Origin of the sequence: Variovorax sp. VRV01, from assembly GCF_014852545.1 — a bacterium.
Taxonomy (GTDB): domain Bacteria; phylum Pseudomonadota; class Gammaproteobacteria; order Burkholderiales; family Burkholderiaceae_C; genus Variovorax; species Variovorax beijingensis_A.
Genome location: NZ_JACVBS010000018.1, coordinates 1 through 55,402, shown reverse-complemented (window position 1 = coordinate 55,402; position 55,402 = coordinate 1). Strand labels below are relative to the sequence as shown.

At 68.0% G+C, this 55,402-nt stretch carries 54 protein-coding genes (1 of these 54 cut by a window edge); 22 read left to right on the top strand and 32 right to left on the bottom strand.

Features of this window, described 5'->3' with window-relative positions; translation table 11 throughout:
• The 17 genes from trpB to IB278_RS26265 all read right to left on the bottom strand — a co-directional run.
• Nucleotides 1-719: the 5' portion of a tryptophan synthase subunit beta gene (gene trpB / locus IB278_RS26345; protein WP_145741466.1), read on the bottom strand. Its footprint begins 559 nt before the window's first position; only the first 719 of its 1,278 coding nucleotides appear in the window; the start codon lies at nt 717-719; the stop codon falls past the left edge of the window.
• 49 nt (nt 720-768) lie between these two features.
• On the bottom strand, nt 769-1,464 hold the full coding sequence (locus tag IB278_RS26340) for a phosphoribosylanthranilate isomerase (RefSeq protein ID WP_145741468.1): 696 nt from the start codon (nt 1,462-1,464) through the stop codon (nt 769-771).
• Nucleotides 1,461-2,273, bottom strand: a complete 813-nt coding sequence (truA, locus tag IB278_RS26335) for a tRNA pseudouridine(38-40) synthase TruA (protein ID WP_145741470.1) — start codon at nt 2,271-2,273, stop codon at nt 1,461-1,463. Before truA ends, IB278_RS26340 begins: the two co-directional genes overlap by 4 nt.
• 33 nt (nt 2,274-2,306) lie before the next feature.
• The gene (locus IB278_RS26330) at nt 2,307-5,051 is read right to left on the bottom strand and encodes a FimV/HubP family polar landmark protein (RefSeq protein ID WP_412556337.1); all 2,745 of its coding nucleotides are present in this window, start codon (nt 5,049-5,051) and stop codon (nt 2,307-2,309) included.
• Between the two features lie 224 nt (nt 5,052-5,275).
• The gene (gene asd, locus IB278_RS26325) at nt 5,276-6,418 is read right to left on the bottom strand and encodes an aspartate-semialdehyde dehydrogenase (RefSeq protein ID WP_192326647.1); all 1,143 of its coding nucleotides are present in this window, start codon (nt 6,416-6,418) and stop codon (nt 5,276-5,278) included.
• A 91-nt stretch (nt 6,419-6,509) separates the two neighbouring features.
• Nucleotides 6,510-7,598 (bottom strand): 3-isopropylmalate dehydrogenase, encoded by a 1,089-nt coding sequence (gene leuB / locus IB278_RS26320; protein ID WP_145741476.1) that lies wholly within the window; start codon nt 7,596-7,598, stop codon nt 6,510-6,512.
• Nucleotides 7,599-7,638: 40 nt separating this feature from the next.
• The gene (leuD, locus tag IB278_RS26315) at nt 7,639-8,289 is read right to left on the bottom strand and encodes a 3-isopropylmalate dehydratase small subunit (RefSeq protein WP_192326645.1); all 651 of its coding nucleotides are present in this window, start codon (nt 8,287-8,289) and stop codon (nt 7,639-7,641) included.
• Between the two features lie 19 nt (nt 8,290-8,308).
• Entirely contained in the window at nt 8,309-9,730 is a 1,422-nt protein-coding gene (gene leuC, locus IB278_RS26310) for a 3-isopropylmalate dehydratase large subunit (RefSeq protein WP_145741480.1), read from the bottom strand.
• Between the two features lie 48 nt (nt 9,731-9,778).
• The gene (locus IB278_RS26305) at nt 9,779-10,732 is read right to left on the bottom strand and encodes a LysR substrate-binding domain-containing protein (RefSeq protein WP_145741482.1); all 954 of its coding nucleotides are present in this window, start codon (nt 10,730-10,732) and stop codon (nt 9,779-9,781) included.
• A gap of 116 nt (nt 10,733-10,848) precedes the next feature.
• Nucleotides 10,849-10,989: an entericidin A/B family lipoprotein gene (locus IB278_RS26300; RefSeq protein WP_145741484.1), complete on the bottom strand. Its 141-nt coding sequence runs from the start codon at nt 10,987-10,989 to the stop codon at nt 10,849-10,851.
• Between the two features lie 123 nt (nt 10,990-11,112).
• Nucleotides 11,113-12,423, bottom strand: coding sequence for a citrate synthase (gene gltA, locus IB278_RS26295; RefSeq protein WP_021006166.1), 1,311 nt, complete (start codon nt 12,421-12,423; stop codon nt 11,113-11,115).
• A gap of 24 nt (nt 12,424-12,447) precedes the next feature.
• Entirely contained in the window at nt 12,448-12,771 is a 324-nt protein-coding gene (locus IB278_RS26290) for a succinate dehydrogenase assembly factor 2 (protein WP_145741486.1), read from the bottom strand.
• Nucleotides 12,772-12,790: 19 nt separating this feature from the next.
• Nucleotides 12,791-13,492, bottom strand: a complete 702-nt coding sequence (locus IB278_RS26285) for a succinate dehydrogenase iron-sulfur subunit (protein WP_012746572.1) — start codon at nt 13,490-13,492, stop codon at nt 12,791-12,793.
• 27 nt (nt 13,493-13,519) lie between these two features.
• Nucleotides 13,520-15,328, bottom strand: coding sequence for a succinate dehydrogenase flavoprotein subunit (gene sdhA, locus IB278_RS26280; RefSeq protein WP_145741488.1), 1,809 nt, complete (start codon nt 15,326-15,328; stop codon nt 13,520-13,522).
• Between the two features lie 7 nt (nt 15,329-15,335).
• Nucleotides 15,336-15,701: a succinate dehydrogenase, hydrophobic membrane anchor protein gene (gene sdhD, locus IB278_RS26275; RefSeq protein WP_028254163.1), complete on the bottom strand. Its 366-nt coding sequence runs from the start codon at nt 15,699-15,701 to the stop codon at nt 15,336-15,338.
• A 13-nt stretch (nt 15,702-15,714) separates the two neighbouring features.
• Nucleotides 15,715-16,161, bottom strand: a complete 447-nt coding sequence (gene sdhC / locus IB278_RS26270) for a succinate dehydrogenase, cytochrome b556 subunit (RefSeq protein ID WP_145741490.1) — start codon at nt 16,159-16,161, stop codon at nt 15,715-15,717.
• Nucleotides 16,162-16,388: 227 nt separating this feature from the next.
• On the bottom strand, nt 16,389-17,147 hold the full coding sequence (locus tag IB278_RS26265; RefSeq protein WP_145741492.1) for a GntR family transcriptional regulator: 759 nt from the start codon (nt 17,145-17,147) through the stop codon (nt 16,389-16,391).
• A gap of 183 nt (nt 17,148-17,330) precedes the next feature.
• Between IB278_RS26265 and IB278_RS26260 the strand changes: the two genes are divergently transcribed.
• The 6 genes from IB278_RS26260 to IB278_RS26235 all read left to right on the top strand — a co-directional run bounded on the left by IB278_RS26260 (nt 17,331) and on the right by IB278_RS26235 (nt 25,801).
• The gene (locus tag IB278_RS26260) at nt 17,331-18,317 is read left to right on the top strand and encodes a malate dehydrogenase (RefSeq protein WP_145741494.1); all 987 of its coding nucleotides are present in this window, start codon (nt 17,331-17,333) and stop codon (nt 18,315-18,317) included.
• A 15-nt stretch (nt 18,318-18,332) separates the two neighbouring features.
• A complete protein-coding gene (tam, locus tag IB278_RS26255; RefSeq protein WP_145741496.1) occupies nt 18,333-19,112 on the top strand; it encodes a trans-aconitate 2-methyltransferase in 780 nt (259 codons plus the stop codon).
• Entirely contained in the window at nt 19,109-20,107 is a 999-nt protein-coding gene (locus IB278_RS26250; protein WP_145741498.1) for an HpcH/HpaI aldolase/citrate lyase family protein, read from the top strand. Before tam ends, IB278_RS26250 begins: the two co-directional genes overlap by 4 nt.
• 33 nt (nt 20,108-20,140) lie before the next feature.
• The gene (locus tag IB278_RS26245) at nt 20,141-20,680 is read left to right on the top strand and encodes a hypothetical protein (RefSeq protein ID WP_145741500.1); all 540 of its coding nucleotides are present in this window, start codon (nt 20,141-20,143) and stop codon (nt 20,678-20,680) included.
• Between the two features lie 81 nt (nt 20,681-20,761).
• Nucleotides 20,762-23,350, top strand: a complete 2,589-nt coding sequence (locus IB278_RS26240) for a bifunctional aconitate hydratase 2/2-methylisocitrate dehydratase (protein ID WP_145741502.1) — start codon at nt 20,762-20,764, stop codon at nt 23,348-23,350.
• A 192-nt stretch (nt 23,351-23,542) separates the two neighbouring features.
• Nucleotides 23,543-25,801, top strand: a complete 2,259-nt coding sequence (locus tag IB278_RS26235) for an acyl-CoA dehydrogenase (protein ID WP_192326643.1) — start codon at nt 23,543-23,545, stop codon at nt 25,799-25,801.
• Here IB278_RS26235 and IB278_RS26230 read toward each other — a convergent pair.
• Entirely contained in the window at nt 25,707-26,552 is an 846-nt protein-coding gene (locus tag IB278_RS26230; protein WP_192326642.1) for a helix-turn-helix domain-containing protein, read from the bottom strand. The two genes, IB278_RS26235 and IB278_RS26230, sit on opposite strands and share 95 nt — an antisense overlap.
• A gap of 132 nt (nt 26,553-26,684) precedes the next feature.
• Between IB278_RS26230 and IB278_RS26225 the strand changes: the two genes are divergently transcribed.
• From IB278_RS26225 to IB278_RS26195, 7 genes are all read left to right on the top strand, one after another.
• The gene (locus IB278_RS26225) at nt 26,685-27,098 is read left to right on the top strand and encodes a hypothetical protein (RefSeq protein WP_145741508.1); all 414 of its coding nucleotides are present in this window, start codon (nt 26,685-26,687) and stop codon (nt 27,096-27,098) included.
• Between the two features lie 153 nt (nt 27,099-27,251).
• Nucleotides 27,252-30,146, top strand: coding sequence for an aconitate hydratase (locus tag IB278_RS26220; RefSeq protein ID WP_192326634.1), 2,895 nt, complete (start codon nt 27,252-27,254; stop codon nt 30,144-30,146).
• A complete protein-coding gene (locus IB278_RS26215; protein WP_192326631.1) occupies nt 30,143-30,595 on the top strand; it encodes a metallophosphoesterase family protein in 453 nt (150 codons plus the stop codon). The genes IB278_RS26220 and IB278_RS26215 overlap by 4 nt, the downstream gene beginning before the upstream one ends.
• A 145-nt stretch (nt 30,596-30,740) precedes the next feature.
• On the top strand, nt 30,741-31,049 hold the full coding sequence (locus tag IB278_RS26210; protein ID WP_026283843.1) for a FeoA family protein: 309 nt from the start codon (nt 30,741-30,743) through the stop codon (nt 31,047-31,049).
• Complete coding sequence (gene feoB / locus IB278_RS26205; RefSeq protein ID WP_192326628.1) at nt 31,042-32,937, top strand: ferrous iron transporter B; 1,896 nt, start codon at nt 31,042-31,044, stop codon at nt 32,935-32,937. The genes IB278_RS26210 and feoB overlap by 8 nt, the downstream gene beginning before the upstream one ends.
• Nucleotides 32,938-33,000: 63 nt before the next feature.
• Nucleotides 33,001-33,294 (top strand): DUF6587 family protein, encoded by a 294-nt coding sequence (locus tag IB278_RS26200; RefSeq protein ID WP_192326626.1) that lies wholly within the window; start codon nt 33,001-33,003, stop codon nt 33,292-33,294.
• Nucleotides 33,295-33,299: 5 nt separating this feature from the next.
• A complete protein-coding gene (locus tag IB278_RS26195; protein ID WP_145741516.1) occupies nt 33,300-34,484 on the top strand; it encodes an FAD-dependent monooxygenase in 1,185 nt (394 codons plus the stop codon).
• Nucleotides 34,485-34,508: 24 nt separating this feature from the next.
• On the opposite strand, the gene IB278_RS26190 is transcribed toward IB278_RS26195, so the two are convergent.
• From IB278_RS26190 to IB278_RS26160, 7 genes are all read right to left on the bottom strand, one after another.
• Nucleotides 34,509-35,759, bottom strand: coding sequence for an SMI1/KNR4 family protein (locus tag IB278_RS26190; RefSeq protein WP_192326622.1), 1,251 nt, complete (start codon nt 35,757-35,759; stop codon nt 34,509-34,511).
• 73 nt (nt 35,760-35,832) lie between these two features.
• Nucleotides 35,833-36,693 carry a tryptophan 2,3-dioxygenase gene (kynA, locus tag IB278_RS26185; RefSeq protein WP_192326620.1) on the bottom strand — a complete coding sequence of 287 codons (861 nt, stop codon included), beginning with the start codon at nt 36,691-36,693 and terminating at the stop codon, nt 35,833-35,835.
• The gene (gene kynU, locus IB278_RS26180) at nt 36,690-37,976 is read right to left on the bottom strand and encodes a kynureninase (protein WP_192326618.1); all 1,287 of its coding nucleotides are present in this window, start codon (nt 37,974-37,976) and stop codon (nt 36,690-36,692) included. The genes kynA and kynU overlap by 4 nt, the downstream gene beginning before the upstream one ends.
• 11 nt (nt 37,977-37,987) lie before the next feature.
• On the bottom strand, nt 37,988-38,641 hold the full coding sequence (gene kynB, locus IB278_RS26175) for an arylformamidase (protein ID WP_145741524.1): 654 nt from the start codon (nt 38,639-38,641) through the stop codon (nt 37,988-37,990).
• Between the two features lie 75 nt (nt 38,642-38,716).
• Entirely contained in the window at nt 38,717-39,025 is a 309-nt protein-coding gene (locus tag IB278_RS26170) for a YkgJ family cysteine cluster protein (protein WP_192326616.1), read from the bottom strand.
• A 24-nt stretch (nt 39,026-39,049) separates the two neighbouring features.
• Nucleotides 39,050-39,985 (bottom strand): ornithine carbamoyltransferase, encoded by a 936-nt coding sequence (argF, locus tag IB278_RS26165; RefSeq protein ID WP_055799605.1) that lies wholly within the window; start codon nt 39,983-39,985, stop codon nt 39,050-39,052.
• Nucleotides 39,982-41,190 (bottom strand): aspartate aminotransferase family protein, encoded by a 1,209-nt coding sequence (locus IB278_RS26160; protein ID WP_192326614.1) that lies wholly within the window; start codon nt 41,188-41,190, stop codon nt 39,982-39,984. Before IB278_RS26160 ends, argF begins: the two co-directional genes overlap by 4 nt.
• Nucleotides 41,191-41,350: 160 nt before the next feature.
• On the opposite strand from IB278_RS26160, the gene IB278_RS26155 reads away from it, so the two are divergent.
• A complete protein-coding gene (locus IB278_RS26155; RefSeq protein ID WP_145741530.1) occupies nt 41,351-41,671 on the top strand; it encodes a DUF3579 domain-containing protein in 321 nt (106 codons plus the stop codon).
• Nucleotides 41,672-41,809: 138 nt separating this feature from the next.
• Here IB278_RS26155 and rpsT read toward each other — a convergent pair whose 3' ends face one another.
• Nucleotides 41,810-42,124, bottom strand: a complete 315-nt coding sequence (gene rpsT, locus IB278_RS26150) for a 30S ribosomal protein S20 (RefSeq protein WP_007831346.1) — start codon at nt 42,122-42,124, stop codon at nt 41,810-41,812.
• Nucleotides 42,125-42,230: 106 nt separating this feature from the next.
• On the opposite strand from rpsT, the gene murJ reads away from it, so the two are divergent.
• From murJ to IB278_RS26125, 5 genes are all read left to right on the top strand, one after another.
• Nucleotides 42,231-43,784 carry a murein biosynthesis integral membrane protein MurJ gene (gene murJ, locus IB278_RS26145; protein ID WP_192326612.1) on the top strand — a complete coding sequence of 518 codons (1,554 nt, stop codon included), beginning with the start codon at nt 42,231-42,233 and terminating at the stop codon, nt 43,782-43,784.
• Between the two features lie 100 nt (nt 43,785-43,884).
• The gene (locus IB278_RS26140) at nt 43,885-44,736 is read left to right on the top strand and encodes a SirB1 family protein (protein ID WP_124957143.1); all 852 of its coding nucleotides are present in this window, start codon (nt 43,885-43,887) and stop codon (nt 44,734-44,736) included.
• On the top strand, nt 44,736-45,164 hold the full coding sequence (locus tag IB278_RS26135) for a bleomycin resistance protein (RefSeq protein WP_145741534.1): 429 nt from the start codon (nt 44,736-44,738) through the stop codon (nt 45,162-45,164). The genes IB278_RS26140 and IB278_RS26135 overlap by 1 nt, the downstream gene beginning before the upstream one ends.
• Before the next feature lie 129 nt (nt 45,165-45,293).
• Complete coding sequence (locus IB278_RS26130; protein WP_145741536.1) at nt 45,294-45,716, top strand: YciI family protein; 423 nt, start codon at nt 45,294-45,296, stop codon at nt 45,714-45,716.
• 27 nt (nt 45,717-45,743) lie between these two features.
• Nucleotides 45,744-46,160: a YciI family protein gene (locus tag IB278_RS26125; protein ID WP_145741538.1), complete on the top strand. Its 417-nt coding sequence runs from the start codon at nt 45,744-45,746 to the stop codon at nt 46,158-46,160.
• A 10-nt stretch (nt 46,161-46,170) separates the two neighbouring features.
• Here IB278_RS26125 and IB278_RS26120 read toward each other — a convergent pair whose 3' ends face one another.
• Nucleotides 46,171-47,145 carry a formylglycine-generating enzyme family protein gene (locus tag IB278_RS26120; RefSeq protein ID WP_192326610.1) on the bottom strand — a complete coding sequence of 325 codons (975 nt, stop codon included), beginning with the start codon at nt 47,143-47,145 and terminating at the stop codon, nt 46,171-46,173.
• 44 nt (nt 47,146-47,189) lie between these two features.
• On the opposite strand from IB278_RS26120, the gene IB278_RS26115 reads away from it, so the two are divergent.
• A complete protein-coding gene (locus IB278_RS26115; RefSeq protein WP_192326608.1) occupies nt 47,190-48,485 on the top strand; it encodes an RNA polymerase sigma factor in 1,296 nt (431 codons plus the stop codon).
• Between the two features lie 24 nt (nt 48,486-48,509).
• Here IB278_RS26115 and IB278_RS26110 read toward each other — a convergent pair whose 3' ends face one another.
• The 5 genes from IB278_RS26110 to purM all read right to left on the bottom strand — a co-directional run bounded on the left by IB278_RS26110 (nt 48,510) and on the right by purM (nt 52,924).
• Nucleotides 48,510-49,502 carry a GlxA family transcriptional regulator gene (locus IB278_RS26110; protein WP_192326606.1) on the bottom strand — a complete coding sequence of 331 codons (993 nt, stop codon included), beginning with the start codon at nt 49,500-49,502 and terminating at the stop codon, nt 48,510-48,512.
• The gene (locus tag IB278_RS26105) at nt 49,469-50,092 is read right to left on the bottom strand and encodes a DJ-1/PfpI family protein (RefSeq protein WP_145741545.1); all 624 of its coding nucleotides are present in this window, start codon (nt 50,090-50,092) and stop codon (nt 49,469-49,471) included. Before IB278_RS26105 ends, IB278_RS26110 begins: the two co-directional genes overlap by 34 nt.
• Complete coding sequence (locus tag IB278_RS26100; RefSeq protein WP_192326604.1) at nt 50,089-50,673, bottom strand: cysteine hydrolase family protein; 585 nt, start codon at nt 50,671-50,673, stop codon at nt 50,089-50,091. Before IB278_RS26100 ends, IB278_RS26105 begins: the two co-directional genes overlap by 4 nt.
• A 103-nt stretch (nt 50,674-50,776) precedes the next feature.
• The gene (locus IB278_RS26095; RefSeq protein ID WP_145741549.1) at nt 50,777-51,841 is read right to left on the bottom strand and encodes an AI-2E family transporter; all 1,065 of its coding nucleotides are present in this window, start codon (nt 51,839-51,841) and stop codon (nt 50,777-50,779) included.
• A 42-nt stretch (nt 51,842-51,883) separates the two neighbouring features.
• On the bottom strand, nt 51,884-52,924 hold the full coding sequence (gene purM / locus IB278_RS26090; protein ID WP_192326602.1) for a phosphoribosylformylglycinamidine cyclo-ligase: 1,041 nt from the start codon (nt 52,922-52,924) through the stop codon (nt 51,884-51,886).
• Nucleotides 52,925-53,043: 119 nt separating this feature from the next.
• On the opposite strand from purM, the gene hda reads away from it, so the two are divergent.
• Together hda and pcnB are read left to right on the top strand one after the other, a co-directional pair.
• On the top strand, nt 53,044-53,730 hold the full coding sequence (hda, locus tag IB278_RS26085) for a DnaA regulatory inactivator Hda (RefSeq protein WP_223262175.1): 687 nt from the start codon (nt 53,044-53,046) through the stop codon (nt 53,728-53,730).
• A gap of 19 nt (nt 53,731-53,749) precedes the next feature.
• Nucleotides 53,750-55,381, top strand: a complete 1,632-nt coding sequence (gene pcnB, locus IB278_RS26080; protein WP_145741553.1) for a polynucleotide adenylyltransferase PcnB — start codon at nt 53,750-53,752, stop codon at nt 55,379-55,381.
• Nucleotides 55,382-55,402 lie beyond the last annotated feature (21 nt).

The window sequence follows — 55,402 nt, the reverse complement described above, 5'->3', positions numbered from 1 at the left end:
GGCTGCCGGCCCTCGGCTTCGCCGGTGATGCCCTGGGCCGCGAGCATGGCGGGCATCTGGTCGATGCACTCGGTGCCGATCACGCTCTGGAAGTCGCGCACCATGGTCGGGTAGGGGTGCGGGCCGGCCACGGTGCCGATGATGTAGAAGGTGTTCTCCACGTTCGTGACCCAGTCGCGCATGGCCTCGTTGAGCGCGTCCTTCAGCGTCTTGCTGCCTGATTCCACCGGCACCACGGTGGCGCCCAGCAGGTTCATGCGGTAGACGTTGGGGCTCTGGCGCTTGACGTCCTGGCTGCCCATGTAGACCACGCATTCAAGGCCGTAGCGCGCGCAGATGGTGGCGGTGGCCACGCCGTGCTGGCCGGCGCCGGTTTCGGCGATCACGCGGGGCTTACCCATGCGGCGCGCGAGCATCGCCTGGCCGATCACGTTGTTGATCTTGTGCGCGCCGGTGTGGTTCAAGTCTTCGCGCTTCAGGTAGATCTGCGCGCCGCCCATCTCGCGGCTGGTGCGTGCGGCGTGGTAGACCGGCGAGGGCCGGCCGACGAAGTGCTTCAGCTCGTAGTGGAATTCGGCGAGGAAGGCCGGGTCGTTCTTGTACTTCGCGTAGGCGTCGCGCAGCTCGTTGATCGCGTGGGTGAGCGTTTCGCTCGCGAAGGTGCCGCCGTAGTTGCCGAAGTGGCCGGTGGCGTCGGGTTGCTGGTAGTTGCTTTGCATGGTTCTCGATCGGTGGGCCGCAGCCCGAAATCACGATCGGGTGCGGCGGCTAACTGGAGAAGGAGGCGTCGGCGGCTCTGACGGCTGCGACGAATTGCCGGATCTTGCCGGCGTCCTTCAGGCCCTTGTTCCCGGGACCGTCGATTTCGACGCCCGAGCTCACATCAACGGACAGCGTCTTGCAGCGCGTCCGCAGGATGCGAATGCCATCGCTCACGTTTGCAGGTGTGAGCCCACCACTCAAGACGAGGTGAGCGTCGACGGCGGGTGGAAGAAGTGACCAATCGAATGCCTTGCCGCCACCGCCATAACCTTCGACATGGGCGTCGAGCAGGATGGCCTGGGCGTGGGAGTAATCGGATGCGTATTTTACGAGGTCGAAGCCCGCTCCGGCGGCGCCCAGCGGAATACGGGCCGCGCGCATGTAGCGAAAGCGCCCCGGGCCGGTGGCCTGCTCGCACTGTTCGGGCGTTTCTTCGCCGTGGAACTGCGCGATCGCGCCCTTCACGCGAGAGAGGGCTGCTATGACTTTGGAAGCATCCTCGTTCACGAACAGCAGCACCGGCGTGATGAAGGGCGGCAGGCGGGAGGCGAGTTCGGCGGCGCGCTCGGCCGTCACGGCGCGGGGGCTTTTCGCATAGAGCACGAAGCCGATGGCATCGGCGCCGGCCTCGATGGCGGCATCCACGTCGGCCTCGCGCGTGAGGCCGCAGATCTTGATGCGGGTGCGGGGAGCGGCAGTCATGGCGGCCCATCATAAGGAGCGCCGCCGGCCTGCAGCGTGGCCTCGGCCGGCAGACCCCACTTGGCGTCGTACAACGGCCCGAGAAAATACAACCCGTTGGCCGAGAAGGTCGGCGCCGCCACCTTGCGGCTGCGCGCCTCGAGCACCTCGGTGATCCATTCGGGCCGTTCGTCGCCGCGGCCGATGCGCACGAGGCAGCCCATCAGGTTGCGGATCATGTGGTGCAGGAAGGCATCGGCCTCGAACTCGAAATGCCAGCGGCAGCGGTCGCCGCTGCCGTGGCGCGTGATTTCGATGCGCCGCAGGTCCTTGACCGGCGAGCGCGCCTGGCAGGCCGAGGCGCGGAACGAGCTGAAGTCGTGCCGGCCCACCAAGAGGGCGGCGGCGGCGCGCATCGCATCGCCGTCGAGCGGATGCATCGACCAGCCGACCCGGCCCGAATCGAGGCTGGGCCGAACGGGCGACTGCGACAGCACGTAGAGGTAGCGCCGCGCGAGTGCGCTGGCGCGGCAATGGAATTCGCCCGGCACCGGCTGGGCCCACTGCACGGCGATGTCGTCGGGCAGGAAGCGGTTGGTGCCGCGCACCCAGGAGAACGGCTCGCGTTCGACGGCGGTGTCGAAGTGCACCACCTGCATCAGCGCATGCACGCCGGCGTCGGTGCGGCCCGCGCACAGCGTGCCGATGGGCTGCGCCGCGAACTTGGCGAGCGCCGCTTCGAGCTTGTCCTGCACCGTGCGGCCCGAGCGCTGGCTCTGCCAGCCCTCGTACGCCTGGCCGTTGTAGCGGATGCCTAGCGCCAGCCTCACGAATTCAGGAGCAACAGCGGAAAAAGCCGCTCGTCAGCGCAGTTCGGCGAGCAATTGCCTCGCCTGCGACTTGAGGTCGCCGGCGCTTTCGGCTTCGACTTCCTCGACCAGCGAGCGGGCGCCTTCAACGTCGCCAATGGCCTGCAGTTCGCGCGCCAGCGACAGCTTGACGGCATGGGGGCTCTCGTCGCCATCGTCGTCCTGCGCGGCTTCGGCAGCGGGCCTTCCTGCGGCTTCGGCGGTGCCGGCCACCGGGCGGGAGGGCAGGCCGGCCAGCGCGCTCATGTCGAATTCGATGAAGCCCGAGTCCGCGGGCAGGCTGCCGCGCAGCCCGGCCGGGCGGGTGTTGGCATCGGCTTCGCCGAGCGCGCCGGGGCGGGTGATCGGCGACAGCGCGCCGGGGGCGGTGTCGAAGTCGTTTTCCAGGTCGACCGGTGCCGTGGGCGCATGGGCATGGCCGTTGGACAGTGGGGCGCTGCTGGCGGCCGGCGGCGCATAGGCCGTCTTCGGCAGGCTGGCACTCACCGGGGCCGGGGCGGGTGCCGGCGGCTGGCTCAGGTCCAGATCGAAGTCCAGCGGCGCGACCGAGGGCACGAAGGCTGGCGTGGCCGCGACGGGCGCGGGCGCCGGCGCTGCCGCCGGGGCTGGCGCGGGCTTGGCCGCTGCCGTGGCCAGGGCGCCCGCAAAGGCGGCGCTCTCGGCCGGGCTCACGCCGCGGGACGCGCCCGAGTCGTACAGCGGATTGCCCGGATCGAGGTCCTTGCCCATCTCGACCACGCGGTTCCAGTCGGCACCGGTGCCGTTGGTCAGCTTGTGCACTTCGGTCGCAAGGCCTTCATAGGCGCGGACGTCGCGGCGCTTGGCATGGATTTCGAGCAGCTTGAGGTGAATGGCCGTGCGGTCCGGATTCACGCGCAGGGCCTCGCGGAGGATTTCCTCGGCCTGCAGGTCGCGGCCGTAGGCCAGGTACACGTCCGCTTCGGCCACGGGATCGACGTCGCCCGCATCGAGCTGGCTCGGCGAGTACGACAGCGACGACACGGTGGAATCGCCGCGTTGCTTGGTGTCGACCGATTCGCCGCCGCTGGCGCCGAAGAACGAGTCCTTCGGAATGCGGCTTTCGAGGAACACGCTCTCGCTCATTTCTTCGCGGCGGCGGCCCAGCACGCGGTACAGCAGGAAGCCGACCAGCAAGGCGATCAGCGCCGCGCCGCCGAGCATCAGCGGGTTGTCCATCAGCTCTTCGAAGAAGCCGCGCTCCACCGGAGGCGGCGGAGGCGCTGCCTTGACGACCGGCTTGGGCGCCGGTGCAGGGGCGGCGGCCGCGGCGCTTGCCGCCGCTGCGGGAGCGGCCGGCGCAGCTTCGGAAGTCGCAGCAGGCACGGGCTCGGCCGCCGGAGCGGCGGGAGCCGCAGCAGCCGGTGCCGCTGCAGCTGGCGCGGGAGTCGTTGCGGGTGCTGCCGGTGCCGAAACAGCAGCGGGGGGCGTGGCGGGGGCGACGGGCGCAGCCACCGGGGCAGGGGCGGCGGCAGCAGGCGCCGCAGCGGGCGGTGCCGTGGTTGCGGCGACCCCCGGGGTGGGAACCGGAATGCCGGGGGCTGCCGGGGCGGGTGCCGGCGCCGAGCCAGCGGCTGGCGCCGCCGAACCGGTGGCTGCCTTGAGCTTGGCCAGTTCGTTGATGTTCTTCGACAGCTCGGCAACGCGGTTGTTGCTGTCCTGCGCCTGGCGGGCCTGCGCGACCTTTTCCTCGGCGGCGCGGGCTGCTGCGCTGCCCTGCGAGATCGTCAGCTTGTCAGGGGCGCTCGCCGCGGCGTTGCGGTCCTCGACATTGGCCTGCAGCTTGCCCGAAGCCTTGCGGTCGGCGGCGGCCACGTTGGACGTGGGTGCATTTTCGGCAAGGCGCTGGCGGTAGGCGCCGAAGTCGCGGCTCTGCGCAGTGATGGTGCGGCGCGCTTCCGACGGAAGAATGGCGCCGGCTTCGGCGGCGCTCGGCAGATCGAGCACGGCGCCGGCTTTCATGCGGTTGACGTTGCCGCCAACGAATGCATCGGGATTGGCAAGCAGGAGCGCCACCAGCATCTGGTCGAGCGAGATGTCGGCGGGCTTGTGGGCTCCGGCGATCTTGCTGGCGGTGTCGCCGCGCTGGACCGTGACCTGTTCGCCGCCGCCAGCCGGGCGAGCCGGTGCTGTGGCGCCGGGCGCCTGCGGTGCGGCCGTGGCGGGCACCGGCGCGGCCGGGGCTGTAACCGGTGCGACGGGCGCGCGCTCGCGGCGTGCGCGTGCTGCCGCGGCAGCCGGACGTTCCACAGGCGGCGGCGTGCTCACCTGGGGCGTGGCGGGCGCGATGGACGCGCTCGGCGCCGCCTGGCGCGTGGCCGGCGGATCGAGCAACACGGTGTAGTCGCGCACCATCCGGCCCGACGAGCCGTTGGCTTCGAGCAGCAGGTCGACGAAGGGATCGTTGAGCGGACGGCTGCCGGTGAGCCGGACGACGTACTGGCCGCCCGCGCGGCGCTGCAGCGTGGCCTTGACGTCTCTCAACGCATCGTTGTAGGGGACGCCCGCGTTCTTGAAGGCGTCGGCACTGGCGACGTTGATCTTCAGGCTCTCCGCTTCGGCGGCAGCCATTTCGGTCACGTCGATTTCGGCGCGGAGCGGTTCGCCCAGTGCTGACTGCACCTTCAGCTGCCCGAGCGCGAAGGCGCTGGCGCCGGTGCTTGCAATACCCAGGACCACGGCGACGGCCGTACCCAGAACGGAGAGGCGAAGGCCGTTCAAGGGCAGGGAGGGGCGAGCGGCCGATGGGCGGGCCGCGGGCAACAGATGTCTTGTCATGCTGATAGGGGCGGCTCAGGCCCAGAATTTGTAAGAGGACGTTAGCATCATCACCGGGTACTGACAAGGCAGTGCGCCTGTTCTACCCAGTGCGCGCATACTTACGCACACATTCAGTGTTGCCGCATGGCAACACTTGGGGTCCATGGAGAGCCTGCGCGCCCCCATCAACCCTCGAGCAGGATGCGCAGCATGCGGCGCAGCGGTTCCGCCGCACCCCACAGCAACTGGTCGCCGATGGTGAAGGCGCCGACGTACTCGGGGCCCATTGCCAGCTTGCGGATGCGGCCGACCGGGATGTTCATGGTGCCCGTCACCGCCACCGGCGTCAGGTCCTTCAGCGTTGCTTCACGGGTGTTCGGCACGACGCTGGCCCAGGGGTTGTCCGCGGCAATCATCGCTTCGATGTCGGCCACGGGCACGTCCTTCTTGAGCTTGAAGGTCAGCGCCTGGCTGTGGCAGCGCATCGCGCCGATGCGCACGCAGAAGCCGTCGACCGGCACGGCGGCGGTGCCGAAGCCCGCGCCCTGGCCGAGGATCTTGTTGGTTTCCGCGCCGGCCTTCCATTCTTCCTTGGACATGCCGTCGCCCAGGTCCTTGTCGATCCAGGGAATCAGCGAGCCGCCCAGCGGTGCGCCGAAGTTGGCGGTTTCGGAAGCGCTGAGGTTCTGCTGCCTGTGCAGCACCTTGCGGTCGATCTCGAGGATGGCCGACTTGGGGTCGTCGAGCAGCGCGCGCACCTCGGCGTTGAGCGTGCCGAACTGGGTCAGCAACTCGCGCATGTGCTGCGCGCCGCCGCCCGAAGCCGCCTGGTAGGTCATGCTGGTCATCCACTCGACCAGGCCCGCCTTGTAAAGGGCGCCCACGCCCATCAGCATGCAGCTCACGGTGCAGTTGCCGCCGATCCAGTTCTTGCCGCCCTTGGCGAGCGCGTTCTGGATCACCGGCAGGTTGACGGGATCGAGCACGATGACCGCGTCGTCCTGCATGCGCAGCGTGGAGGCGGCGTCAATCCAGTGGCCGCTCCAGCCGGCGGCGCGCAGCTTGGGGAACACCTCGCTGGTGTAGTCGCCGCCCTGGCAGGTGATGACGATGTCGCACTTCTTCAGTGCTTCGATGTCGTTCGCATCCTTGAGCGCGGTCTCGTTCCTGGCCATGGCCGGGGCCTTGCCGCCGGCGTTGGAAGTCGAGAAGAAGACCGGCTCGATGAGCCCGAAGTCGCCTTCGGCCTGCATGCGGTCCATCAGAACCGAGCCGACCATGCCGCGCCAGCCCACGAGGCCGACCAGAGGTTGAGATGCGTTCGCCATTTCAGTTTGCCCTTATGAAAAAAGAAAGAAGTTGTCTTTTCTTGCCCCCGACTCGTCGAGCCGGGGAGGGGCGTGACGAAGCGGGCTGCGGTTAGCCGGTAATCGTCTTTTTGGTGATTGCTGCAACAACCGCATCGCCCATTTCGCGGGTGCCGACGCGCTTGGTGCCTTCTGACCAGATGTCACCGGTGCGCAGGCCGGAGGCGAGCACGTGCTTGACCGCCGACTCGATCCGGTCGGCAGCTTCGGCTTGGTTGAGTGAAAAACGGAGCATCATGGCAGCGGACAGTATTGTAGCCAATGGATTGGCAACCCCTTTGCCGGCAATGTCGGGCGCGCTGCCGTGGCTGGGCTCGTACAGGCCCTGGTTGCTCGAATTGAGCGAGGCCGAGGGCAGCATGCCGATGGAGCCGGTGAGCATGGCGGCCTCGTCCGAGAGGATGTCGCCGAACATGTTGCCGGTGACGATCACGTCGAACTTCTTGGGTGCCTTCACGAGCTGCATGGCCGCGTTGTCGACGTACATGTGGTCGAGCTCGATGTCCGGATAGTCCTTGTGCACCTCGGTCACGATGTCCTTCCAGAACTGGAAGGTCTCCAGCACATTGGCCTTGTCGACGCTGGTCACGCGCTTGCTGCGCTTGCGTGCGGCCTCGAAGGCGACGCGGGCGATGCGCTCGACCTCGGGGCGCGAATAACGCATGGTGTCGAAAGCCTCGTCGGCACCCGGAAAGTGTCCGTCGACGGCCGTGCGGCGGCCGCGCGGCTGGCCGAAGTAGATGTCGCCGGTCAGCTCGCGGATGATGAGGATGTCCAGGCCCGAAATCAGCTCGGGCTTGAGGCTCGAGGCACCCACCAGCTGCTCGTAGCAGATGGCCGGGCGGAAGTTCGCGAACAGGCCGAGGTTCTTGCGCAGGCCCAGGATGGCCTGCTCCGGGCGCAGCGGGCGGTCGAGCTTGTCGTACTTCCAGTCGCCGACCGCGCCGAACAGCACCGCGTCCGCTTCCTTGGCGAGCTTGAGCGTGGCTTCGGGCAGCGGGTGGCCGTGCGCTTCGTAGGCCGCGCCGCCGACCAGCGCCGTTTCCATCTCGAAAGAGAGGTCGAGCGCGTCGAGCACGCGGATGGCTTCGGCCACGATTTCGGTGCCGATGCCGTCGCCCGGGAGAACTGCGATTTTCATGATTGGGTCTGAGGTTTTTTGAAAAAGGAAATGCGGTCGATCACGAGATCATCGTGTGCGCGAGCCAGGGCTTCTGCGCCAGCCGCTCGGCCTCGAAGGCCTTGATCTTGTCCTTGTGGCGCAGCGTGAGGCCAATGTCGTCCAGGCCGTTGATCAGGCAGTACTTGCGGAAGGCCTGCACGTCGAACGCGAACTCGCCGCCATCGGGCTTCACGACCACCTGGCGTTCCAGGTCGATGGTGAGCGTGTAGCCGGGGAAGGCGAAGGTCTCATCGAACAGCTGCGCCACCTGCGCCTCGGGCAGCACGATCGGCAGCAGGCCGTTCTTGAAGCTGTTGTTGAAGAAGATGTCGGCATAGCTCGGCGCGATGATCGCGCGGAAGCCGTACTGGTCGAGCGCCCACGGCGCATGCTCGCGCGACGAGCCGCAGCCGAAGTTCTTGCGCGCCAAAAGGATCGAGGCGCCGGCGTAGCGCGGCTGGTTCAGCACGAAGTCGGGGTTCGGCTTGCGGCTGGCCGGGTCCTGGCCCGGAAAGCCGGCGTCCAGGTAGCGCCATTCGTCGAACAGGTTCTGGCCGAAGCCGGTGCGCTTGATCGACTTGAGGAACTGCTTCGGAATGATCGCGTCGGTGTCGACGTTCTCGCGGTCCATGGGGGCCACGAGGCCCTTGTGCACGGTGAATTTCTGCATGTGTTGCTCCAGATCCGGATCAGGCGAAGGTGCGCACGTCGACGAAGTGGCCGTGCACCGCGGCCGCGGCGGCCATGGCCGGGCTCACGAGGTGGGTGCGGCCGCCGGCTCCCTGGCGGCCTTCGAAGTTGCGGTTGCTGGTGGAGGCGCAGCGCTCGCCGGGCTCCAGGCGGTCGGCGTTCATGGCCAGGCACATCGAGCAGCCGGGCTCGCGCCATTCGAAGCCCGCGGCCTTGAAGATCAGGTCGAGCCCTTCGCGCTCGGCCTGCTCCTTCACCACGCCCGATCCGGGCACCACCAGCGCGAGCTTGACGTTCTTGGCCACTTTCTGGCCCAGCTTCTTCACCACGGCGGCGGCTTCGCGCATGTCCTCGATGCGGCTGTTGGTGCACGAGCCGATGAACACCTTGTCGACGAAGATGTCGTTCATCGCCTTGTTCGGCTCCAGGCCCATGTAGACCAGCGCACGCTCGATGGCGCTGCGCTTGCTGGCGTCCTTTTCCTTGTCGGGATCTGGCACGCGGCCGTTGATGTCGACCACCATCTCGGGCGAGGTGCCCCAGGTGACCTGCGGCTGGATCTGCGTGGCGTCGAGTTCGACCACGGCGTCGAACGTGGCGCCGGGGTCGGACTGCAGCGTGCGCCAGTAGGCCACGGCCTGGTCCCACTCCACACCCGTGGGTGCGAGCGGCCGGCCCTTGACGTAGCTGATCGTCTTTTCGTCGACCGCCACGAGGCCGGCGCGCGCACCGGCCTCGATGGCCATGTTGCAGACCGTCATGCGGCCTTCCATGCTCAGGTCGCGGATCGCCGAGCCCGCGAACTCGATCGTGTAGCCCGTGCCGCCGGCCGTGCCGATCTTGCCGATGATGGCCAGCACGATGTCCTTGGCGGTGCAGCCGAAGGGCAGCTTGCCCTCGACCTTCACGAGCATGTTCTTCGCCTTCTTGCCGAGCAGCGTCTGCGTGGCCATGACGTGCTCGACCTCGCTGGTGCCGATGCCGTGCGCGAGCGCGCCGAAGGCGCCGTGGGTGGAGGTGTGCGAGTCGCCGCAGACCACGGTCATGCCGGGCAGCGTGGCGCCCGATTCGGGCCCGATCACGTGCACGATGCCCTGGCGCTTGCTCAGGAACGGAAAGAACGCGGCGGCGCCGAATTCCGCGATGTTCTTGTCGAGCGTGGTGACCTGCTCCTTGCTGGTCGGGTCGGCAATGCCTTCATAGCCGCGCTCCCAGCCGGTGGTCGGCGTGTTGTGGTCGGCCGTGGCCACCACCGAGCTGATGCGCCACAGCTTGCGGCCGGCCACGCGCAGGCCCTCGAAGGCCTGCGGGCTGGTGACTTCGTGCACCAGATGGCGGTCGATGTAGAGGATCGCGGTGCCGTCTTCCTCGGTGTGGACGACGTGTTCGTCCCAGATCTTGTCGTAGAGCGTGCGTGCCATGTCGTTCTCTTCTCTTGTCTTTCGTGGGGAGGTGGATTGTCTTGCGTTCTAGGCGGCGAGCGGCTCGGCAGCATCGTGGGCGGCCGTGGGCGTGTGCAGATGGTTGACCAGCGTGCGCGCGGCCACCGGCAGGGTGGAGAAGTCGCGCGCCACCAGGCGAATCTCGCGCCGGGACCAGGCGTCGTTCAGCGCCACGCTGCGCAGGCGGCTGCCGATGCCCGCCTGCAGCAGTTCGAAGGCGCGCTGCGGCATCACGCCGATGCCCAGCCCGTTGTCGATCATGCGGCACATCGCGTCGAGCCCGGTCACGTGGATGCGCAGCCTGACGCTGCGGCCGGCCTCGAGCGCGGCCTGGTGCATCGCCACGTAGATCGAGCTATTGGTGTGCAGGCCGACGTGGTCGAAATCGAGCGAGGCGGCGAAGTCGATCGGCCCCTGGGCGGCCAGCGGGTGCCCGGCCGGCGCGATCAGCACGAGCCGGTCGTGGCGGTAGGGCAGGGTCTGCAGCTCGTTGGTGCCGTCGGGAATGTGGCAGATGCCGAGGTCGGCCGCACCCTCCTGGACTGCGCGCACCACCTCGTTGCTCAGGTGCTCCTCGAGGTCGATCTTGATCGCATCGTGCTCGCGCGTGAAGGCGCCGAGGTCTTCCGGCAGAAACTGCACGATGGCCGAGATGTTGGCATGCACGCGCACATGGCCGCGCACACCCTCGGCGTATTCGCTGAGCTCGCCCTGCATCTTCTCGAGGCTGTAGAGCACCGAGCGCGCATGGTGCAGCAGGCTTTCGCCCGCAGGGGAAAGATCGACGCCGCGCGCATGGCGGTAGAGGAGGGTGGTGCCCAGCGTGGCTTCGAGGTCCGACAGCCGCTTGCTGATGGCCGAAGCGGCAATGAATTCGCGCTCCGCGGCGCGCCCGATGCTGCCGAGTTCGCAAACAGCCACGAACAGCTGCAGCGACGTGAGGTCGATGCGCCGTGCGAAATTGCGTTCGGAAGAGGTCATACGGGTCTTGGCATCTCGTATGGAGATGGAAGCCCGTATTTTCCCCTTGTTTTCAGGCCTGAGTCATCGTCATGCGCGATGACATTACTGTCGGCGCGCGATGAGCAAAAGAGGCGTCATTGGCGCTTCTTGGCCGAATCCTCCATCTTTTCACCTGCCTTCTGCACGTCCTGGCCGGCTCCCCTCCAAGTGTTGCAACCCGACAGTGGCACGGCAAGAGCAAATGCGACAGCGAACAATGCGACAAGCGATTTCATGATGAAACTCCTTCGACTAAGTGCTCTGCAGGCTATCGCCGGCTTCGCGGCGCCGGATGTCAGCCAAGACGCAAAAAAGCTGCCCGAGGGCAGCTTTCCGGCTTGAGCGCAAGCAGCGCGCGTTCAGCGCTTGCCGATGGGCTGCACGTCGCGCTTGGGCGAGCCTTCGAACAGCTGGCGCGGGCGGCCGATCTTGTACTCGGGGTCGCCGATCATTTCGTTCAGTTGCGCAATCCAGCCGACCGTGCGGGCCAGCGCGAAGATCGCGGTGAACAGCGGCACCGGGATGCCGATGGCGCGCTGCACGATGCCCGAGTAGAAGTCGACGTTCGGGTAGAGCTTGCGCGACACGAAGTACTCGTCTTCCAGCGCGATCTTCTCGAGTTCCTTGGCGAGCTTGAACAGCGGGTCTTGTTCCAGGCCCAGCTCGGTCAGCACTTCGTTGCAGGTTTCCTGCATCAGCTTGGCGCGCGGGTCGTAGTTCTTGTACACGCGATGGCCGAAGCCCATGAGCTTGACGTTCGAGTTCTTGTCCTTGACCTTCTTGATGAACTCGCCGATCTTCTCCACGCCGCCTTCCTTCTGGATGTCGTAGAGCATGTTGAGCGCCGCTTCGTTGGCGCCGCCGTGGGCCGGGCCCCACAGGCATGCCACGCCGGCCGCAATGGCCGCGAAGGGGTTGGTGCCCGACGAGCCGCACAGGCGCACGGTCGAGGTCGAGGCGTTCTGCTCGTGGTCCGCGTGCAGGATGAAGATGCGGTCGAGCGCGCGCTCGAGCACCGGGTTCACCTTGTACTCTTCGCACGGCGTGGCGAACATCATGTGCAGGAAGTTGCCCGCATAGCTGAGGTCGTTCTTCGGGTACATGTACGGCTGGCCGATCGTGTACTTGTAGGCCATGGCCACGAGCGTGGGCATCTTCGCGATCAGGCGGATCGCGGCGATCTCGCGGTGCTCGGGATTGTTGATGTCCGTGCTGTCGTGATAGAAGGCCGACAGTGCGCCCACCAGGCCGGTCATGATGGCCATCGGATGCGCGTCGCGGCGGAAGCCGCGCAGGAAGAACTGCATCTGCTCGTTGACCATCGTGTGGTTGGTCACGAGCTTGGTGAAGTTGGTCTTCTTGGCCTGGTCCGGCAGCTCGCCGTAGAGCAGCAGGTGGCAGGTCTCGAGGAAGTCGCAGTTGGTCGCGAGCTGCTCGATGGGGTAGCCGCGGTACAGCAGTTCGCCCTTGTCGCCGTCGATGTACGTGATGGCCGACTGGCAGGCGGCGGTCGACATGAAGCCCGGGTCATAGGTGAACATGCCGGTCTGCGCATACAGCTTGCGGATGTCGATCACGTCGGGGCCGACGGTGCCCTTGTAGATCGGCAGTTCGACGCTGTCTCCGCCGTTGCTGAACGACAGCGTGGCCTTGGTATCGGAAGCTTTCATTTCGGGTTTCTTTCAGAGGAGTATTCAGGAGGGCGAAGAGGAAACGGAGGTTGCGGGACGCTGCGCGCCGTCGGTGCGCATCAGCTGCAGCAACTCGACCACCTCGGCCCCGGCCCATGCGGGCTCGGGCTCCTTTCTTCGCAGGAGAAGATCGAGGAGATCGTTGTCCGACAGGTCCATCAAGGTCTCCATCGCTCCCGCCTGGCCGTTGGTCATGCGGGATTCGTGCCGCTCGAAGAAGCGGGCGATGAACAGGTCGTTCTCGAGCAGGCCGCGCCGGCAGCGCCATTTCAGCTTGCTCAGCGCGCGTTCGCTGATCAGCTCGGACGGGTCGGCGGCGGTTTGCATGGTTTCTCTCGGAAAAGGATCAGATGGCGCGGCGCACCATCAGTTCCTTGATCTTGCCGATCGCCTTGGTCGGGTTCAGGTTCTTCGGGCACACATCGACGCAGTTCATGATCGTGTGGCAGCGGAACAGGCGGTACGGGTCTTCGAGGTTGTCCAGGCGTTCGGCGGTGGCTTCGTCGCGGCTGTCGGCAATGAAGCGGTAGGCCTGCAGCAGGCCGGCCGGGCCCACGAACTTGTCGGGGTTCCACCAGAAGCTCGGGCAGCTGGTGGAGCAGCTCGCGCACAGGATGCACTCGTACAGGCCGTTGAGCTCGTCGCGCTCCTCGGGCGACTGCAGGCGCTCCTTCTCGGGCGGCACGTTGTCGTTCTGCAGGTACGGCTTGATCGAGTTGTACTGCTTGAAGAACTGCGTCATGTCCACGATCAAGTCGCGGATGACGGGCAGGCCCGGCAGCGGCTTGAGCACGATCGTGCCCTTGAGCGTGAGCATGTTGGTCAGGCAGGCCAGGCCGTTCTTGCCGTTGATGTTCATCGCGTCGGAGCCGCAGACGCCTTCGCGGCAGGAACGGCGGAACGACAGGGTCGGATCCTGCGCCTTGAGCTTCATCAGGGCGTCGAGCAGCATGCGCTCATGGCCGTCGAGTTCGATCTCGACCGTCTGCATGTAGGGCTTGGCGTCCTTGTCTGGGTCGTAGCGGTAGATCTGGAATGTGCGCTTCATCGTGAAACCTTGTGATGTTGTTCTTGTTTAGAACGTACGGACCTTGGGAGGAACGGAGTCGACCGTCAGCGGCTTGAGGTTGACCGGCTTGTAGGAGAGGCGGTTGTCCTGGCTGTACCAGAGCGTGTGCTTCATCCAGTTGGCGTCGTCGCGGCCGAGCGGCGCGACCGGGTCGTCGGCCGGGCGCTCGTAGTCCTCGACCGTGTGCGCGCCGCGGCATTCCGTGCGGGCGGCGGCCGAAACCATGGTGGCCTGCGCCACTTCGATCAGGTTGTCGACTTCGAGCGCCTCGATGCGTGCCGTGTTGAACACCTTCGACTTGTCCTTCAGGCCGATGGCGTTGACGCGCTCGCGCACGGCGGCGATCTTGACCACGCCCTCGTCCATCGAGGCCTGCTTGCGGAACACGGCGGCATGCTGCTGCATGACGGCGCGGATCTCGCCTGCCACGTCCTGCGCGTACTCGCCGCCGGTGGCGGCTTCGAGGCGGTTCAGGCGCTCCAGCGTGCGGTCGGCGGCATCGGCCGGCAGCGGCTTGTGCTCCTTGTGCTTGTCGTTGAACTCGACGATGTGGTTGCCGGCCGCGCGGCCGAACACCAGCAGGTCGAGCAGCGAATTGGTGCCCAGGCGGTTGGCGCCGTGCACGCTCACGCAAGAGCATTCGCCCACCGCATAGAGGCCGTTCACCACGGCGCTGTTCTGGTCGCCCTGCTGCACCACGACCTGGCCGTTGATGTTGGTGGGGATGCCGCCCATCTGGTAGTGGATGGTCGGCACCACGGGGATCGGCTCCTTGGTGATGTCGACGTTGGCGAAGTTCACGCCGATTTCGTACACCGAGGGCAGGCGCTTGTGGATGGTCTCGGCACCGAGGTGGTCGAGCTTCAGCAGCACGTAGTCCTTGTTGGGGCCACAGCCGCGGCCTTCCTTGATTTCCTGGTCCATCGAGCGCGAGACAAAGTCGCGCGGCGCCAGGTCCTTCAGCGTGGGCGCATAGCGCTCCATGAAGCGCTCGCCGTTGCTGTTGAGCAGGATGGCGCCTTCGCCGCGGCAGCCTTCGGTCAGCAGCACGCCGGCGCCGGCCACGCCGGTCGGGTGGAACTGCCAGAACTCCATGTCCTGCAGCGGGATGCCCGAACGTGCGGCCATGCCCAGGCCGTCGCCGGTGTTGATGAAGGCGTTGGTCGAGGCCTGGAAGATGCGGCCTGCGCCGCCGGTGGCCAGCAGCACGGTCTTGGCCTGCAGGATGTGCAGGTCGCCGGTTTCCATTTCGAGCGCGGTCACGCCGACCACGTCGCCTTCGGCGTCGCGGATCAGGTCGAGCGCCATCCACTCGACGAAGAACTGGGTGCGGGCTTCGACGTTCTTCTGGTAGAGCGTGTGCAGCATCGCGTGGCCGGTGCGGTCGGCCGCGGCGCAGGCGCGCTGCACGGGCTTCTCGCCGTAGTTGGCCGTGTGGCCGCCGAAGGGGCGCTGGTAGATGGTGCCGTCGGGGTTGCGGTCGAAGGGCATGCCGAAGTGCTCGAGCTCGTACACGACCTTCGGGGCCTCGCGGCACATGAATTCGATCGCATCCTGGTCGCCGAGCCAGTCGGAGCCCTTGATCGTGTCGTAGAAGTGGTAGTGCCAGTTGTCCTCGCTCATGTTGCCGAGCGAGGCGCCCACGCCGCCCTGGGCAGCGACGGTGTGCGAACGGGTGGGGAACACCTTGGAGAGCACGGCCACGTTCAGGCCGGCACGGGCCAGTTGCAGCGAGGCGCGCATGCCGGAGCCGCCGGCACCGACGATCACGACGTCGAACTTGCGCTTGGTGATTTGTTCTTTTGTGTAGGTCATGGTGGGGTCAGATCTTCCAAAGCACTTGAATGGCCCAACCCGCACAACCGACAAGCCAGACGATGGTGAAAATTTGCAGGGCAAGGCGAATGCCGACGGGCTGGACGTAGTCCATCCACACGTCGCGCATGCCGACCCACACGTGATAGAGCAGGGCGGCGATCACCGAGAAGGTCAGCACCTTCATCCACTGCGCCGCGAAGATGCCGGCCCAGAGGTCGTAGCCGATGGGACCGCGCGTGAAGATCAGCTGCGCGAGCAGGATGATCGTGAAGAGCGCCATCAGGCCGCCCGTGATGCGCTGGCTGAGCCAGTCGCGCAAACCGTAGTGCGCGCCGACGACGATGCGCTTGGAGCCGTAATTCACAGACATGGTTGGCTCCTTCTCAGTACAGGCCGAACAACTTGGCGCCGAGCACCAGGGTGAGCAGGATGCTCAGGGCCAGCGTGACCATGGCGGATGTATGGCCGAACTCCTTGGTGACGGCGGCGTGGCTCACGTCCATCCAGAGATGGCGCAGGCCGGCGATGAAGTGGTGCAGGTAGGCCCAGATCAGCGCGAGCGCCACCAGCTTGATGAACCAGCCCGGAACGAAACCAAGGCCGCTGTTGAATGCGGCCTTGAACCTGGCGAAGGAGTAGTCGGACGAAAGCGAGGTGTCGAACATCCAGATGATGAACGGCAGCAGCAGGAACATGAGCACGCCGCTCACGCGGTGCAGGATCGACACGATGCCGGCCGGCGGCAGCCGGTAGGTCGTGAGATCGGTGAAGGCATTGATGTTCCGGAATTCGCGGCGCGGCGGCCGGGGGGGAGTTGCAAGCTCTGTCATTGGGGGGAAGGCTTTCGTGGCTTGATGGCTTGTTCTGAGAGCGAACGCTTTTGTTTCTTCTCGGGGAATGCAAACAACGCAAAATTCTATTGCAATGCACCATTGCGTGGCGGAGGTGCCCGTGTCGGCGCAGCGCTGCAGTCGGATGCTAGGGAGTTCGCGGCGTGTTGCGCACGAATCTTTGGCGCTGCGATGCGGTGGGGTCGTGATGCCATCTGGATGCGCGCTCAGCCGAGCTGGTTGCGGTAGTGGTGCGTGTCGGTGCGATAGAGGCCGCGGCGCAGTTCCATCGGCGTGTCGTGGTAGGTGTGGGCCAGGCGCTCCACGCTCAGCAAAGGCATCTGCAGCGGCACGTCGAGCAGCGCGGCCTGCTCGGCATCGGGCAGCACCGCGCGGATCTTTTCTTCGGCGCGCACCATGCGCACGCCGAATTCGGTTTCGAACATGGCGTACATCGGGCCCGGCCAGGCGCGCAGCCGCTCGGCCGTGAGACCCTTGAACGGCGCGCCGGGAAGCCAGAGGTCCTCGAGGATGGTCGGGACGCCGCCGTAGGCGAGCACGCGCCGCACCTGCAGCACCGCGTCGCCCGTGCGCAGGCCCAGGGCGCGCGCCACATCGGCCGAGGCGCGCTGGCGGCGGCAGTCGACGATGGTGCGCTCGGCGGGGCCTTCGGTGCTTGGCGTGCCGACATCGGGCACGAGCTTGAGGAAGCGGTATTGCACATGCTGCTCGGCATGCGTGGCGACGAAGGTGCCCTTGCCCTGGCGCCGCACCACGAGGTTTTCGGCCGAGAGTTCGTCGATGGCCTTGCGCACCGTGCCCTGGCTCACGCGGTAGCGTACCGCCAGGTCCATCTCGCTGGGAATAGGCTCGCCCGGCTTCCACTCGCCGGCCTGCAGGCTCTGCAGGATCAGCGTCTTGATCTGCTGGTAGAGCGGACTGAAGGAGGGCGTCGCAGAATCTTCGAGGACGGTGGGGACATTCATGGCAGCGGTGGAGGCGCCGTGGCGGAACCCTGGAGCATATCTTATATAAGACATAAGACGAGGCCTGCTGAATCGGCTTAAAATGCGGGCCGGCCTGCGCCGCGGGAAGGATTCCCGCCCTGCAGGACCATCGGCGCCACGCGCGCCCGCCGATACCGTTTCACCACCTTCTGGAGTCTTCCCATGAGCAAAAAACCCGTCCGCGTTGCCGTCACCGGTGCCGCCGGCCAAATCGGTTACGCCCTGTTGTTCCGTATCGCGTCCGGCGAAATGCTCGGCAAGGACCAGCCGGTCATCCTGCAACTGCTCGAGATCCCCGACGAGAAGGCCCAGAAGGCGCTCAAGGGCGTGATGATGGAACTCGACGACTGCGCCTTCCCGCTGCTGGCCGGCATGGAAGCCCATGGCGACCCGATGACCGCCTTCAAGGACGCCGACTACGCCCTCTTGGTCGGTTCGCGTCCGCGCGGCCCGGGCATGGAGCGTGCCGAGCTGCTGGCCGTCAACGGCGCCATCTTCACGGCGCAGGGCAAGGCACTCAACGCCGTGGCCAGCCGCAACGTCAAGGTGCTGGTGGTCGGCAACCCGGCCAACACCAATGCCTACATCGCCATGAAGAGCGCACCCGACCTGCCGCGCAAGAACTTCACCGCCATGCTGCGCCTGGACCACAACCGCGCCGCCAGCCAGATCGCCGCCAAGACCGGCAAGCCCGTGGCCGACATCGAAAAGCTCGTCGTCTGGGGCAACCACTCGCCCACGATGTACGCCGACTACCGCTTTGCCACCATCAAGGGCGAGAGCGTCGCCAAGATGATCAACGACCAGGAATGGAACGCCAACACCTTCCTGCCGACCGTCGGCAAGCGCGGCGCGGCCATCATCGAGGCCCGTGGCCTGTCGTCGGCCGCCTCGGCCGCCAACGCCGCCATCGACCACATGCGCGACTGGGCCCTGGGCACCAACGGCAAGTGGGTCACCATGGGCATCCCGTCGGACGGCCAGTACGGCATTCCGAAGGACACGATGTTCGGCTTCCCCGTCACCTGTGAAAACGGCGAGTACAAGCTGGTCGAAGGCCTGGAAATCGACGCATTCAGCCAGGAACGCATCAACAAGACGCTCGAAGAGCTGCAAGGCGAACAAGCCGGCGTTGCGCACCTGATCTAAGCAGGACCGGCCGGCATGCTCGACTGGAACCCCGCGCTCTACCGTCGCTACGAGGACGAGCGCACCCGCCCCGCACAGGAACTCCTGGCGCGGGTGCCGTTGCCGGAGGCGGCCCGCGTGGTCGATCTCGGCTGCGGCCCGGGCAATTCCACCGAACTGCTGGCCAATCGGTTCCCGCAGGCGCAAGTCGTCGGGACCGACAACTCCGAAGCCATGCTGGTCAGCGCGCGCGAGCGCCTGCCGCAGGCGCGCTTCGAGTTGAGCGACATCGCGACCTGGGCGCCGCAAGACGAAGCGCCCGACCTCATTTACGCCAATGCAGCCCTGCAGTGGGTGCCGGATCACGAGCAGCTGATCCCGCGCCTGTTCGCTGCGCTGGCCCCCGGTGGCGTGCTCGCCATCCAGATGCCCGACAACCGCGAGGAGCCCACGCACCGCCTGATGCGCGCCGTGGCCGCCGAGGCGCCCTGGGCCGAGCCCATCGGCAATGCCGACCGGCTGCGCACCTTGCTGCTGCCGCTGGGCGGCTACTACGACCTGCTCGCGCCCGCCGCGGCCAAAGTCGATGTGTGGCACACCATCTACCAGCACCCGATGGCCGATGCCGCCGCCATCGTCGAATGGGTGCGCGGCACCGGGCTGAAGCCCTTCGTCGACCGCCTGCCGGCCGACCTGCAGGCCAGCTACCTGGCCGAATACGAGCGCCGCGTGGACCAGGCCTATCCGGCGCGCACCGACGGCAAGCGGCTGCTGGCCTTCCCGCGCATGTTCATCGTGGCGCAGAGAAAAGCATGACAAAAGCCGTTCATCCCGCCGAAGTGCTGCTCGGCGCGCAGGCCGGGGCGGTGAGCCTGCCCGTGTGCGACCACTACAGCGGCGTCGAGGCGCGCATGAAGAAGAGCCTCGCGCTGCAGGCCGAGATGGCCGACGAATTCGGCGCCTGCGTGTTCGACGTCACCCTCGATTGCGAAGACGGCGCCCCCGTGGGCGGCGAGGCGGAGCATGCCGTGCTGGTGACCGAACTGGCATTGGCAGCCAAGCCCGGCATGCGCGTGGGCGTGCGCGTCCACCCGGTGGACCATCCCGCCTTTGCCGGTGACGTGATCACCATCGCCGGCCGCGCCGGCCACCGGCTCAGCCACCTGATGGTGCCCAAGGTCGAGTCCGTGGCCGACGTGGCGCAGGCGGTGGCGGCGCTCGAGGCGGCCGATGCCGATGCGCTGCCGCTGCATGTGCTGATCGAATCGCCGCTGGCCGTGCACAACGCGTTCGAGATCGCGGCGCATCCGCGCGTGCAATCGCTGAGTTTCGGCCTGATGGACTTCGTTTCCGCCCATGCGGGCGCCATCCCCGCCGATGGCATGGGTGCGGTCGGCCAGTTCACGCATCCGCTGGTGGTGCGCGCCAAGCTGGCCATCGCATCCGCCGCGCATGCCTATGGCAAGGTGCCTTCGCATTGCGTGGTCACCGAGTTCAACGACACCGGTGCCATGCGCCTGGCGGCCCGCAAGGCCGCCGCCGAATTCGGCTACACGCGCATGTGGAGCATCCATCCGAACCAGATCCGGCCCATTCTGGAGGCTTTTGCGCCCGATGAGGCGCAGATTCAAGTTGCCACAAAAATCATTACAAATGCGGCCCTCGCAAATTGGGCGCCGACGCAAATTGATGGCACATTGCACGACCGCGCGAGCTATCGCCATTTCTGGCAAGTGCTGACGCGTGCCCACGCAACAGGGCGCGCGCTGCCGCCAGAAGCCAAAACGTGGTTTGCACTCGCGGCCTCCTGAAACTTCCGAATCCAGCCTCAAGGAAACACACCCATGAAGAAAATTGCCCTGATCGCCGCCCTGGCCCTGGCGCTTCCGTTCGCTGCCAGCGCGCAGACCACCCCCGCCAAGTCCGAAGCCAAGAAGGCGCCCGCCAAGAAGCAGGTCACCCGCAAGGCCGCCAAGGCCGTCGAGGAAGTGACGCCCATTGCCGATGAAACCAACATCGTGCTGACCGACGCCGACCTGGCCGTGGCCCAGCGCGTTTCGGTCGGCAAGGCCCAGTGCGAACTCGGCGCGGACGTGACCGTGACGGCCGACGAGAAGAAGCCCGGCTTCTTCAACGTGTCGACCAAGGGCGTGAAGTACCGCATGCACCCGGTCGAAAGCCGCACCGGCGCCATCCGCCTCGAAGACCCCCGTGCCGGCGCCATGTGGCTGCAGTTGGGCAACAAGTCGATGCTGATGAACCAGAAGGCTGGCCTGCGCATTGCCGACGAATGCCAGACGGCCGAGCAGGTCGCGTTTTCCGAAGAAATGAAGAAGAACCCGCCGAAGAGCCTGTTCGAAGGCGCTGACCCGGCCAAGAAGTAAGAGAGTCCCACACACGGGGTGCGGCGCGGCTCTTGCTTGCCGTGCCGCACACCCGCAAGCCCAGTTTCCGGAGAAAAGAAGATGTTGCAAGCCTACGTTGACCATGTTGCCGAACGCGCCGCGCTCGGTATTCCGCCGCTGCCATTGAGCGCGAAGCAAACCGCCGAAGCCATCGAGCTCCTCAAGAGCGCGAATGCCAAGGACGGCGCCTTCCTGCTCGATCTGCTCACCCATCGCGTGCCCGCCGGCGTCGACGACGCGGCCAAGGTCAAGGCGAGCTACCTGGCGGCCGTGGCCCACGGCACCGAGAAGAACGCATTCATCTCGCGTGCGCGTGCCACCGAATTGCTCGGCACCATGCTCGGCGGCTACAACATCAGCCCGATGATCGACCTGCTCGACGACGCCGAAGTGGGCGCCGTGGCAGCCGAGGGCCTGAAGAAAACCCTGCTGATGTTCGACCAGTTCCACGACGTGAAGGAAAAGGCCGACAAGGGCAACGCCCACGCCAAGGGCGTGCTGCAGAGCTGGGCCGACGCCGAATGGTTCACCAGCCGCCCCGAAGTGCCGCAGAGCATCACGGTCAGCATCTTCAAGGTGGCCGGTGAAATCAACACCGACGACCTCTCTCCCGCACCCGACGCCACCACGCGTCCCGACATTCCGATGCACGCCCTGGCGATGCACAAGAACGCCCGCCCCGGCATCGTCCCTGAAGAGGACGGCAAGCGCGGCCCGGTGAAGTTCATCGAGGACCTGCGCGCGCGCGGCCACCTCGTGGCCTATGCCGGCGACGTGGTCGGCACCGGCTCCTCGCGCAAGAGCGCCACCAACTCGGTGCTGTGGTTCACCGGCGAGGACATTCCCTTCGTGCCCAACAAGCGTTTCGGCGGCGTCTGCCTCGGCGGCAAGATCGCGCCGATCTTCTACAACACCATGGAAGACTCGGGCGCGCTGCCCATCGAGCTCGACGTGAGCCAGATGAACATGGGCGACGTGGTCGAGCTGCGCCCCTACGAAGGCAAGGCGCTGAAGGACGGCAAGGTCATCGCCGAATTCAAGGTCAAGAGCGACGTGCTGTTCGACGAAGTGCGCGCCGGCGGCCGCATTCCGCTGATCATCGGCCGCGGCCTCACGGCCAAGGCGCGCGAGGCGCTGGGCCTGCCGGCCTCGACGCTGTTCCGCCTGCCGCAAAGCCCGGTCGACACCAAGAAGGGCTTCTCGCTCGCGCAGAAGATGGTCGGACGCGCCTGCGGCCTGCCCGAAGGCCAGGGCGTGCGCCCCGGCACCTACTGCGAACCCAAGATGACCTCGGTCGGCTCGCAGGACACCACCGGCCCGATGACGCGCGACGAGCTCAAGGACCTGGCCTGCCTGGGCTTCTCGGCCGACCTCGTGATGCAGTCGTTCTGCCACACGGCGGCGTACCCGAAGAAGGTCGACGTCAAGATGCACCACGAACTGCCCGAGTTCATGGCCAACCGCGGCGGCGTCTCGCTGCGCCCGGGGGACGGCGTGATCCATTCCTGGCTCAACCGCCTGCTGACGCCCGACACCGTCGGCACCGGCGGCGACAGCCACACCCGCTTCCCGATCGGCATCAGCTTTCCCGCAGGCTCCGGCCTCGTGGCCTTCGCGGCCGCCACCGGCGTGATGCCGCTGGACATGCCCGAGTCGGTGCTCGTGCGCTTCAAGGGCAAGATGCAGCCCGGCGTCACGTTGCGCGACCTGGTCAACGCGATTCCGCTGTACGCCATCAAGAGCGGCCTGCTCACGGTCGAGAAGAAGGGCAAGAAGAACATCTTCTCGGGCCGCATCCTCGAGATCGAAGGCCTGCCGGACCTGAAGGTGGAACAGGCCTTCGAATTGAGCGACGCGTCCGCGGAGCGCTCGGCCGCCGGCTGCACGGTGCACCTGAACAAGGAACCGATCATCGAGTACATCAACAGCAACATCACGCTGATGAAGTGGATGATTGCCGAAGGCTACGCCGACGCCCGCACGCTGCAGCGCCGCATCGCCGCGCAGGAAGCCTGGCTCGCGGACCCGCAACTGCTCAAGGGCGATGCCGACGCCGACTACGCCGCCGTCATCGAGATCGACCTGGCCGAGATCCACGAACCCATCGTGGCCTGCCCGAACGACCCTGACGACGTGAAGACGCTCAGCGACGTGGCCGGCGCCGTGATCGACGAAGTGTTCATCGGCTCGTGCATGACCAACATCGGCCACTTCCGCGCCGCGTCGAAGCTGCTCGAAGGCAAGCGCGACATCCCGGTCAAGCTGTGGATCGCACCGCCCACCAAGATGGATGCGCAGCAGCTCACCGAGGAAGGCCATTACGGCGTGTTCGGCAATGCCGGTGCACGCACCGAGATGCCGGGCTGCTCGCTGTGCATGGGCAACCAGGCACAGGTGCGCGAAGGCGCCACGGTGATGTCCACCAGCACCCGCAACTTCCCGAACCGCCTGGGCAAGAACACCAACGTGTACCTGGGCTCGGCCGAGCTGGCCGCGATCTGCTCGCGCCTGGGCCGCATCCCGACGCGCGAGGAGTACATGGCCGCCACGGGCGTGCTCGACGCATCGAGCGCACAGATCTACCAGTACCTGAACTTCGACAAGATCGACGACTACAAGACCGAGGCCGGCGCCGCCGTCGCGGCCTGATCCTCAGGCGGTCCGCGCATTGGACAGGGGCCCCGCTTCGGCGGGGCTTTCTTGCGTCTGGGGTGCCGCTTTTGACTGCCTCCCCGGCCGTCTCCGACACGCAAGGGCGCCCTCGGCCGGCCGGGAGAGCGGGTCTCTCCGACAAGAATGGCCTGTCTCCGCCGCTTGTCGCGGAGAACAAGGAGACACGCCATGCCTTTGGCCTCTCTGATCGGCCGATGGGCCATGCAGCGGTTTTCCAGGGCGCTGCCGCCGCTCGGCGACACCGAACGCGCCGCGCTCGAGGCCGGCACCGTCGGCTTCGAAGGCCTGCTTTTTGCGGGGCGCCCGGACTTCGACGTGCTCTCGGCCATGGGGCCCAACCGGCTCAGCGAGCGCGAGCAGTCCTTTCTGGACCGCGAGGTGCGCGAGCTGTGCCGCATGCTCGACGACCACGCCATCGACCAGGCGCGCGACCTGCCGCCCGAGGTGTGGCGCTACCTGCGCAACAAGCGCTTCTTCGGAATGATCATTCCCGAGCAGTTCGGCGGCCTCGGGTTCGGCCACTACGCGCACGCCACGGTGGTGGCGCGCATCGCCACCGTCAACATCGCCGCTGCCGTGACCGTGATGGTGCCCAACTCGCTTGGCCCGGCGGAGCTGCTGCTGCGCTACGGCACCGACGCGCAGAAGTCGCGCTACCTGCCACGCCTGGCCGATGGCCGCGAGCTTCCGTGCTTCGGGCTGACCTCGCCCTACGCGGGCTCCGATGCGGCGGCCATTCCGGACCGGGGCGTCATGGTCGAGCGCGAATTCGGCGGGCGGCGCACGCGCGGCTTCCTGGTCGATTTCGACAAGCGCTACATCACGCTCGCGCCCGTCGCCACCGTCGTGGGGCTGGCCTTCCATGCGGTGGACGAGAGCAGGCTCGAAGGCGAGCGCGAACTCGGCATCACCTGCGCGTTGATCCCGGTGCCGCACGAAGGCATGGAGATCGGCCGGCGCCACCGCCCGATGGACAGCGCCTTCATGAACGGTCCGATCCATGGCCGCCAGGTGTTCGTGCCGGTGGACTGGGTGATCGGCGGCGAAAAGCAGGTGGGCCAGGGCTGGCGCATGCTGATGGAGTGCCTGGCGGCGGGCCGCGCCATCTCGCTGCCCGCGCTCGGCTCGGCCATGCAGCAGACCGCGCTCTACGTGAGCAACGGCTATGGCCAGATCCGCGAGCAGTTCGGCCTTCCGATCGGCAAGTTCCATGCGGTTGCGGGGCTGGTCGCGCAGACGTCGGCCGAGCTCTATGCGAGCGATGCGGCGAGGCGCTTCACCGCGGCCGCGCTGGACAAGGGCGAGCGGCCGAGCGTGGCCAGCGCGATCCTCAAGGTGCAGCTCTCGGAGGCCGGGCGGCGGGCCGTGAACCACGGCATGGACATCCTCGGCGGTAAGGGCATCATCGCGGGGCCGTCGAACCTGCTCGGCGTGTCGTACCGGCAGGCACCGATCGCCATCACGGTGGAGGGCGCCAACATCCTGACGCGCGCACTCATCGTGTTCGGCCAGGGCGCGATCCGCTGCCATCCGCATGTACTCGACGAAATGGCGGCCGTGCAGGCGCGGGACGAGACGGCGCTGGGCCGGGCGCTGATCGCGCACGGCAAGCACGTGGCCGCCAATCTGTGGCACAGCCTGTTCGGTGCGCCGGTGCTGGGCGAGCCGCCCGAGGCGCTGGCCTGCGAGGCGCGGCTGATCGCGCGCATGAGCGCCAAGTACGCGCTCACCGCCGACCTGGCCATGGGCCTGCTCGGCGGCCGGCTCAAGCGCATGGAACTGCTGTCGGCGCGGCTGGGCGACGTGCTCGCGCACCTGTACCTGGCCAGTGCCAGCGTGTGGCGCTATCGGGTCGATGCGGCGCCCGAATTGCTGCCCTTTGCGCAGGCCGCGATCCGGCTGCAGCTGGACGAGGCGGGGAAGATCCTGCGCGACCTGTATGCCAACCTGCCGACCGCCGGCCGGCGCGTGATCGGTGCGCTGGTGCTGCGCCGCACCGCGCACCTGGCGCCGCTGCGCGACGTGCAGCTGATGGCGCTGGCCGAGCTGCTGCGCACCAATCCGCGCATCGTCCAGCGGCTGGCGCCGGACCTCAGCGAGCCCGCGGCCGGCGGCCTGCGCGACCTGATGCGCGCGATGGAACTGGGCGAGCAGCTCGGTGGCGACACCGCGGCCGTGCTCAACAAGGCGCTGCGGCGTACCCGCTCGTTCGAGGAGGCCGCATGCTCGGCACCCGATCCGGGACTGGCGCTCGCCTATCTCAAGGCCGCCGACAAGGTGATCCAGGTCGACGACTTCGAAGGTCCCGCGCAGCGGCAGGCGCGCGCGGCGCTCAGCCGGCCGGCTGCGCCGCCAGTGCAGCCAGCGCCGCGGCCGTCTGCGCATCGGCCGGAAAGAAGGACTCCACCGCCAGTTCCTGCAAAGTGACGTCCACCGGCGTGCCGAAGATGGTGGTGGTGCTGATGAAGCTCAGCACGCCGCTCGGCGTGGCCAGCTGAAAGGGCACCACCACGCCCGAAAGCTCCGTGTCGGCAGCGGGCGTGTCGTGGCTCACCTGCGGCGCGGGATAGGCTGCGAGCTCGTCGTGCAGGGCCTGCAGCACCGCGTCGCCGGTGGCCGCAATCTGCTGCTGCAGCCGTTCGAGCAGATGGGCACGCCACTGCGCGAAGTTGGCGATGCGCGAAGCCAGGCCCTCGGGATGCAGGCTCAGTCGCAGCACGTTGATGGGCGCCTTCACCAGTTCGGGGGCGGCGCCGGCCATCAGCATCGGCACCAGCGCGTTGTGCGCCACCAGGTTCCAGTGCCGGTCGACGGCCAGCGCAGGGAACGGCTCATGGCCCTTGAGCACCAGGTCCACCGCGCGCCGGGCCGAGGCCATGGCCGGATCGTCGAGCGAGCGCTGCCGGTACATCGGCGCGAAGCCCGCGGCCACCAGCAGCGCATTGCGCTCGCGCAGCGGCACGTCGAGCCGCTCGGCCAGGCGCAGCACCATCTCGCGGCTGGGCGCGGCGCGGCCGGTCTCCACATAGCTCAGGTGGCGGGTCGAGACCTCGGCTTCCTGCGCCAGGTCGAGCTGGCTGAGCCGGCGGCGGGTGCGCCAGTGCCGCAGGTGGGCGCCGACCGGATCGCGCGCGCCGGGCTGGCCGGCCGGGGTGGAGTGGGTGCGGGTGGTGTTCATGGACGGCATTCTGGCGCGGTGCCGATGCCGCGCCATGACCTCCGAGGTCATCGACGCGACGCAGGCGGCGCGGAATCATCGGCTCCAACGCGGCAGGACTGGCTTGCGGCGTACCACCCGAAGGAGATTCTCATGTCCGTCTTTGCATCCCCCCGCTTCCTGCCCAACGTGATGTGGGCCGACGCCGCGTCCTGCGCCGCGACCGGTGCGCTGCAGGTCGGGTTCACCGGCGCGCTTGCCGGGCTGACCGGCCTGCCGGCGCCGCTGCTCATGGGAACCGGTGTGTTCCTGCTGGCCTATGCCGCCGCTGCGGCCTGGATGGCCAGCCGCCGCACGCCACCGCGCACGCTGATCGGCCTTGTGGTGGCCGGCAACTTCGGCTGGGCCGTGGCCTGCATCGCGCTGCTGGTGAGCGGCGCCTTCGCGGTCACGGCGCTGGGCACGGCCTGGGTGCTGGCGCAGGCGCTGTGCGTGGTGGTGCTGGCCGAGCTGCAATGGACCGGCCTGCGCCGCACGCGCGGCGGTGCGGGCATGGCCTTGGCCTGAGTGCGCGGGATGCCGGCAACGCCCATTCATCCGGCATTTTTCGCGATGAGGAACGTCGTGTGTCGAAGGCGTGCGATGGAAGACCGATTACAGCAACTGACATCGTTCCCCGCTATCCTTGAAGAGCTTCCACGAACAATCAGGAGTTCCTCAATGGCCAAAGCACCGGCGCACGCCTTTGCGTCCACCCTCAAGACCTTCAAGACCGCATCAGGCAAGTCCGGCAAATACTGGTCGCTGAAGGAGCTGGCCAAGCAATATCCCAGCGTCGAACGGCTGCCGGTGTCGATCCGCATCGTGCTCGAGTCGGTGCTGCGCAACTGCGACGGCAAGAAGGTCTCGGCCAAGCATGTCGAAGAGCTGGCCCGCTGGGCGCCCAATGCCGACCGCATCGACGAGATCCCGTTCGTCGTCACCCGCGTGGTGCTGCAGGACTTCACCGGCGTGCCGCTGCTGGCCGACCTGGCCGCCATGCGCAGCGTGGCCGCCAAGCTCGGCAAGTCGCCCAAGACCATCGAGCCGCTGGTGCCGGTCGACCTGGTGGTCGACCACTCCGTGATGGTCGACTACTACGGCACGCCCAAGGCGCTCGACCTCAACATGAAGCTGGAATTCCAGCGCAACAACGAGCGCTACCAGTTCATGAAGTGGGGCATGCAGGCCTTCGACACCTTCGGCGTGGTGCCGCCGGGCTTCGGCATCGTGCACCAGGTCAACCTCGAATACTTTGCGCGCGGCGTCTACAAGAGCTCGAGCGACAACGCCGAGGTGCCGGTGTACTACCCCGACTCGCTGGTGGGCACCGACAGCCACACCACCATGATCAACGGCGTGGGCGTGGTCGGCTGGGGCGTGGGCGGCATCGAGGCCGAGGCCGCCATGCTGGGCCAGCCGGTGTACATGCTGACGCCCGACGTGGTGGGCTTCGAGCTCACCGGCAAGCTGCGCGAAGGCGTCACGGCCACCGACCTGGTGCTGTACGTCACGGCCATCCTGCGGGCCGAAAAAGTGGTGGGCAAGTTCGTCGAATTCTTCGGTCCCGGCGCCGCCTCCATCGCGGTGCCCGACCGCGCCACCATCGGCAACATGGCGCCCGAGTACGGCGCCACCATGGGCTTCTTCCCGGTCGATGAAATGACCGTGGCCTACTTCGAGGGCACGGGCCGCACCCGGGAGGAGGTCGAGCGCTTCGAGGCCTACTACAAGGCGCAGGGCCTGTTCGGCATGCCGGCGCCCGGCGACATCGACTACACCAAGATCGTCAAGCTCGACCTGGGCACGGTGTCGCCGAGCCTGGCGGGCCCGAAGCGGCCGCAGGACCGCATCGACCTGGGCCACCTGTCGACCAAGTTCGCCGAACTCTTCAGCAAGCCCAACGACGCCAACGGCTTCAACCAGCCGGCCGAGCGGCTGAAGCTGCGTTATCCGCTCGCCGTGAACGGCCAGGGCGACGACGAGGAGGCCGCGCCGCCGCCGCCGGGCGCGCCGCGCGACGTGGTCGAGATGGTGGCCAACCGCTCGACCAAGGCGGCCGCCCATGTGAGCGCCACGGCGCCATCGTCGCCCAAGAACGGCGTGACCATCGGCAACGGCGACGTGCTGATCGCGGCGATCACCTCGTGCACCAACACCTCCAACCCGAGCGTGATGCTCGCGGCCGGCCTGCTGGCCAAGAAGGCGGTGGAGGCGGGCCTCACGGTCAAGCCGCACGTCAAGACCTCGCTCGCGCCGGGTTCGCGCATCGTCACCGAATACCTCGAGAAGGCGGGCCTGCTGCCGTACCTCGAGAAGCTGGGCTTCTACCTGGCCGGCTACGGCTGCACCACCTGCATCGGCAACGCGGGCGACCTCACGCCCGAGATCAACGACGCCATCGTCAAGAACGACCTCGTCGGCGCGGCCGTGCTCTCGGGCAACCGCAACTTCGAGGCGCGCATCCATCCGAACCTGAAGGCCAACTTCCTGGCTTCTCCGCCGCTGGTGGTGGCCTTCGCGATCGCGGGCAACGTGATGGTCGATCTCATGACCGAGCCCGTGGGCAAGGGCCGGAACGGCAAGGACGTGTACCTGGGCGACATCTGGCCCAGCCCGAAGGAGATCGACCAGAACCTGCGCCATGCGATGAACGCCAAGTCGTTCCGCGCCAACTACGACAAGGTCAAGACCGACCCGGGCAAGTTCTGGAGCAGCATCAAGGGCACGACGGGGCAGGTCTACGACTGGCCCAAGTCGACCTACATCGCCGAGCCGCCGTTCTTCGAGGGCTTCAAGATGGAGCCGCACGCCTCGGACGCAGGCTTCAAGGGCGCGCGGATCATGGCGCTGTTCGGCGACTCGATCACCACCGACCACATCTCGCCGGCCGGCTCCATCAAGGAAAGCTCGCCCGCGGGGATCTGGCTCAAGGCGCACGGCGTGGCCAAGGCCGACTTCAACAGCTACGGCTCGCGGCGCGGCAACCACGACGTGATGATGCGCGGCACCTTCGCCAACGTGCGCATCAAGAACCTGATGATCCCGCCCGACGTCAACGGCACGCAGGAAGAGGGCGGCGTCACGCTGCACTTCCAGCCCGGGGCAAGCAACGGCTCGCCGAGCGAGCCGGAGAAGATGTTCATCTACGACGCCGCCATGAAGTACATGGAGCAGGGCGTGCCGACGGTGGTCTTCGGCGGCGAGGAATACGGCACCGGCTCGTCGCGCGACTGGGCCGCCAAGGGCACCCAGTTGCTGGGCATCAAGGCCGTGGTGGCGCGCAGCTTCGAGCGCATCCACCGCGCCAACCTGGTCGGCATGGGCGTGCTGCCGCTGCAGTTCCGCGGCGCCGACTCATGGCAGACGCTGGGCCTCGTGGGCGACGAGAAGATCGACGTGGTGATCGGCGGCGAGCTCAAGCCGCAGATGGACGTGAAGCTCGTGGTGCACCGCGCCGACGGCAGCCACCAGGAAGTGACGGTGCGCCTGCGCATCGACACGCCGATCGAGGTCGACTACTACAAGCACGGCGGCATCCTGCCGTTCGTGCTCAGGCAGCTGCTCGCGGCTTGACCCGCGTCGGCCTCATCTCCGACACCCACGGCCTGCTGCGCCCGGAGGCCGTGGCGGCGCTGCAGGGCAGCGACTTCATCGTGCATGGCGGGGACATCGGCGATGCCGGCATCCTCGAGGCGCTGGCCGCCATCGCGCCGTTGACGGTGGTGCGGGGCAACAACGACCGCGAGCCCTGGGCCGAGCGCATTCCGGAAACGGCCTTGCTGAACGCCGGCGGCGTGCTCGTGCATGCGACACACGACCTGTCCCGGCTCGCCGCTGCCCCCGCCGGGGTTCGCGTGGTGGTCTCCGGCCACTCCCACAAGCCGAAGATCGAGGAGCGCGGTGGCGTGCTCTACGTCAACCCGGGCAGCGCCGGGCCGCGCCGATTCAAATTGCCAATTGCAATGGCCGAGCTCATTGTCGATGGCGATGCCGTGTCGGCGCGCATCATTGAACTGGGCTGAATGCGTCGTGAGCAGCCGGAATCCGGCCAAAAAAGAACCCGGTCCGCGAGGTCAAAGGGGCTTCGTCAGGTTTCTGCGATTGAGAATTGATAGCATCTAGCTTTTGCTCCATTGGCGCGCCTGGAATCCGGCGCACTTTCTTACCGTGCAAACCAACCATTTCGGGGCCGCGCCGGCATCTTCCGGCCTGCGGCTCGACCAGCTTCCCGACAACCAGTGGGCCACCGTGCTCGACGTGGCACGGCCCGAGGGGGCGGACGACCGCGAGCTCGTGCTGCGACTGACCGAGATCGGCTTCGTGCCGGGCGAGGCCGTGCGCATCGTTGCCCGCGGCCTGCCGGGGCGTGAACCGCTGGCGGTGCGGCTGGGCCACACCACCTTTGCATTGCGGCGCCATGAGGCCGCATTGATCCACGTGGCGCCGGGTCTGGCGGAGGGCGCAAGCCATGGTTGAGGCCGTCATCCAGGGACCGGGGCGCCTTGCGGCCACGGCGCAGCCGGCGCGCATCGCGCTGCTGGGCAATCCGAACTGCGGCAAGACAGCGCTGTTTAACCTGCTCACCGGCAGCCGCCAGAAGGTGGCCAACTATGCCGGCGTGACGGTCGAGCGCAAGGAAGGCTCGCTTCGCACCGCGTCGGGCCGGCGCGTGTTCGTGCTCGACCTGCCGGGCGCCTACAGCCTCAACGCGCTCAGCGTGGACGAGGCCGTGACGCGCGACGTGGTCACGGGCAAGAGCAGCGAGCCCCTGCCCGACCTGCTGGTGTGCGTGACCGACGCCACCAACCTGCGGCTCAACCTGCGGCTCGTGCTCGAAGCCAAGCGCCTGGGCCTGCCGATGGTGGTGGCGCTCAACATGACCGACATGGCCAGGAAGCAGGGCATCGCGGTCGATACGGCCGTGCTGTCGCGCGAACTGGGCGTGCCGGTCATCGAGACCGTGGGCGTGCAGTCGGGCGGCGCGCAGGGCCTGCTCGAAGCCCTCGATGCGCCGGTGGCCGCCGCGGCGCCGCTGCCCTGGCAGGCGCCGGGGCTGGACGACGTGCTGGCCACGCAGCGCGAAGTGCGCCGCATCCTGGCGCTGGCCGTGCGCGAGCCGGTCGGCAGCCTGGCCACCAGCGACCGCATCGACCGCGTGGTGATGCACCCGGTGTGGGGCCTGCTGGTGCTCGCGGTCACGATGTTCCTGATGTTCCAGGCCGTGTTCAGCTGGGCCAACGTGCCCATGGACGCCATCAAGGCCGCGACCGAGGGCCTGGGCAACCTGCTGAAGGCCCACATGCCCGAAGGCATGCTGCAGAGCCTGCTGGTCGACGGCGTGATTGCCGGCGTGGGCGGCGTGATCGTGTTCCTGCCGCAGATCCTGATCCTGTTCCTGTTCATCCTGGCGCTGGAAGACTCGGGCTACCTGCCGCGCGCGGCCTTCCTGCTGGACCGCGTGATGGGTACGGTGGGCCTGTCGGGCCGCTCCTTCATTCCGCTGCTGTCGAGCTTCGCCTGCGCCATTCCGGGCGTGATGGCCACGCGCACCATCAGCAACTGGCGCGACCGCATCACCACCATCATGATCGCGCCGCTCATGACCTGCTCGGCGCGCCTGCCGGTCTATGCGCTGCTGATCGCGGCCTTCATTCCGGCGCGCACCGTGGGCGGCGTGTTCAACCTGCAGGGCGTGGTGCTGTTCGCGCTCTATGTCTTCGGCATCGTGTCGGCCATGGCGGTGGCGTGGGTGATGAAGCGCTTCCGCGACAACAAGCAGCACTCGCCGCTGATGATGGAGCTGCCGGCCTACCGCTGGCCCAATGTGCGCAACCTGGCGCTGGGGCTCTACGAGCGGGCGTGGATCTTCATCCAGCGCGTGGGCACGATCATCCTCACGCTCACGATCCTGCTGTGGTTCCTGTCGACCTTCCCGTCGCCGCCCGAAGGCGCCACGGGGCCGGCCATCCAGTACAGCCTGGCGGGCATGATCGGCCGCGGCCTGGAGCACATCTTCGCGCCCATCGGCTTCAACTGGCAGATCTCCATCGCGCTGGTGCCGGGCATGGCGGCGCGCGAAGTGGCGGTGGGTGCGCTCGGCACGGTGTATGCGCTCTCGGCCAGCGGCGACGACGTGGCCGGCCAGCTCGAGCCGCTGATCGCGGGCAGCTGGTCGCTCGCCACGGCGCTGTCGCTGCTGGTCTGGTACGTGTTTGCGCCGCAGTGCATCTCGACCTTGGCGGCGGTCAAGCGCGAAACCGGCTCATGGAAGTACGTCTGGATCATGGCCGGCTACCTGTTCGCGCTGGCCTACCTGGCATGCTTCATCACCTACCACGTGGCGCTGGCGCTGGGCGCCGGATGACCTGCCGCAAGGTTTGCGCGATGTTTCTGGGTTAGTCTCGAACGCGCCTTGGAGTAAACGGACATGACACAGCAATTGATCGTCGGATTGATCGTCGCGGCCGCCGCGTTCTATGCGGTCTGGCGCTGGATGCCCGCGGGCTGGCGGCGCAGTGCCGCGCACAAGCTCGCGGCCGGCACGCACCGCGCCGGGCTGGTCGACCAGCAGCGCGCCGAGCAGCTGGCGGCTTCGCTTGCCAAGACCTCGGGCTGCGGCTCCTGCGACAGCTGCGGCAGCTGCGGTCCGAAGACGCCCGCCAACAAACCATCCGAATCCGAAAAAGCCGGCCACAGCCCGCTGTCCACGCACAGCCGCTGAGGCCGATGCCCACGCACGTCCTCGTCGTCGGCGGCGGCATCGGGGGGCTTTCTGCTGCGCTGGCGCTGTCCCGCGGCGGCCACCGCGTCGATGTCTTCGAGCAGGCGCCCGTGTTCGCCGAGATCGGCGCCGGCATCCAGATGGGGCCCAACGTCACGCGGCGTCTCGCGCAACTGGGTCTGGCCGAAGGCCTGGCGGCCATCGCCGCGCGGCCTGATGCGCTGGTGGTGCAGAGCGCGGGCAGCGGCGCCGAGCTGGCCCGCCTGCCACTGGGCGACGCGATGCGCGAGCGCTACGGCGCTCCCTATCTCTGCGTGCACCGCGCCGACCTGCATGCGCTGCTGCTCGAAGCGGTGCGCGCTCGCGGCCGGGGCACCCTGGTGACCGATGCGCGCATCGCGCAGGTCGAGACCAGCGACGATCTCGTGTGCATCTCGAGCAGCGGCGCGCGGGCCTGGGAGGGCGAGGCACTGATTGGCGCCGACGGCCTCTGGAGCCTGGCGCGGCAACGCCTCGATGTGCCGTCCGCAGCCGAGCCGCCGCGCGCCACCGGCCACACGGCCTGGCGCGCGATGGCCGAGCAGGCCGCGCTGCCGCAGGCCCTGCGCCGCGGCCGGATCGACGTGTGGCTCGGCCCGCAGCTGCATGCGGTGGCGTACCCGGTGCGCGGCGGCGCCTGGCTCAACGTGGTGGTGATCGCGGAATCGGCACCGGCCGGCGATGCACGCGACTGGGACCAGGCCAGCAGCCTCGCCGCGCTGCAGAAGGCCACGGGCCGCAGTGGAGGCGCCTTGCAGGCACTGCTCGAAGCCATGCCCGGCTGGCGCGCCTGGACGCTCAGCGACCGGCCGCCGCTGGCTTCCGCGGCCGAGATGGCCCACGAGCGCGTGGCGCTGGTGGGCGATGCCGCGCATCCGATGGTCCCCTACCTGGCGCAGGGCGCAGGCATGGCCATCGAGGATTCGGTGGCCCTGGCCGAGGCGCTGGGCCAAGGCGATGCCGCCGACGTGCCGGCCGCCTTCGCCCGCTACGCCGAGGCGCGCTGGCAGCGCAATGCGCTCGTGCAGGCCAAGGCCCGGCGCAACGGCCAGATCTTCCATGCGGCCGGCGCGGTGCGCATCGGCCGCGACCTGGCGATGCGCACGCTCGGCGCACGGCTGCTGGACCAGCCCTGGCTGTATGGCGGCTGAGAGCGGCCGCGCCACAGGGGCGGTTCAGAGCCTGAAGGTCTGCAGGTGCTCGATGCGTTCGGCCAGGCCCTCGGCACCCAGGTAGTGGCCATGCGTGCCTTCCCGGACCTCGAGCAGTGTGGCTTCGAGTTCGGCCAGCGTCGCATCGCGGTCGATGACAAAGGCGGGCGGCACGTCGATGCCCGCCTCGGCGCATGCGTCGGCGATCAGGTGCGCGCTGGCGGGCGCACCGCAGGCCGCGCACTTGACGATGGCCGCCACGCTGGGTTCGGCCCCGTTGGCGAGCAGCGCGCTCGTGAGCTCCGGCGAGATCTGGCCGTCGACATTGCCCAGCGCATCGCGCGCCACCGGCGCGCCCGCGCGCACCAGCGCCATGGCCGCGGCGAAGGCGCCCTGGCCGATGGCCACGTCGGTGGCCAGCGCGCTGCCCTGCTGCGGGCCGTCGAAGCTCACGCCCGCGGCCGCGAGTTCGGCCACCAGCTCCGCGTCGTCGGTGCCGATGGCGTGGTGCAGCGCGGCACGCGCGATGGCCGGCAGCCGGCGCAGCGTGCCGTCTGCCAGCGGCGTGCGCCAGTCGACCACGGCGCGGCAATAGAAGGCCACCAGCTTGTCCATCAGGTCGAGGTCCAGTCCGTGGTCCTGGTGCCGGTCGTCGAGGTATTGCAGTAGATCCTGGCCCGAGAAATAGTCCCCCGTGGGCGCCAGCGGATCCTCGTCCAGGTGCAGCGCCGCGAAGGCGCCGCGCAGGTCGGGCGCGATGGTGCTCACGCTGTCTTCGTGCAGCGCATGCGTCCAGGCGGGCGGCAGCCCGTGCTTCCACGCGACGATGCGGCCGTGCTCGGGGCCGGGCTCGACCACCGCATAGACGCGGTCGCAGTATTCGAAGCCGCCGAAGGGCAGGTGCGTGAGCTTGCCGCTCCAGGCGCGGCCTTCCTCCTTGGCGGCCTCTTCGGCCAGCTCCTGTTCATGTTCGATCCAGCCCTGCAGGTCGCGGTAGCCGTCGCTGCCGTCCCAGAACAGCTCCGACCAGCTGATCGATTCCACGTTGCCGCCCATCGGCAGCGACAGGTCGTAATCGAGCCGCCCGCCCGCCGTCTGCCGCCACAGCGCGGCCAGCGCCTCGGGCAGCGGGCCGGCGCACAGTGCCTCGATGGCGGCGATCCGCTGCGCCGGCATGGGCGGCTGGGCCTCGAAGATCACGCGGTCCGCGAACAGGACCACACCATGCTCGCGCAGGGTTGCGAGCTCGTCGGGCGAGAACTGGACATCGTTCATGGCGGGGCCTCCGTTGTTGTTGCCAACCAATGTAGCGCTTCAGGCAGATGGGGCAAGCGGGGCAAGCGATAGCTCACAGGTCGGTACGCAGCTTCCAGATTTCGGGGAACAGCACCACATCGAGCATCTTGCGCAAGTAGCTCACGCCGCCGGTGCCGCCCGTGCCGCGCTTGAAGCCGATCACGCGCTCCACCGTGGTCACGTGGCGAAAACGCCAGAGGCGGAAGGCGTCTTCGAGGTCGGTGAGTTTTTCGCCGAGCTGGTACAGGTCCCAATGGTCGTGCGGGTTGCGGTACACCGTGAGCCAGGCCGCTTCCACGCCGTCGCTGGCTTCATAGGGCAGGGTCCAGTCGCGCTCCAGGTGATCGGCGGGCACCGGCAGGCCATGGCGTGCGAGCAGCTTCAGCGACTCGTCGTAGAGCGAAGGCGAGCGGTAGGCCGCGTCCACCTGCGCGAGCAGATCGGGCCGGTGCGCATGCGGCTTGAGCATGGCGGCGTTCTTGTTGCCGAGCGCAAACTCGATGCAGCGGTACTGCGCGCTCTGGAAGCCGCTGGAGTTGGCAAGGTAGGGGCGCATCGCCGTGTACTCGGGCGGCGTCATGGTCGAGAGCACGGTCCATGCGCTCACCAGCTGCTCCATGATGCGGCTCACGCGCGCGAGCATCTTGAAGGCGTCGGCCAGCTTCTCCTCGGCGATGCAGGTGGTGGCGGCGCGCAGCTCGTGCAGCATCAGCTTCATCCAGAGCTCGCTGGTCTGGTGCTGCACGATGAACAGCATCTCGTCGTGCGCGGGCGAAAGCGGATGCTGGGCGTTGAGGATCTCGTCGAGGTGCAGGTAGTCGCCGTAGCTCATCGACGCGCTGAAATCCAGCTGCGCCTTTTCCTCGTGGACGGTCTTCTCGGGGCTCTGGCCCGTGCTCTTTTCGGTGCTCATGTCACTGCGTTCTTGCGGTTGAATTCGGCGCGTTGCCACTCGCCCGTCCGGAGCACCTGCACCAGATGCTCGACCGAGTTCCACACATCCTCGAAGCCAAGGTACAGCGGCGTGAAGCCGAAGCGAAGGATGTCGGGCATCTGCGAATCGCCGGCGCGGTAGTCGCCGATCACGCCGCGCGCGATCAGCGCCTGCACGATGGCGTAGGCGCCTTCGTCGCGGCTCAGGCACACCTGCGAGCCGCGGCGTGCGTGTTCGCGCGGCGTGACGAGCGCGAGGCCCTGGCCCGCGCAGCGTTCTTCCACCAGCGCGATGAACAGGTCGGTGAGCGCGAGCGACTTGGCGCGCAGCGCGGCCATCGCGCCGTTTGAACCGTTGAAGACTTCGGCCGCGAGCACGGTGTCGAGCCCGCATTCGAGCCCCGCCAGCGCGATGACCGGCTGCGTGCCGCAGAGATAGCGGCCCACCCCCGGCGCGGGGCGGTAGTGCGGCGTGAACTCGAAGGGCGCCGCATGACCCCACCAGCCCGACAGCGGCTGCTCGAACTTGCCCGCATGCCGCGTATGCACCCAGGCAAAGGCCGGCGCGCCGGGGCCGCCGTTCAGGTACTTGTAGCCGCAGCCGATGGCGTAGTCGGCATTGCTGTCGTTCAGCGCGACCGGCACCGCGCCCGCGCTGTGCGCCAGATCCCACACCGTGAGCGCGCCGGCGGCGTGCGCGGCGGCGGTGATGGCCTTCATGTCGTGCATGGCGCCGGTGCGGTAGTTCACGTGCGTGAGCATCAGCACGGCCACTTCGTCGGTCAGCACCGAATCCGGGCCTTGCAGTTCGCTCGCATCGATCAGCTTGAGCGTGAAGCCGCGTTCGCGGCACAGCGACTCGGCAATGTAGAGGTCGGTCGGGAAGTTGCTGCGCTCGCTGACCACCAGCCTGCGCCCGCTGTGCGTCTGCTGCGAGAGCGCCGCGAACAGCACCTTGTAAAGGTTGACCGAAGTGCTGTCGGTGCACACGACTTCGCCGGGCGCGGCGCCGATCAGGCGAGCCACCTTGTCGCCCAGGCGCTGCGGCAGGTCGAACCAGCTGGCGGTGTTCCACGAGCGGATCAGGCCTTCGCCCCATTCCTTGGCCACCACTTCGGCAATGCGTGCCGGCGCGGCCTTCGGCAGCACGCCGAGCGAGTTGCCGTCGAGGTAGAGCACGCCCTCGGGAATGGTGAATTGGTCGCGCAGGGCGCGCAGCGGGTCTTGCGCGTCGAGCGCGCGGCAGTCTTCGAGGGTCGTCATGATGGAGGTTTTCAGCGGGGAAGCTCGCGCAGCACGGCGCGAACCGGGGAGGCATCGGCGCTGACCAGCCTGAGCGGCAGCGCGATGAGTTCGTAGTCGCCCTCGGGCACCTCGTCGAGCACGAGGTTCTCGAGCACGCGCAGGTCGAGGCGGCGGATGCGCTGGTGGCTTTCCAGCGTCTTGCTGTCGGCCGGGTCGATGCTGGCGGTGTCGATGCCGATCAGCTTCACGCCCATGGCCGCGAGCCTTTCGACGGTGGCGGGCGCGTAGGCCGCGAGCTGCGGGTCCCAGTGGGCGACGGGCATGGCGGTGTAGGTACGCACCAGCACGCGCGCGGGCAGGGTGCTGTCGATGGCGTGGGCGATGTGCTCCCACTCGATCAGCGGCCCCTTGGCGATGGCATGGATCACCCGGCAGGGGCCGAGGAAGGGTGCGAGGTCCACGAGGCCGATGGCCTGGCCTTCGGGGTCGTAGTGCAGCGGCGCGTCGGCATGCGCGCCGACGTGGGGCGAGAGCTTGATCTCGCTGACGTTGACCGGGCAATCCGGCGAAATGGTGGCCGCCCAGCGCTGCTGGTAGGGCGTGTCGCCGGGGAACACCGGCGTGCCTTCATGCACGGGCGGCGAGATGTCCCAGAGGCGGGGTTGGGGTTGCAGGGAACGCATGGCGCGAAGTTAGCGCCGGGCGAGAGGTCGTGGTGTCGGTTATTTCCAACACATCGCGTGACCAGATGATGTGTCTCAGGAAGACAGGCCAGGCAGCCCGTGCCGCGCACGGGCCCGCTCGCAGGCGTCGCTGCCGGCCTGCAGCTCATGGCAGGGGTTGGGGCGCCATTCGTAGATGCCACAGGCCACGGCTTGGCCGATCTTGCCGGTGAGCGCGGCGCAGCGCGGCGGCGTGTGATCGGTGCCGCGCATGCGGCAAAGGGTGTGGTTCACTTCGACGGCAAGGCCGGACGGCACCTGTCCGCCGTTCTCGTCGAGTTCGTGGATGCTGAAGTCGACGCGGTAGCTGGCGCAGCAGGCGCCGCATTGCTGGCAATGGGACACGTGGCCGCGCCTTCGGTCAGATGCCTACAGCCGCCCCAGCAGCAGGAACTCCATCAGCGCCTTCTGCGCATGGAGCCGGTTCTCGGCCTCGTCCCACACCACCGACTGCGGGCCGTCGATGACCTCGGCCTGCACTTCCTCGCCGCGGTGCGCGGGCAGGCAGTGCATGAAGAGGGCGTCGGGCTGGGCGATGCGCATCATGTCCTCGTCGACGCACCAGTCGGCAAAGGCCTTGCGGCGGGCCTCGTTCTCGGACTCGTAGCCCATGCTGGTCCAGACGTCGGTGGTCACCAGGTCGGCGCCGCGGCAGGCTTCCATCGGGTCCTTGAAAACCTGGTAGCTGTCGGCCGAGCGCAGGCCCGCCACCGACTGGTCGACCTCGTAGCCGCTGGGCGTGCTCACGTGCACCTTGAAGCCCAGGATCTCGCTGGCCTGCAGCCAGGTGTTGGCCATGTTGTTGCCGTCGCCCACCCAGGCCACGGTCTTGCCCTGGATGGATCCGCGGTGCTCGATGTAGGTGAAGATGTCCGCGAGGATCTGGCAGGGGTGGAACTCGTTGGTCAGGCCGTTGATGACGGGCACGCGCGAGTGCGCGGCGAAGGTGTCGATCTTGGTCTGCTCGTAGGTGCGGATCATCACGAGGTCGACCATGCGGCTGATGACCTTGGCACTGTCCTCGATGGGCTCGGCGCGGCCGAGCTGGCTGTCGCCGGTGGTCAGGTGCACCACGCTGCCGCCGAGCTGGTACATGCCCGCCTCGAAGCTCACGCGGGTGCGCGTGCTGGCCTTCTCGAAGATCATGGCCAGCGTGCGGTCGGTCAGGGGCTGGTGCTTCTCGTAGGTCTTGAACTTCTTCTTGATGATCGCCATGCGATCGAAGAGGTAGGCGTATTCGTCGGCCGTGAAGTCCGAGAACTGCAGGTAGTGGCGGATGGCGTTGGGCGTGGTGGCGGTCGTCATTGCGCTGCAGGCTCCGACAGGAATGTTTTGACGATGGGCGCGAGGATCGCGACGATCTCGTCGGCTTCGGCAATGCTCAGGATGAGCGGCGGCACCAGGCGGATCACCTTGTCGGCCGTCACGCTCAGCAGCAGGCCGGCGTCGCAGGCGCGGTTCAAAATGACGCCGCAGGGCCGGTCGAGCTCGATGCCGAGCATCAGGCCCTGGCCGCGGATTTCCTTCACGCCCGCCAGGCCGCCGATTTCGCGTTCGAGCGCGGCCTTCAGGTGCTCGCCCACGGCGGCGGCGTTCTCGAGCAGCTTGTGCTCTTCCATGATGCGGATGGTTTCGATGCCGGCGCGCATCGCGAGCGGGTTGCCGCCGAAGGTGGTGCCGTGGTTGCCCGGGCCGAAGATGTGGGCGGCCTTGGGGCCAGCCACCACGGCGCCGATCGGCACGCCCGAGCCCAGGCCCTTGGCCAGCGGCATGACGTCGGGCTTGATACCGGCCCACTGGTGCGCGAACCACTTGCCGGTGCGGCCCATGCCGCATTGCACTTCGTCGATCATCATGAGCCAGTCGCGCTGGTCGCACAGGGCGCGCACCTGCCTGAGGTACTCCCAGCGCATCGGGTTGATGCCGCCTTCGCCCTGGATGGTCTCGAAGAACACGGCGACCACGTTGGGGTTGCCTTCGGTGGCCTTTTTCAGCGCCTCGATGTCGTTCAGCGGCACGCGGATGAAGCCCTCGACCAGCGGGCCGAAACCGGCCTGCACCTTCGGGTTGCCGGTGGCCGACAGGGTGGCGATGCTGCGGCCGTGGAAAGCGGCTTCGTACACCACGATCTCGGGCCGCTCGATGCCCTTGTCGTGGCCGAACTTGCGCGCGAGCTTCAGGGCGGCCTCGTTGGCCTCCAGCCCGGTGCAGCAGAAGAAGGCATTGGTCAGGCCCGAGAGCTCGGTCAGCTTGGCGGCCAGCTGTTCCTGGCCGGGCACGTGGTAGTAGTTGGAGCTGTGGATCAGCTTGCTGAGCTGGTCCTGCAGCGCGGGCACCAGCTCGGGGTGGTTGTGGCCCAGCGTGTTCACGGCAATGCCGCCGAGGCCGTCGAGGTAGGCCTTGCCCGCGGTGTCCCAGACTCGGCAGCCCTGGCCGTGCGACAGCGCGATCGGCAGGCGACCGTAGGTGTTCATGACGTGGGGCGAGGTGGGCTGGGCGGTAGCGCTCATTCGGTTCTCCAGATAGGGAACCGCGGATTCTAGGCGTGCGCCTTGACGGCTTCGTTGAGGATTCCGCATTACAGCAATGCCCGCTGCCCGGGAGGCGAAAGGCGCCCGGATAGAATCGCTTGTTGCACCGCAGCACCTGCTGCGGGCGCCTCATTCAACGATGATTTCCCCCACTGCCAAAGAAATCTTCATCCAGGGCATCACCCGCGATGGCCGGACTTTCCGCCCCAGCGACTGGGCCGAGCGGCTGGCCGGCGTGATGTGCTCCTTCCGCCCCGGCGGCGCCTATCCGGGCAGCCACCTGAGCTATTCGCCCTGGTGCATTCCAACCACCATCAACGGGGTCAAGTGCGTGGTGGTGAACCGCGCCCTGCGCGACGCCGAACCCATGGCCTGGGACTTCTGTGTGAATTTCGCGCGCGACAACGACCTGCAGGTGGCCGAGGCCTGCCTGGTGCCCGACGTGCCGCCCAAGGCCTGAGCGGGCGGCCTCCTCCGGCAGGACAGAAGCGATCGGACATGAAAAAACCGCCCGAAGGCGGTTTTTTACACTTTGCTGCAGCGCACCCCGATCAAACGGCGGACCGGAGAATTCCGGTCCGGGCTTGCCTGACAGGTGTCAGGCGGCGGCCTTTTCAGGCGCGAGGGCGAGGGCCTTGACCTTCGCCGACAGGCGGCTCTTGTCGCGAGCAGCCTTGTTCTTGTGGAAGATGCCCTTGTCGGCGACGGTGTCGACGATGCTCTGGGCCTTCGCGAAGAGTTCGCTTGCCTTGGTCTTGTCGCCGGCCAGGACGGCCTTTTCGACATTCTTCACGGCGGTGCGGTATTTGGAGCGCAGCGAGGTGTTCGCAGCGTTGAGCTTGGTGTCCTGGCGGACGCGCTTACGGCCGGAGGCGAGGCGCGGGTTCTTTTTCTTGGGCTTGGCGGATGCCATGGTTTGGTTCCTTAGGTGTCTGAGGATGATGCAGCAAAGCCCTCCATTATAGGCCGGGTTGCCTTTTTCGCCGAATCGGCGCTTGCCGGGCCCTACACTCGCCCCCGTGTCCCTGTTCAAATCCGCTTCCACCGTATCCCTGCTGACCCTCGCTTCGCGGATCACGGGCCTCGTGCGCGACGTGCTTTTTGCCTCGGTGTTCGGCGTCAGCGCGCTGACCGACGCGTTCAACGTCGCCTTCCGCATTCCCAACCTGTTCCGGCGGGTTTTCGGCGAAGGCGCCTTCAGCCAGGCCTTCGTGCCGGTGCTCGCGGCGCGCAAGACCGAAGCCGGCCAGGAGGGCGCCAAGGCGCTGATCGACCATGTCGCCACGCTGCTGACCTGGGCGCTGGTGGTGGTTTGCGTGGCCGGCGTGGCCGGCGCGCCGCTCCTGGTGTGGGCCATGGCCAGCGGGCTGGCGGGCTTCGACGCCGCCGTGGTCATGACGCGCTGGATGTTCCCCTACATCGGCTTCATGTCGCTCGTGGCGCTGGCGGGCGGCATCCTGAACACCTGGCGCAAGTTCGCGGTGCCGGCCGCCTCGCCGGTGCTGCTCAACATCGCGCTGATCCTGGCAATCGTCGTCGGGGCGCCGTTGTTCCGCCGCTACGGCATCGAGCCGATCTATGCCCAGTGCGTGGGCGTGCTGGTCGGCGGCGTGCTGCAGCTGGCCATCCAGATTCCGGCGTTGCGTGCGCTGGGCCTCCTGCCGCGCATCGGTGCGAGTTTCAAGGCCCTGGGCGACGCCTGGCGCGATCCCGCCACGCGCCAGGTGCTGAAGCTGATGCTGCCCGCCCTGCTGGGCGTGAGCGTGGCGCAGATCTCGCTGCTCATCAACACGCAGATCGCCTCGCATCTTGCGGTCGGCAGCGTGACCTGGATCGGCAATGCCGACCGCCTCATGGAGTTTCCGACCGCGATGCTCGGCGTGGCGCTCGGCGTGGTGCTGATGCCGCAGCTGGCCGGCGCCCGCGCGGCCAAGGACGACGCGCGCTACTCGTCGCTGCTCGACCTGGGCCTGCGGCTGGTGGTGCTGCTGTCGGCGCCGTGCGCCGTCGCGCTGCTGCTCTTTGCCCAGCCGCTGGTGGCCGTGCTGTTCCACAACGGCGCCTACCAGGGCGAGGACGTGCAGCGCACCACCGTGGCGCTGATGGGCTACGGCGTCGGGCTGATCGGCCTGGTGGCCATCAAGGTGCTCGCGCCCGGCTACTACGCCAGGCAGGACACGCGCACGCCCATGCTGATCGCCGTGGGCGTGCTGGTGCTGACCCAGGTCCTCAATTTCTTCCTGGTGCCGGTGCTGCAGCATGCGGCGCTCACGCTGACCATTGCCATCGGCGCGCTGGTCAATGCGGTCTGGCTGCTGGTCGGGCTGATCCGCCGCGGCAGCTACAAGCCCGAACCCGGCTGGGGCAAGTTCGCGCTGCAGGTGCTGGCGGGAATGCTGGTGCTCGCGGCCCTGCTGGCATGGGGTTCGCGCCACTTCGACTGGATCGGCCTGCGCGAGCAGCGCTTCCTGCGCATCGGCCTGCTGGCCGCGCTGATCACCGGCGCGGCGCTGCTGTATTTCGCGGTGCTCGCGGCCGTGGGCGTGCGGCTTCGCAGTTTCATGCGCCGGTAAGAGGCCTTGCGTTGCGGCTTTCCGCAACGCAGCCGTTTTCGAACTGCGCAAGCTGAAAACACCGCCTTGACGCTCCCCGAATGCTCCTCTACAAAGACACATGACGTTCAGCTTTCAGGTTCCCACGGCCCTGGCGTATTTCGAATCGCTGGTGCAGAGCGACGAGCACTTTCCGCTGCTGGAGGCTGCCGCCAGCCTCGCGCAGGACGAATACCCCGACCTCGACGTGCAGCAGGTGCTGGGCGACGTCGACCAGCTGCTCGCGCGCCTGAAGCGCCGGCTGCCGGCCGATGCCGCGCCGCTGGCCCGGCTGCGCGCGCTCAACCAGTTCTTCTTCAACGACCTGAACTTCGGCGGCAACGTCAACGACTACTACGACCCCGACAACAGCTACCTGAACGCCGTGCTGCGCACGCGCCGCGGCATTCCCATTTCGCTGGCGGTGCTGTGGATGGAGCTCGCGCAGGGGCTGGGCCTGCAGGCGCGCGGCATCGGCTTTCCGGGCCACTTCATGCTCAAGGTCACGCTGCCCAAGGGGCAGGTGGTGATCGACCCCTTCACCGGCAAGTCGCTCTCGCGCGAAGAGCTCGGCGAGCGGCTCGAACCCTACAAGCGCAGCAACGGGTTGGTCGGCGATTTCGACGTGCCGCTGGGCCTGTACCTGCAGCCCGCCAGCTCGCGCGAGATCATCGGGCGCATGCTGCGCAACCTGAAGGAAGTGCACCGCGCGCAGGAAGACTGGCAGCGCGCCATCGCCGTGCAGGACCGCCTCATCGCGCTGCTGCCCAACGCCTGGGGCGAGTACCGCGACCGCGGTATCGCGCATGCCGAGCAGGGCAACACGGCGGCCGCCGTGCGCGACCTGGAAACCTACCTCGAGCATGCGGAAGACGCGCTCGACGTCGACGTCATTGCGGAGCGCGTCGCGGCGCTGCGGCGCGAATCCGACTGATGGCCACCAGCACCGGCGTGGCCGACGCCCCCGATCTCGGCACCCTGCATGAATTCCACGGCGTGCAGCCCGTGCTGCCGGTGTCCGACGCCGCGCGCGCCGCGCGCTGGTTCCGCGACGTGCTGGGCTTCGAGATCGACTTCATCGCCGGCGAGCCGCCGAGCTACGCGCGGGTCAAGAAGGGCGACCGCAGCTACGGCGACCCGGTCTACCTGCGGCTGTGGCAGTGCAACACCCGCGGGGCGCCGCCCTGGCGCGGCGAGATCGTGATCCACGTGGGCAAGGACATCGACGGCCTGTACGCGGCCTATGCGAAGCGCGGCGTCACGGTGATAGAGCCGCCCGTCTCGCAGCCCTGGGGCCTGCGCGAATTCGCCATCCGCGAGCCCGACGGGCATGTGCTGCGCTTCTGCGGCTATCTGCCCTGAATTCTGATACATAAAATTACAAATAGATCGAGACGGGCGTGTCGATCAGGCTTGCGCTCGCGCGACGTGTGAACAGGAGCGCGCAAATTCCAGCACCTCCCGACTTCATCAACCTTCAGGAGAAACGACATGCGATTCATGGTTCTGGTCAAGGCCAACAAGGATTCCGAAGCCGGCGTGATGCCGAGCACCGAGGTGCTCACCGCCATGGGCAAGTTCAACGAGGAACTGGTCAAGGCCGGCGTGCTGCTGGCGGGCGAAGGGCTGCATCCGTCTTCCAGGGGTGCGCGCGTGCGCTGCGAAGGCCTCAAGCGCACCGTCATCGACGGTCCTTTTGCCGAAACGAAGGAACTGCTCGCGGGTTTCTGGCTGCTTCAGGTCAAATCTAAGGAGGAAGCCATCGAGTGGATCAAGCGCAGCCCGTTCCAGGAGGGCGAGATCGAGATCCGCCAGGTGTTCGAAGCCTCCGATTTCGGCGACTCGATGACGCCCGAACTGCTGGCGCAGGAAGAGCGCCTGCGCGCAGAGGCCTTGGCTAAGGCCGGCAGCTGACAAGACCTTGAAGAGAAGGAGACCGCCATGCGATTCATGCTGCTGATGATTCCCCACGGCTACGAAACCGCCGCGCCCGGCACCATTCCCGACGACGTCGATGCGGTGGCGGCCATGATGGCCTACAACGAGTCGATGCAGAAGGCCGGCGTGCTGATCAGCTGCGACGGCCTGCATCCGCCCTCGATGGGTGCGCGCGTGAGCTTTCCGGGCCGCAAGCCCAAGGTGGTCGACGGCCCCTTCGCCGAGGCCAAGGAAGTGCTCGGCGGCTACTGGATCATCGACGTGCCCTCGCGCGCCGATGCCATCGAATGGGCCACGCGCTGCCCCGGCAGCGAGAACGAGGTCATCGAGGTCCGGCAGATCCAGGAAATTGCCGACTTCCCGCCCGAGGTGCAGGCGCTGACGACCGAATTCGCGTCGATGCAGGCCGTCAAGAAATAGGATCCGCTGGTCAGTCCTCTCGCACCAGCCGGATGCCCACCAGCGTGTAGCGCGTGTCCGGCGCGTTCCAGTTGCGATAGGCCGCCCGGGCATAGAAGGCCCAGGTGTGCCAGGAGCCGCCGCGGCGTACCCGCACTCCGCCTTGGGCGGGGCCCTGCGGGTCGTCGAGCGGCGACTGCGCGTAGTATTTCTCGCCATGCCAGTCGGCCACCCATTCCCACGCATTACCGTGCATGTCGTAAAGGCCCCAGGCGTTCGGCGCAAAGCTGCCGACCGGCGCGGTGAACGCGTAGCCATCGTCGCCGTCCAGCGCCATCGGCTGCCAGCGCGGCCAGTACCGGGCGCTGTTCGCATCGAACACGTTGGCCGCGCCCAGCAGCGAGTGCGGGTCGTCGCCCGAGCTGTAGCGGCTGCGCGTGCCGGCGCGGCAGGCGTATTCCCATTCGGCCTCGGTCGGCAGCCGGTAGCGGCGGCCCTCGGTCTTGCTCAGCCAGGCCGCCAGCGCCTGGGCGTCGTTCCAGGTCACGTTGACGACCGGATGGTCGTCGCCTTGCGCGAAGCCGGGGTTGCGCCAGGAGTAGCGCGGGTCGCGGCCCTCGAAGGCGTCGCCGCGCTTCGTGGTGGCCGGGTCGTAGTCGGCGCGCCAGCCGTAGCCGCCGGTTCCGTCGGCCACCGACTCGGGCACGTAGCCCGAGGCTTCGACGAAGCGCCGGAACTGGCCGACCGTCACCTCGTGCCGGCCCATCCAGAAGGAGTGGGTGATGCGCACCCGGTGAACCGGCCCCTCGTCGCCCAGCTGCGCGAATCGCTCTCTCGGCAGCTGCCCATAGGCGGCGGCCAGCGATTCGGGCGGTTCGTCGCTGCCCATCAGGAACTCGCCGGCCGGCAGCCTGACGAAAGCCATGCCGAGGCTGTTGCGTTCGACCTCGGCGGCTTGGGCACCGCCGAGGACCATGGCCAGGATCAGGAGGCAGCACTGCTTCATGTGCGGATGCTATTGCACCTCCTGGACAATGAGGAAGCGCACGCATGAGCAATGGCAGGAACCAGGAAGCGGTCGGCCGCACCATCGAGGCGGTATGGCGCATCGAATCCGCCAGGATCATCGCCACCGTCGCGCGCATGGTGCGCGACGTGGGCCTGGCCGAGGAACTGGCGCAGGACGCGCTGGTGTCGGCCCTCGAGCAATGGCCCGAAAAAGGCGTGCCCGACAACCCCGCCGCCTGGCTCACCGCCGTGGCCAAGCGCCGCGCGCTCGACCGGCTGCGCCACCGGCAGCTGGCCGAGCACAAGGCGCCCGAGATCGGCCGCGAGCTCGACGCGCAGCACGAGATGGCCCAGGCCGACTTCGCCGAGGCCGTCGATGCGGCCATCGACGACGACATCGGCGACGACCTGCTGCGGCTGGTGTTCACCGCCTGCCATCCCGTGCTTTCGACCGAGGCGCGCGTGGCGCTCACGCTGCGCCTGATGGGCGGCCTCGGCACCGACGAGATCGCCCGTGCCTTTCTCGTGCCCGAAGCCACCGTGGCGCAGCGCATCGTGCGCGCCAAGCGCACGCTGCTCGAAGCGCGCGTGCCCTTCGAGGTGCCGCGCCGGCATGAACTCGAAGCGCGGCTCGCCTCGGTGCTCGAGGTGCTCTACCTGATCTTCAACGAAGGCTACTCGGCCACGGCCGGCGACGACTGGATGCGCCCCGCGCTGTGCGAGGAAGCCATGCGCCTGGGCCGCATCGTGGCCGAGCTGATGCCCGATGCCTCGGAAGTGCATGGCCTGGTGGCGCTGATGGAAATCCAGGCCTCGCGCACCGCCGCGCGCGTGGGCGCCTCGGGCGAGCCGGTGCTGCTGCTCGAGCAGAACCGCGCGCGCTGGGACCACATGCTGATCCGGCGCGGCCTGGCGGCACTGGCGCGTGCCGAGGCGCTTGGCGGCGCCTTCGGCCCGTATGCGCTGCAGGCGGCCATTGCCGCCTGCCATGGCCGCGCGCGCACGGCAGAAGACACCGACTGGCCGCGCATCGCTGCGCTGTACGACGCGCTGGCCGAGCTGTCGCCATCGCCCATCGTCGAATTGAACCGCGCGGTGGCGCTGTCGATGGCTTTCGGGCCGGCCGCGGGGCTCGAGGTGGTGGATGCGCTCGTGGGCGAGCCGGCGCTGCGGGCCTACCACCTGCTGCCGGCGGTGCGCGGCGACCTGTTGCTGAAGCTCGGGCGCCGCGACGAGGCGCAGAAGGAGTTCGACCGCGCCGCCTCGCTCACGCGCAACACGCGCGAGCGGACCCTGCTGCTGGCGCGTGCGCGGGCCTGTGCGGCTGCGCAGGGCTGAGGTTCCTCAAGAAGCCGGCCGCCGCTACCCCTTCAACGCCGAGGCCGAAGGCGAACCGGGCAATCCGAACTGGTGCCAGGCGCGCCGCAGCTGCGTGTCCGAGCCGAAGCCCGAGATTTCCGCCGCCCGCGTCACGCTCGCGCCCGAGGCCAGCGCAAGCTGCGCGGCCGCCAGCCGCAGCCGCCGCAGGTAGGCCAGCGGCGCCACGCCCGCATGCTCGACGAACAGCCGCGTCAGGTGCCGTGCCGAGGTGTGGGCCACTTCCGCCATCCGCGGCACGCTCCAGTCGGCCTGCGGCTGCTCGCTGACGGCGTCCTGCACGCGGTGCAGTGCGGCGTGCAGGTGGTTGCGGTAGGCCAGGAAGGGCGACAGCTCCGGATCGTGCGGACCGCGCCGCTGCGCCACCACCATCGTCTGCGCCACCTGGGCGGCCAGTGCTTCGCCGCACACATCGGCGATGCGGTGCAGCACCAGGTCGATGCCGGTGGTGACGCCCGCGCTGCTGTACACCGGCGGATCGATCACGAACACGCGGTTGGCCACCACCTCGCAGCGCGGCTCCACCGCGCGCAGTTCGTCGAGGTGATGGTGGTGCGTGGTGGCGCGCCGGCCGGAGAGCGCACCGGCGTGCGCGGCCAGCAGCGCGCCGGCGCAGACGGTGACCAGCTCGAGCCGGCCGGGTTCGAAGCGCTGGCCGCGCAGCCAGTGCAGCAGCTCCTGCGTCTCGGCGTTGTCGATCGGGATGGCGTCTCCGGGCAGCCCGACCAGCACGAGCCAGGCCGGGCTCGGCCATTGCGTCGGCAAGGGCGCGATGTTGGCGAGCGCAACGCCCACGGATCCGATCGAGGTGGGACGCGGGCCCGCGAATTCGATCTCGAAGCGCTCGGGCTGGCCGGCCGCGTGCAGCCGCTGGTTCGCGATGCGCAGCGCCTCGGCCGGGCCGGCCCAGTCGAGCACCAGGCTGCCCGGCAGCAGCACGAACACTACGCGGATGGGCTGCTGCTGTTGGAGGTCCATGCGTAGTCCATCTGGCGCGCCGTGCGTTCGGCCAGCGTGCGGCCGGCCAGCCGTTCGACCAGGTAGAGGCTCATGTCGATGCCCGCGCTGATGCCCGCGGAACTGACGATGCGGCCGCTGTCGACCCAGCGCTCGTTTTCGCGCACGTCGAGCGAGGGGAACTGCTCGCGCAAGTCTGCAATGTCTTCCCAGTGCGTGGTGACGGCTTCGCGCGTGGCCACGCCGCTCTTGGCGAGCAGGAAGACGCCGGTACAGACCGAGGCGACGAGCTGCGCGCCGGCCGCGCAACCGGCGATCCAGCGTAGGGTGGCGGCGCTTGCCATGGGCGCATCGACCACGCCGCCGGGCACGATCAGCAGGTCGGCCTTCGGATCCGCGTCCAGGTCGTGGTCGGCCAGCAGGCGCAGGCCGGCGCGTGCCTGCACGGGCTGGCTGGCGCTCGCCGCCACCGAAGCCACCTCGAAAGGCGCCGGCGTACCGGGATCCATGCGCTGGCTCACGCGGCTCGCGGTGGTGAACACCTCGAACGGCCCCGCGAAGTCGAGCGCCTCGACGCCGTCGTAGGCGAGGATCAGTACGCGAAGGCTCATGCGGCCAGGCTTTCCGTGGCGTGGGCGCCGGCGCGCTCGAGCGCCTGCGCCACGCTGCAGACCGTGGCGAACCGGCCATCCAGCACAGCCGCCGTGCGCGCCTTGATATCGGCGGCGGCAAGCGGCCGGCCGTCGGGTTGCGGCATGTCGAAGGTCAGCGTGGCCTCGGTCACGTAGTCGACCTCCCAGCCCAGGTCCGAGCCGTGGCGCGCCGTGGTTTCGCAGCATTGCTCGGTGCGGATGCCGCTCACGATCAGCCGGCCGATGCCCTGCTGCGTGAGCCAGATGTCGAGCCCGCTGTTGACCAGCGCGCTGTGGCGGTGCTTGGTGAAGGTGGCCGCTGCCTCAAATGGCGCCAGGCCGTCGATCGGCCGCACGAAGCCCGACTCGACCGCGAAGGGATGGCTTGCGGCAGCGGGACCGTCGACGTGGAAGACGCGCACGATCGGAAGACCGGCGGCCAGGCAGCCCTCGATCAGCGCGTTCTGGGCAGCGAAATAGGGCTGCGCAACGCGCTCGGACCAGTACGCGCGCTGGCGAAACGATTCCTGCGCGTCGATCACAATCAGACAGGATTTCATGGCGTTGGCTCGAAACGGCGAAGTGGATGATGCCGCCTATTCTTCTGCGCCGCCAGGGCACGGTCCGCGCCGAAGCGGACCAGAACCGATCAAATCAGGACATCTAGACAAGCCCCGCGGCCTGCAGCTCTTTCTTGAGGTACGCGTAGAAGAGCGGCGCCGCCACCAGTCCAGCCGGGCCGAACACCGCCTCGGCCACGAACATCACCGCCAGCAGCTCCCACACCCGCATCTGCGTGCGGCTGCCGACCACCTTGGCGTTGATCACGTATTCGGCCTTGTGGATGATGATCAGGAACGCCAGGCAAGCCAGCGCCGTCACGGGCGACACCGACAGCGCCACCAGCGTGATCACCGAGTTGCAGACCAGGTTGCCGACGATGGGCACCAGGCCCGCCACGAAGGTCAGCGTGATCAGCGCCGGCGTGTAGGGCAGGTGGCGGCCCCAGAGCGGCATCAGGAACAGCAGGAAGATGGCGGTCAGCAGCGTGTTGAAGGCGGCGATCCAGAACTGCGCGGCCACGATCTGGCCGAAGGCCTCGCCGAAGATGGCGATGCGGCGGTGCAGCTGCGCGGCGAGCGGCCGGCGCTGCAGCGGCGAGGGTGCGATGGCCGCCAGCCCGCCGACGATGAGCCCCACGTAGGCAAACAGCAGGCCGCCGAGCCACGCCCGTCCGGCCAGCGCCAGCGATCCGGCCTGGGCACGCAGGTAGTTGGCGACCACGCGCTGCACCTCGGCCGCGCCTTCGGGCAGGTAGACCGCAATCTCGGGCGGGAGCTTGAGCCGCAGTTCGAGCACCGTGCGCGCCGTGTAGTCGAGCAGTTCGCGGTACTGGTCGGGCGCGTCGAGGATGTACTCGCGCGCCTGCGACAGGCCCAGCGAGATCAGCGCAATGGGCGCCAGCAGCACCAGCGTGACCGCCAGCACCCGGGCCAGCACGTCGGCACGCCCGGACGGCAGCTTCAGCCGCGCCAGGCCGGCGCCGATCAGCCGCGCGAACCAGCGGGTGGCCAGGAAGCCGATGCACACGCACAGCAGGCCGGGCAGCAGGTGCTGCCACATCACCAGCAGCAGGGCGGCCGGCATCAGCAGGTAGCTGGCCAGCACCACGTTGCGCGAGGCGGCCTGGGGCTTGGTCTCGAAGGTGGCGAGGGAGGGTTTGGCCATCAGGTTCCGGGTGCTGCGCTTGCGAGCCTGGCAGCGGGGAGATCAGCCAACCACGACGGCGGCGCCCGCGCCGCGTTCGGCGATGGTGCCGATCTCGAACACCGACTCGCCGGCCGCGCGCAGCGTGGCGGCGCAGGCGGCCGCTTCGGCCGCATCGATCACCACCACCATGCCGATGCCGTTGTTGAAGGTGCGGTTCATCTCGAGGTCGTCGATGCCGGCCACCTTCTGCAGCCAGGCGAAGAGCTCGGTCTGCGGCCAGCTGCCCTTCTTGAGGTGGGCGGCCGTGCCTTCGGGCAGCACGCGCGGAATGTTCTCGAGCAGGCCGCCGCCCGTGATGTGGGCCAGCGCCTTGATCGGGTGCCTGGCCAGCGCCTCGAGCACCGGCTTCACGTAAAGGTGGGTGGGCTCCATCACGGCTTCGCGGAACGGCTTGCCGTCGAGCGTGGCGGGCAGATCGGCGCCCGCGCGTTCGATCACCTTGCGCACCAGGCTGAAGCCGTTGGAATGCACGCCGGCCGAGGCCAGGCCCAGCACCACGTCGCCGGGCTTCACGTTCTGGCCCGTGAGGATCTTCGACTTTTCGACCGCGCCGACCGCGAAGCCCGCCAGGTCGTACTCGCCGGCCGGGTACATGCCGGGCATTTCGGCGGTTTCGCCGCCGATCAGCGCGCAGCCGGAGATCTCGCAGCCGCGGGCGATGCCGCCGATCACGGCCGCGGCCGTGTCCACGTCGAGCTTGCCGCAGGCGAAATAGTCGAGGAAGAACAGGGGCTCGGCGCCCTGCACCAGCACGTCGTTGACGCTCATGGCCACCAGGTCGATGCCGACCGTGTCGTGCATGTTCCATTCGAAGGCCAGCTTGAGCTTGGTGCCCACGCCGTCGGTGCCGCTCACCAGCACCGGCTCCTTGTAGCGCTTGGGCACCTCGAACAGCGCGCCGAAGCCGCCGATGCCGGCCAGCACGCCTTCGCGCAGGGTCTTCTTGGCCAGCGGCTTGATGCGGTCGACCAGTGCGTCGCCGGCATCGATATCGACACCTGCATCCTTGTAGCTGAGCGGGGTGGGCGTGGGGGAAGTCATGGTCGGACGGTGTCGAGAAGGGCGGGAAGGTGGAGGCGCCGGCGACCGAAGCGGCCGGGCCGATAGAATTCCTCACGATTTTAAGGGCCCTCCGGGCCCCCTCCATGAACCTTCCCGGGATGAAACAGCTCGCGCTCGATATCGGCATTGCGACGGGCCCCAGCTTCGACGCTTTTTTTGCCGGCCCGAACGAGGCGGCGCTGCGGCACCTGCAACTGTGGGTGGGCGGCGCCGGCAGCGCCGTGCCCCACTCTCCCGTGCCCACCTATCTTTGGGGCGAAGGCGGCAGCGGCAAGACCCATCTGCTCGAATCGGTGCGTGTCGCGCTGCGCGAGCAGGGCGCGAGCGTGGGCTGGCTGCATGCCGGCCTGCTGGAGCCGCCCGAATTCGACGAGCGCTGGGGTGCCGTGCTGCTCGACGACGTGCACCTCTACACCGCCGTGCAGCAGCACGCGGCCTTCAACTGGTTCGTCAATGCGCAGACCCTGCAGCGCGGCGTGGTGGCCGCGGGCGCGCTGCCGCCGGCCGACCTGCCGCTGCGCGAAGACCTCCGCACCCGGCTGGGCTGGGGCCATGTGTTCCACCTGCAGGTGCTGAGCGAAAGCGAACGCCGCGCGGTGCTGCGCCAGGCCGCCGACACGCGCGGCGTCATGCTGTCGGACGAGGTGCTCGACTACATGCTGCACCGCTTCAGCCGCGACTTGGGCAGCCTGATGGAGCTGCTCACGCAGCTCGACGGCTACGCCCTTCAGACACAGCGCGCGATCACGATCCCGCTGATCCGATCCATGCTCGAAAACGAATAGAGAAGAGCTTCAACCAACAATGATCAAGAAATTCATCGACAAGCTGCTCGGCAAATCGGCCGGCGGCGCACAGGGCAAGAGCCGCTTCGGCAAGCGCCAGGAGGTGCCGGCAGAGGTTCACAAGATCGATCCAGCCCTGGTCGACGAACGTGCCAGGAACGTCGTCACCACGCTCCAGCAGGCGGGCTACGAGGCCTACGTGGTGGGCGGCGCAGTGCGCGACCTGCTGCTGGGGCTGCGCCCCAAGGACTTCGACGTGGCCACCAACGCCACGCCCGAGCAGGTCAAGTCGCTCTTCCGGCGCGCCTTCATCATCGGGCGGCGCTTTCGCATCGTGCACGTGGTGTACGGCCGCGGCCGCGAGCACGAAGTGATCGAGGTCTCGACCTTCCGCGCCTACATGGACAACGCCGCCGCCGAGCAGGTAGCCGGCAACGAGCGCACCAGCAAGGGCGAACTCGCGAGCATGAAGCATGCGGTGGACGCCAGCGGCCGCGTGCTGCGCGACAACGTCTGGGGCCCGCAGGAAGAAGACGCGGCGCGCCGCGACTTCACCGTGAACGCCATGTACTACGACCCGGCCAACCAGGTCGTGGTCGACTACCACAACGGCATCCGCGATGCCCAGAAGCTCACGCTGCGCATGATCGGCGACCCGGCCACGCGCTACCGCGAGGACCCGGTGCGCATCATCCGCGCGATCCGCTTCTCGGCCAAGCTCGCGGCGCTCGGCTTCAAGATGGAAGCCAAGACGGCCGCGCCGCTGGTCGAATCGAGCAAGCTGCTGGCCGACGTGCCCCAAAGCCGCCTGTTCGACGAAATGCTCAAGCTGCTGCAGACCGGCCATGCCATTGCCACCGTCGAGCAGCTGCGCAAGCTGGGGCTCGCCAAGGGCATCTATCCGCTGCTCGACGTGGTGGTGGAGCGGGCCGACCAGCCCTTCGTGAAGGCGGCGCTGCAGGACACCGACCGCCGCGTCGGCGAAGGCAAGCCCGTGGCGCCGAGCTTCTTGCTGGCCTGCGTGCTGTGGGCCGACGTGCGCGACGGCTGGGCGCAGCGTGTCGAGGGCCGGCATGGCCAGCGCCCGCAGCCGCCGTTCCCGGCGCTCCAGGACGCGATCGACGACGTGTTCAACGCCCGCATCGGCGATGTCTCGGGCCGCGGCAAGCTCGCTGCCGACATGCGCGAGATCTGGATGATGCAGCCGCGCTTCGACAAGCGCACCGGCTCCACCCCCTACAGCCTGGTCGACCAGGCGCGCTTCCGCGCCGCCTTCGACTTCATGCGGCTGCGCGCCGACGTGGGCGAGGTCAGCGAGGCCATTGCCGAGTGGTGGCAGGAGTTCAGCATCGCCGACGACGTGCGCCAGCAAGACCTGCTGGAGCAGGTGCGCGACGAGCAGAAGACCCGCCAGCGCGTGCGAACGCGCGACCCGGTCGCTCCCAAGCCCTCCCGCGGCGAACCGGCGCCGCGCCAGCGCCAGCCCGATGCCGACACGCGTCAGGGCGACGAGGCCGAGGAAGTCGAAGTCGAAGCCGGCGCCGTGCCGCCCGACGGCGAGCCGGCCGCGCCGCGCAAGCGCCGCCGTCGCCGCAAGCCGCGCACCGGAGGTGGTGGCGGCGAGGGCGGCGGGAGCGCCGCAGCCGAATGAGCGCACCGAACCGGCCGAAGG

Excerpts from the sequence above, each read along its gene's own strand:
- IB278_RS26340 (WP_145741468.1), bottom strand. The coding sequence starts at position 1,464 with ATGACTGCCGCTCCCCGCACCCGCATCAAGATCTGCGGCCTCACGCGC.
- asd (WP_192326647.1), bottom strand. The coding sequence starts at position 6,418 with ATGGCGAACGCATCTCAACCTCTGGTCGGCCTCGTGGGCTGGCGCGGC.
- leuB (WP_145741476.1), bottom strand. The coding sequence starts at position 7,598 with ATGAAAATCGCAGTTCTCCCGGGCGACGGCATCGGCACCGAAATCGTG.
- leuD (WP_192326645.1), bottom strand. The coding sequence starts at position 8,289 with ATGCAGAAATTCACCGTGCACAAGGGCCTCGTGGCCCCCATGGACCGC.
- leuC (WP_145741480.1), bottom strand. The coding sequence starts at position 9,730 with ATGGCACGCACGCTCTACGACAAGATCTGGGACGAACACGTCGTCCAC.
- IB278_RS26305 (WP_145741482.1), bottom strand. The coding sequence starts at position 10,732 with ATGACCTCTTCCGAACGCAATTTCGCACGGCGCATCGACCTCACGTCG.
- IB278_RS26300 (WP_145741484.1), bottom strand. The coding sequence starts at position 10,989 with ATGAAATCGCTTGTCGCATTGTTCGCTGTCGCATTTGCTCTTGCCGTG.
- gltA (WP_021006166.1), bottom strand. The coding sequence starts at position 12,423 with ATGAAAGCTTCCGATACCAAGGCCACGCTGTCGTTCAGCAACGGCGGA.
- IB278_RS26290 (WP_145741486.1), bottom strand. The coding sequence starts at position 12,771 with ATGCAAACCGCCGCCGACCCGTCCGAGCTGATCAGCGAACGCGCGCTG.
- IB278_RS26285 (WP_012746572.1), bottom strand. The coding sequence starts at position 13,492 with ATGAAGCGCACATTCCAGATCTACCGCTACGACCCAGACAAGGACGCC.
- sdhA (WP_145741488.1), bottom strand. The coding sequence starts at position 15,328 with ATGACCTACACAAAAGAACAAATCACCAAGCGCAAGTTCGACGTCGTG.
- sdhD (WP_028254163.1), bottom strand. The coding sequence starts at position 15,701 with ATGTCTGTGAATTACGGCTCCAAGCGCATCGTCGTCGGCGCGCACTAC.
- sdhC (WP_145741490.1), bottom strand. The coding sequence starts at position 16,161 with ATGACAGAGCTTGCAACTCCCCCCCGGCCGCCGCGCCGCGAATTCCGG.
- IB278_RS26265 (WP_145741492.1), bottom strand. The coding sequence starts at position 17,147 with ATGAATGTCCCCACCGTCCTCGAAGATTCTGCGACGCCCTCCTTCAGT.
- IB278_RS26260 (WP_145741494.1), top strand. The coding sequence starts at position 17,331 with ATGAGCAAAAAACCCGTCCGCGTTGCCGTCACCGGTGCCGCCGGCCAA.
- tam (WP_145741496.1), top strand. The coding sequence starts at position 18,333 with ATGCTCGACTGGAACCCCGCGCTCTACCGTCGCTACGAGGACGAGCGC.
- IB278_RS26250 (WP_145741498.1), top strand. The coding sequence starts at position 19,109 with ATGACAAAAGCCGTTCATCCCGCCGAAGTGCTGCTCGGCGCGCAGGCC.
- IB278_RS26245 (WP_145741500.1), top strand. The coding sequence starts at position 20,141 with ATGAAGAAAATTGCCCTGATCGCCGCCCTGGCCCTGGCGCTTCCGTTC.
- IB278_RS26240 (WP_145741502.1), top strand. The coding sequence starts at position 20,762 with ATGTTGCAAGCCTACGTTGACCATGTTGCCGAACGCGCCGCGCTCGGT.
- IB278_RS26235 (WP_192326643.1), top strand. The coding sequence starts at position 23,543 with ATGCCTTTGGCCTCTCTGATCGGCCGATGGGCCATGCAGCGGTTTTCC.
- IB278_RS26230 (WP_192326642.1), bottom strand. The coding sequence starts at position 26,552 with ATGAACACCACCCGCACCCACTCCACCCCGGCCGGCCAGCCCGGCGCG.
- IB278_RS26225 (WP_145741508.1), top strand. The coding sequence starts at position 26,685 with ATGTCCGTCTTTGCATCCCCCCGCTTCCTGCCCAACGTGATGTGGGCC.
- IB278_RS26220 (WP_192326634.1), top strand. The coding sequence starts at position 27,252 with ATGGCCAAAGCACCGGCGCACGCCTTTGCGTCCACCCTCAAGACCTTC.
- feoB (WP_192326628.1), top strand. The coding sequence starts at position 31,042 with ATGGTTGAGGCCGTCATCCAGGGACCGGGGCGCCTTGCGGCCACGGCG.
- IB278_RS26200 (WP_192326626.1), top strand. The coding sequence starts at position 33,001 with ATGACACAGCAATTGATCGTCGGATTGATCGTCGCGGCCGCCGCGTTC.
- IB278_RS26195 (WP_145741516.1), top strand. The coding sequence starts at position 33,300 with ATGCCCACGCACGTCCTCGTCGTCGGCGGCGGCATCGGGGGGCTTTCT.
- IB278_RS26190 (WP_192326622.1), bottom strand. The coding sequence starts at position 35,759 with ATGAACGATGTCCAGTTCTCGCCCGACGAGCTCGCAACCCTGCGCGAG.
- kynA (WP_192326620.1), bottom strand. The coding sequence starts at position 36,693 with ATGAGCACCGAAAAGAGCACGGGCCAGAGCCCCGAGAAGACCGTCCAC.
- kynU (WP_192326618.1), bottom strand. The coding sequence starts at position 37,976 with ATGACGACCCTCGAAGACTGCCGCGCGCTCGACGCGCAAGACCCGCTG.
- kynB (WP_145741524.1), bottom strand. The coding sequence starts at position 38,641 with ATGCGTTCCCTGCAACCCCAACCCCGCCTCTGGGACATCTCGCCGCCC.
- argF (WP_055799605.1), bottom strand. The coding sequence starts at position 39,985 with ATGACGACCGCCACCACGCCCAACGCCATCCGCCACTACCTGCAGTTC.
- IB278_RS26160 (WP_192326614.1), bottom strand. The coding sequence starts at position 41,190 with ATGAGCGCTACCGCCCAGCCCACCTCGCCCCACGTCATGAACACCTAC.
- IB278_RS26155 (WP_145741530.1), top strand. The coding sequence starts at position 41,351 with ATGATTTCCCCCACTGCCAAAGAAATCTTCATCCAGGGCATCACCCGC.
- rpsT (WP_007831346.1), bottom strand. The coding sequence starts at position 42,124 with ATGGCATCCGCCAAGCCCAAGAAAAAGAACCCGCGCCTCGCCTCCGGC.
- IB278_RS26140 (WP_124957143.1), top strand. The coding sequence starts at position 43,885 with ATGACGTTCAGCTTTCAGGTTCCCACGGCCCTGGCGTATTTCGAATCG.
- IB278_RS26135 (WP_145741534.1), top strand. The coding sequence starts at position 44,736 with ATGGCCACCAGCACCGGCGTGGCCGACGCCCCCGATCTCGGCACCCTG.
- IB278_RS26130 (WP_145741536.1), top strand. The coding sequence starts at position 45,294 with ATGCGATTCATGGTTCTGGTCAAGGCCAACAAGGATTCCGAAGCCGGC.
- IB278_RS26125 (WP_145741538.1), top strand. The coding sequence starts at position 45,744 with ATGCGATTCATGCTGCTGATGATTCCCCACGGCTACGAAACCGCCGCG.
- IB278_RS26120 (WP_192326610.1), bottom strand. The coding sequence starts at position 47,145 with ATGAAGCAGTGCTGCCTCCTGATCCTGGCCATGGTCCTCGGCGGTGCC.
- IB278_RS26115 (WP_192326608.1), top strand. The coding sequence starts at position 47,190 with ATGAGCAATGGCAGGAACCAGGAAGCGGTCGGCCGCACCATCGAGGCG.
- IB278_RS26110 (WP_192326606.1), bottom strand. The coding sequence starts at position 49,502 with ATGGACCTCCAACAGCAGCAGCCCATCCGCGTAGTGTTCGTGCTGCTG.
- IB278_RS26105 (WP_145741545.1), bottom strand. The coding sequence starts at position 50,092 with ATGAGCCTTCGCGTACTGATCCTCGCCTACGACGGCGTCGAGGCGCTC.
- IB278_RS26100 (WP_192326604.1), bottom strand. The coding sequence starts at position 50,673 with ATGAAATCCTGTCTGATTGTGATCGACGCGCAGGAATCGTTTCGCCAG.
- IB278_RS26095 (WP_145741549.1), bottom strand. The coding sequence starts at position 51,841 with ATGGCCAAACCCTCCCTCGCCACCTTCGAGACCAAGCCCCAGGCCGCC.
- purM (WP_192326602.1), bottom strand. The coding sequence starts at position 52,924 with ATGACTTCCCCCACGCCCACCCCGCTCAGCTACAAGGATGCAGGTGTC.
- hda (WP_223262175.1), top strand. The coding sequence starts at position 53,044 with ATGAAACAGCTCGCGCTCGATATCGGCATTGCGACGGGCCCCAGCTTC.
- pcnB (WP_145741553.1), top strand. The coding sequence starts at position 53,750 with ATGATCAAGAAATTCATCGACAAGCTGCTCGGCAAATCGGCCGGCGGC.